At 46.0% G+C, this 57,671-nt stretch carries 19 protein-coding genes and 2 pseudogenes (2 of these 21 running past the window's edge); 13 read left to right on the top strand and 8 right to left on the bottom strand.

The genetic code is table 11. The annotated features are described in order from the left end of the window. The 4 genes from MHB46_RS01885 to MHB46_RS01870 all read left to right on the top strand — a co-directional run. On the top strand, positions 1-2,826 hold the 3' portion of the coding sequence (locus MHB46_RS01885) for an aminotransferase class III-fold pyridoxal phosphate-dependent enzyme (RefSeq protein WP_341161411.1). 3,264 nt of this gene lie to the left of the window's left edge; 2,826 of the gene's 6,090 nt are visible here — the last part of the coding sequence; its start codon lies beyond the left edge, outside the window; it ends in the stop codon at positions 2,824-2,826. Between the two features lie 705 nt (positions 2,827-3,531). Then, on the top strand, positions 3,532-12,405 hold the full coding sequence (locus MHB46_RS01880; RefSeq protein ID WP_445667606.1) for an amino acid adenylation domain-containing protein: 8,874 nt from the start codon (positions 3,532-3,534) through the stop codon (positions 12,403-12,405). Positions 12,406-12,428: 23 nt separating this feature from the next. Then, positions 12,429-17,054 (top strand): amino acid adenylation domain-containing protein, encoded by a 4,626-nt coding sequence (locus tag MHB46_RS01875; RefSeq protein WP_341161409.1) that lies wholly within the window; start codon positions 12,429-12,431, stop codon positions 17,052-17,054. A gap of 14 nt (positions 17,055-17,068) precedes the next feature. After that, the gene (locus tag MHB46_RS01870; RefSeq protein WP_341161408.1) at positions 17,069-38,089 is read left to right on the top strand and encodes a non-ribosomal peptide synthase/polyketide synthase; all 21,021 of its coding nucleotides are present in this window, start codon (positions 17,069-17,071) and stop codon (positions 38,087-38,089) included. 279 nt (positions 38,090-38,368) lie between these two features. On the opposite strand, the gene MHB46_RS01865 is transcribed toward MHB46_RS01870, so the two are convergent. After that, positions 38,369-39,754, bottom strand: a complete 1,386-nt coding sequence (locus MHB46_RS01865; protein ID WP_341161407.1) for an MFS transporter — start codon at positions 39,752-39,754, stop codon at positions 38,369-38,371. Positions 39,755-39,865: 111 nt separating this feature from the next. On the opposite strand from MHB46_RS01865, the gene MHB46_RS01860 reads away from it, so the two are divergent. After that, a complete protein-coding gene (locus tag MHB46_RS01860) occupies positions 39,866-40,753 on the top strand; it encodes a LysR family transcriptional regulator (RefSeq protein WP_341161406.1) in 888 nt (295 codons plus the stop codon). Positions 40,754-40,924: 171 nt separating this feature from the next. Here the strand turns inward: MHB46_RS01860 and MHB46_RS01855 are convergent, their stop codons facing one another. Continuing rightward, positions 40,925-41,767 (bottom strand): AraC family transcriptional regulator, encoded by an 843-nt coding sequence (locus MHB46_RS01855; RefSeq protein ID WP_165179812.1) that lies wholly within the window; start codon positions 41,765-41,767, stop codon positions 40,925-40,927. Between the two features lie 149 nt (positions 41,768-41,916). On the opposite strand from MHB46_RS01855, the gene MHB46_RS01850 reads away from it, so the two are divergent. The 3 genes and pseudogenes from MHB46_RS01850 to MHB46_RS01840 all read left to right on the top strand — a co-directional run bounded on the left by MHB46_RS01850 (position 41,917) and on the right by MHB46_RS01840 (position 47,074). After that, complete coding sequence (locus MHB46_RS01850) at positions 41,917-43,977, top strand: beta-galactosidase (RefSeq protein ID WP_341161405.1); 2,061 nt, start codon at positions 41,917-41,919, stop codon at positions 43,975-43,977. Between the two features lie 263 nt (positions 43,978-44,240). Continuing rightward, entirely contained in the window at positions 44,241-45,170 is a 930-nt protein-coding gene (locus tag MHB46_RS01845; RefSeq protein WP_341161404.1) for an ArsR/SmtB family transcription factor, read from the top strand. 280 nt (positions 45,171-45,450) lie between these two features. Next, positions 45,451-47,074, top strand: a pseudogene (locus MHB46_RS01840) (glycoside hydrolase family 2 protein). A gap of 152 nt (positions 47,075-47,226) precedes the next feature. On the opposite strand, the gene MHB46_RS01835 reads toward MHB46_RS01840, so the two are convergent. Beyond that, on the bottom strand, positions 47,227-47,568 hold the full coding sequence (locus MHB46_RS01835) for a winged helix-turn-helix transcriptional regulator (RefSeq protein WP_013310350.1): 342 nt from the start codon (positions 47,566-47,568) through the stop codon (positions 47,227-47,229). 106 nt (positions 47,569-47,674) lie between these two features. On the opposite strand from MHB46_RS01835, the gene MHB46_RS01830 reads away from it, so the two are divergent. Further along, on the top strand, positions 47,675-48,589 hold the full coding sequence (locus MHB46_RS01830; RefSeq protein ID WP_341161403.1) for an arginase family protein: 915 nt from the start codon (positions 47,675-47,677) through the stop codon (positions 48,587-48,589). A gap of 233 nt (positions 48,590-48,822) precedes the next feature. Next, a complete protein-coding gene (locus tag MHB46_RS01825; RefSeq protein WP_023988604.1) occupies positions 48,823-48,927 on the top strand; it encodes a DUF6254 family protein in 105 nt (34 codons plus the stop codon). 542 nt (positions 48,928-49,469) lie between these two features. Here the strand turns inward: MHB46_RS01825 and dapA are convergent. Next, positions 49,470-50,354: a 4-hydroxy-tetrahydrodipicolinate synthase gene (gene dapA / locus MHB46_RS01820; protein WP_341161402.1), complete on the bottom strand. Its 885-nt coding sequence runs from the start codon at positions 50,352-50,354 to the stop codon at positions 49,470-49,472. 108 nt (positions 50,355-50,462) lie between these two features. Between dapA and MHB46_RS01815 the strand changes: the two genes are divergently transcribed. The 3 genes and pseudogenes from MHB46_RS01815 to MHB46_RS01805 all read left to right on the top strand — a co-directional run bounded on the left by MHB46_RS01815 (position 50,463) and on the right by MHB46_RS01805 (position 54,003). Then, positions 50,463-51,335 carry a LysR family transcriptional regulator gene (locus MHB46_RS01815; RefSeq protein WP_069292117.1) on the top strand — a complete coding sequence of 291 codons (873 nt, stop codon included), beginning with the start codon at positions 50,463-50,465 and terminating at the stop codon, positions 51,333-51,335. A 357-nt stretch (positions 51,336-51,692) separates the two neighbouring features. Continuing rightward, positions 51,693-52,113 (top strand): annotated as a pseudogene (locus tag MHB46_RS01810) (NAD(P)H-binding protein); the annotation flags it as partial. Positions 52,114-53,097: 984 nt separating this feature from the next. Next, entirely contained in the window at positions 53,098-54,003 is a 906-nt protein-coding gene (locus tag MHB46_RS01805) for a hypothetical protein (RefSeq protein WP_341161401.1), read from the top strand. A gap of 497 nt (positions 54,004-54,500) precedes the next feature. Here MHB46_RS01805 and MHB46_RS01800 read toward each other — a convergent pair whose 3' ends face one another. The 4 genes from MHB46_RS01800 to MHB46_RS01785 all read right to left on the bottom strand — a co-directional run. Continuing rightward, complete coding sequence (locus tag MHB46_RS01800; RefSeq protein WP_165179819.1) at positions 54,501-55,112, bottom strand: TetR/AcrR family transcriptional regulator; 612 nt, start codon at positions 55,110-55,112, stop codon at positions 54,501-54,503. 159 nt (positions 55,113-55,271) lie between these two features. Continuing rightward, on the bottom strand, positions 55,272-55,463 hold the full coding sequence (locus MHB46_RS01795) for a hypothetical protein (protein WP_165179820.1): 192 nt from the start codon (positions 55,461-55,463) through the stop codon (positions 55,272-55,274). 29 nt (positions 55,464-55,492) lie between these two features. After that, complete coding sequence (locus MHB46_RS01790) at positions 55,493-56,881, bottom strand: amidase (RefSeq protein ID WP_341161400.1); 1,389 nt, start codon at positions 56,879-56,881, stop codon at positions 55,493-55,495. 45 nt (positions 56,882-56,926) lie between these two features. Continuing rightward, on the bottom strand, positions 56,927-57,671 hold the 3' portion of the coding sequence (locus MHB46_RS01785; RefSeq protein WP_061830911.1) for an MFS transporter. The gene runs 578 nt beyond the window's last position; 745 of the gene's 1,323 nt are visible here — the last part of the coding sequence; its start codon lies off the right edge, out of view; the stop codon is at positions 56,927-56,929.

Here is a 57,671-nt window from a genome sequence, read left to right as displayed (position 1 = left end):
ACAAACTGTCACGTGGTGCTGGAAGAATATATAGCGAAAAAGGGTGCGGACCAAGAAACCACCGACCGAAAAAATGGATCATCGCCATTGCTGCTGACACTATCGGCGCGAACTGAAGGAGCTTTAAGCGAGTTGATTGCACGGTACGTGGATCGCTTTGAACGTGAGAAAGAATTGCCGATGGAGGATGTATGCTATACGGCTAACACAGGCAGAAGTCACTTAACATATCGAGTGGCTGTGATAGCCGAAGGAGCGGAGGCCCTGAAAGCGAAATTACATCAGCTTCATGAGCAGGGCAAGGCCATTGAAGGTGTATACATTGGGAAAGTAGATAGTAATGTTGGTACAGAAACAGCCGTCGGAAGCTCAGACACTTTGCAAGCACTGGAGCAAGTAGCAGTGAAGTACGTACAGGGGGCACAGATAGACTGGGACACGCTATACGCAGGTCACCCGTACAAAAGGATTTCGCTGCCTACGTATCCGTTTGAAAGGAAAAGGTGCTGGATTCATGTTCCAGAACAGGTTCGAGCGGAGCAGACTGCACCCGTTTATAAAAATACAATAGTAAGGGAGTCTGAAATTATGGAGAATGAGTATTCGACGTCAGCGTCGTTTACGGAAAAGCATAAATATTCCATTCAACAAAAGCTAGCGAAAATGATCGGTAATGTGTCACAACTTAGTCTTGAGGAACTGGAACCGCGAACACATTTTCTAGAACTAGGGCTGGACTCCATTAATTTGTCCCAGGTCCGCCACAGCATCAAGGATACATTCGACCTGGATGTCCCAATGAATGAATTTTTTGAATCGCTGACCACGCTCGAATTGTTGACTAGCTACGTTGCAGATCAGGTGAGTTCCGTTTCTGACGAGGCAGCAGTTGGTGCTCTGGAAAGCCAACCGGAAATACCCCTTAATCGGGTAGATGCTACTACAGTATCAACCTGGACAGGGCAGGATTCCAGCGCAATTGGTACATCGACTCATGGAATAGTTACGTCCGGGCAAGAGCCATTTCAAAGCACAACAGTTATAGCGACTTCTGCTGGTATCGAGCAGATTTTGCAGCAGCAGCTGCACGTGATGTCACAGCAGCTTGATGTGCTCCGAACTCAACCGACTCCTCCGACATCCGTTTCTCAATCATTTCAACCGGAAAGGGGTTTGTCGTCAGCAAATAGAGGAAGCGCAGAGATCATTGAAACCAAACAGGAAGTCGCAACTGCATTAGCTACTGTTTCACCGGTACTAGCTGTTCCGAAGAAGGCAGGCCATGAAGCAAAACCGTTTACGCCTTATAAAAAGCTGGAGGTCAAAGCCCATGAATTGCTTTCACAACGACAAGAACAACATCTGCAAGAGCTGATTGAGCGCTATACTGCTCGGACGCGAAGCACCAAGCAGTACACTCAGCAGTATCGGTCTGTCTACGCGAATAACCGTAATGTAGCTGGCTTCCGGCCTATTTTAAAGGAAATGGTCTATCAAATTGTATCTCAACGTGCAGACGGGTCCAAAATTTGGGATTTGGATGGGAATGAATATGTAGATTTGACCATGGGCTTTGGTGTTAATCTGTTTGGACACAATCCAGCCTTTATCCGTGAAAAAATTGAGGCAGAGCTAAAGAACGGCATGTGTGTCGGACCTATGTCCAACATGGCAGGACAAGTCGCCGAGAAGATTTGCAAGCTGACCGGTGTAGAACGGATCGCTTTGTACAATTCCGGCACTGAGGCGGTTATGGTTGCTCTTCGTTTGGCGCGTGCTGCCACCGGGCGAGCCAAAGTAGCCATTTTTGCCGGCTCCTATCACGGTACATTCGATGGGGTGCTTGCGTTGGGTAGCGCTGGCAACAATAAGGAGCATTCTACACCTCTTGCGCCTGGCATTTTGCAGCACATGGTGGACGATATCGTTGTACTTAACTATGGAACGGATGAATCGCTGGATTATATACGCACACATGGGCAGGAGCTGGCTGCTGTGCTAGTGGAACCAGTGCAAAGCCGTCGTCCCGATTTTCAGCCGAAGGCCTTTTTGCAGGAGGTTCGTCAAATCACGGAGCAATCCGGTACAGCTTTTATTTTTGATGAAGTGATTACAGGCTTCCGAATTCAACCGGGAGGCGCTCAAGCGTGGTTTGGTGTACAGGCTGACCTTGTGACCTACGGTAAAATTATTGGCGGCGGGATGCCGATCGGTATCGTAGCAGGGAAAGCCGCCTTTATGGATGGGATTGACGGTGGCACCTGGAGCTTCGGAGATGATTCGTATCCTCAGAATGAGCATCGGCGAACCTTTGTAGCCGGTACGTTCTGTCATCACCCGCTGGCGATGGCGGCATCCCTAGCAGTGTTGGATTATTTGGAAAGCCACGGCGAACAGCTGCAAAATCAGTTGAACAGCCGTACTTCGGCGTTGGCAGCAGAGTTAAATAGTTACTTTACCCATGAGCAGATACCCATGAAGATTGTTCACTTTGGTTCACTATTTCGCTTCGTACTCAAGGGTGATCTGGAGCTTTTCTTCTATCACATGCTGGAAAAGGGTATTTACATCTGGGAAGGGCGGAACTGCTTCTTGTCGACCGCTCATACGGAGGAAGATATTGCGCGGATCATACAAGCTGTCAAGGACAGTGTAGATGAGCTGCGTAAAGGGGGCTTCTTGCCTGATCTGACCCCGATCGGGAAAGGCCCAGGTCCAGGTAAGCGAAGTGTGTCTATAGCTGACCCTTCAGAAGTATCGACAGTGGATGTGGATGAAACGGTCATTCCACTAACCCCGGATCAAAGGCAGTTCTGGTTCGCTTAATGTCAAGAAACGAAATGACTTCTTAACATGCGAACGTATATTAATGTAAGACGTTAAGTGAATTGGCCAATCCCGTATTATTTTGCCGAAAAATTGAGTAAAGTGTACTTCGACGTCTTTACGCTCCAAATTTGGTAAAATGTCAGGTTCTATTCTTAGGACTTGGCATTTTTAGTAGTGTGGGCATCAGTTATGAAAGAGTCGGTCGGAGAGGAAATCGCAATTGGGCCGTGAGGCTGCGCTGAATCGACAGGAGTCAACAAAGGTCATATTTTGTAAGTGGTTGTAATCGCTCGTAAAGGGCAGAGCAACCATATTAAAGCTTTTGAGTCTTTAATTTGAGATTTAAGTGTCATAAATTTTAAAGTTTATGAGGACTCATGTCAGCGGGTAAAAGAAAAGATTTGAGTTTTTAAGAATCAATACTGGAAAAAAACTATATCCTGCATAATAAGTTGAATTAAAGAATTTAGCCATTAATGGTTTAATAAAACAAATTAGATCCTCGCTTTACCAGATGGATAATTATATTTTATTAGTATAAGGATGGTTTCCTTATACAGTGGACCGTTCATAATTACCTTCCTATGAGAACTTTATCTCTACCCCTAGCTAGGTTATATCGTGCTTTTTAGGCTAGCGTCACAGCTGGAAAGGATAAAATTATTCCTTGAATACCCCACAGTAAAGGAGTCTGAAAAGATGGTGAATGAGTATTTCTCGACGGAATCTGCTTCCAATCCGCAAAAATCTACGATTGCTAATAAACTGTCAAAAATAATCGAAAGTGTATCCCAACTCAGTCCAGACGAATTAGAGCCGCAAAAACATTTTTTAGAACTGGGTTTAGACTCTATTCTTCTATCTCAGGTTAGACACAGCATTAAAAGTACGTTTGGCTTGGATATCCCGATGAACGAGTTTTTTGAATCACTGACTACGCTGGAGTTGCTGACAAACTATATTGCTGATAGGGTAACCTCGACCTCTGAAGAATTGTTCCAGAATTCGGAGGAGCATCAGCTGGGTGCGTCGTCTAGTATCACTTCTTCGGTACCTTCCGTTTTGTCGGGCTGGAGTCAAAAATCTACTATCCCTATAGAAGGCCCCGCACCACAAGAAAGCAAGCTATCAAATAAGGATGTATTTGCGGGGAGAGAACGAATTTTAGAAATGCAACTTCAACTCATGTCGCAGCAGATGGAAATACTGTGTCAATCTCGGCTTGCACCAGTGGCAATGCTTGAATCGCTTTCACTACAAACTGCTGTCGAGCCTCAGACATCCGCGATGAAGGAGGTAGCTGCCACAGTTACTTCTGTTTTCCCCGTACAGGCTTCCATGTCAGCTGTTTTGCCAGACAGAAAAAAACCGAAAGCATTTGTTCCTTATCAAAAAATAAATGTACAGGCCCATAATTCACTTTCACTTAGGCAGGAAAAGCATCTGCAAAAGCTGATTGAACATTACACGATGCGCACACGAAAGACCAAAGAGTATACTCAGCAATACAGGTCTGTATACGCCAATAACCGGAATGTGGCCGGATTTAGGCTTGCTCTCAAGGAAATGGTGTATCAGATTATATCCCAACGTGCAGAGGGTTCTAAAATTTGGGATTTGGATGGTAATGAATATATTGATTTGACGATGGGGTTTGGGGTCAATTTGTTTGGTCACAACCCATCCTTTATCCGTGAATCGATAGAGAAGGAAATACATAACGGGATGTGCCTTGGACCGATGTCTAATATGGCCGGGCAGATTGCCGAAAAAATTTGCAAAATGACAGGCATGGAACGAATTGCGCTATATAACTCGGGGACAGAGGCGATCATGGTGGCTCTTCGGTTAGCACGGGCTGCCACCGAGCGCGATAAAGTGGTGATTTTTTCTGGTTCCTATCACGGTACCTTTGATGGAATATTGGCATTGGGGGGAGCAACGGATGACAGGGAACAACATTCCACTCCTCTGGCACCTGGTATACTACAGCATATGGTGGACGATGTCGTTGTGCTCAGCTATGGAACGGACGAGTCACTCCAATATATCCGCTCCCATGCCCATGAACTGGCTGCTGTTCTCATAGAACCAGTGCAGAGTCGGCGCCCTGATTTCCAGCCTGCAGCTTTTCTGAAGGAAGTACGCCAGATTACGGAACAATCCGGGACCGCGTTCATTTTTGATGAGGTAATTACGGGCTTCCGTATTCAGCCGGGGGGTGCGCAGGCGTGGTACGGCATTGAAGCCGACCTTGTAACTTACGGTAAAATCATTGGCGGCGGTCTTCCGATCGGTATCGTGGCAGGGAAAGCATCGTTCATGGATGGAATTGATGGAGGAATGTGGAGCTTCGGAGATGACTCTTATCCACAGCGTGAGCAACAGCGAACGTTTGTAGCGGGAACTTTTTGCCATCACCCCCTGGCTATGGCAGCTTCGCTGGCCGTACTAGAGCGGTTGGAGAAGGACAGGGGGCAACTGCATAACGAGCTGAATAGTCGTACGAAGGCGCTCGCAGCAGAACTGAACCACTATTTTACGGAGGAACAGATACCTATAAAGGTCGTTTACTTCGGTTCCTTGTTCCGCTTCGTCCTTAAAGGTGACTTGGAACTATTCTTCTATCACATGCTGGATAAAGGAATTTATATATGGGAAGGCCGTAACTGTTTTTTGTCAACGGCTCATACTTCGGAAGATATGGAGCGAATTGTACAGGCAATTAAAGAGAGCGTTAATGAGCTGCGCAAAGGAGGATTTCTGCCGGATCTGCACCCTCATGAAAGCGATCTAAACAAGGCTTTTTTTCCTGAAACTGCAACTGCAGACCTTAAGGAATCGACGATTAAGCTGACTCCGGATCAGAAGCAGTTATGGTTCGCCTCAGTCTCGGATTCAAAGGGGTCGGAGTCGCTTCATGAGACTGTTTTACTGCGTTTCCGGGGCCCGCTACATGTTAAGGAATTTAATGAGGCTGTCCATCACATCGTTGAGCGCCACGAAGCCTTACGCACCTTTATGGGGGAGGACGGAGAAACGCAGATCATCGCCCGGGCAATGACTGTCAGCATTCCGCTACATGATATCAGCAGTCTTTCTGGAGAGGAGCAGAAACACGATATCCGTACTTGGATGGAGAAGGACAGGGAGACCGTATTCCCAATAAGTGCGGGGGAACCTTTATTCCGTATCCAGCTTTTAAAAACGTCGAATGAGAAGCACATCGCTGCATTTACATTTCATCATCTGATTGCAGATGGCTGGTCCATCGGTGTATTTTTCCATGAACTGGAACAACTTTATTCCGCTTGTGTACGGGGCGAACGCTGCACGCTTCCCGATCCTGTTCCGTTCCGAGTTTTCGCAGCATGGCAGCAAAACCAGTTAGAGGCAGGTGGAGCAGCTGCCCTTGCTTTTTGGTCGGATGTACTTGCGAAGCCATTGCCAGTTCTTGACTTGCCGTCTCTCCAACGCAACATCAGCTCTCCCTCTTCGCGCGGAGCACGGCACACCATTGTGGTGGATGCGCCTCTGGTGAAGCAACTGAAATCAGTCAGTATTCGGCTTGGCAACAGCTTGTTTGTGACTTTATTGTCTGCTTTTCAGCTTTTCTTGCACAGACTGACAGGCCAAAATCAAATAATAGTAGGTATTCCAACCGCAGGGCAATCTCATATGGGTGTGTCCCCGCTAATTGGCCACTGCGTTAACTTACTTCCAGTGATTTGTGAGGTAGACTCTGGAGCAACGTTCACGGAATTCACGCAGACGGTCAAGCGAGTAATGCATACGCTGGATGCTTATCAGAAATACAGCTTTGCCGGACTTGCCCAGCTAGGATTAAGCCATTTGCCCATTCTTAAGGTGTTGTTCAATATGGATAGGCCCATTCCGGAGTTTCACTATTACGGACTGGAAACAGAATTGTTGGAACATGAAATATTGTCCTGTCAGTATGAGTTGTTCCTGAATGTTACGGAGTCTGGTCAGCAATTGCGGCTTGATTTTGACTATGCTGCAAGTCTTTTTCAACAAGACACTATAGAGGTATGGGCGCAGTACTTTTTACATCTGCTAAGCTCGATTGTGCAGGAAGACGGAATGCGTGTATCTGCGCTGTCTTTGCTTCGAAGTACGCAAAGGGAGCGGCTTCTGGAAGTGTGGGCGACACACTCGGATTCTAAAGGGAATTATCCTTGTGTCTTGGATAAATATAAACATCCGTCTCCTACGGGTACCATCGGACAAGTATATTTGGCCACATCCGCTGGTTTACTGGGAACGACGCTGGAATGGGCTTATGTCGAGGTTGGAGGGAGAATTCGACATATTGGTGCAGTTAACCAAGATGTTCTTATTCGCGGGCATCAAGTGAATCTTGAGCAGATAGAGAAACATCTTTTGCGAGCACTGGATTTGGATGCCTGTGTTTTGACGGCACGGAAAGACGGCGAGAGCAGTAACTCATCGTATCTAGTGGCTTATATAGTGGACAATAATTCTAATTCGTGGGATATAGCGAAGCTGAAAGAGAGTGTAAGCTCAATACTTCCTGATTATGGGCAACCTCGCTTTTGGGTTTTGATGGATAGCATCCCTCTTTTGGCTGATGGGAAGCCGGATTTTCAATCATTACCGAAACCAGAAGATATCAGGATAGAGGACTCGCAGAAGCAGGTTTCTGACGGTAATATGATTGAGGACAAACTTATATCCATATGTAAGGAAGTTTTGAATGTATCTAATATCGGATACAACGATAATTTTTTTCAAATGGGTGGAGACTCCTTAAAAGCGACTGTTATTCTAAGCAGAATTAACAAGGAATTCGAAGTATATATTCCGCTGGTACAAATTTTACATTTGCAAACGATTGCACAACTGGCGGCACATGTACAAGGAGGACAAAAGCGAAAGTTTGAGCCGCTTGTTCCGGCAGATTTACATCCCTTTTATCCGGTATCTCCCGCTCAAAAAAGAATGTATGTGCTGGATCAACTGGGTGGAGGTGCAGCGTATCATGTATCGGGTCAACTGCATATAGAGGGAGAGTTACACGTTTCCAGGTTCATTGATGCAGTGAAGGAGGTTTTTTCACGGCATGAATCCTTTCGGACGTATTTTGAGTTAGTAGACGGGGAAACCGTGCAGAAGGTACAGGATATGCTTTCACTGGACATTCCTGTTACTCCAATTTCCGAAGAGGATGCTAATCACGCCCATGAACTGTTTATTCAGCCTTTTGACCTGAGTAAAGCTCCTTTAATTCGTGCTGAGCTGTTCGCAATCCATCGTGACCAGTTTATGTTGCTGATCGATATGCACCATATCATTTCAGACGGCTTCTCGATGGCAGTATTAATGGATGAGATCAGCACGCGGTATCAGGGTATGCCGCTTGCCCCCATTGACGTGCACTACAAAGACTATGTCGTTTGGCAAAAACAACATTATGCCGGAAACAGCCAAGTAAAGGATGAAGCATTTTGGTTAGACACGTTGCACGGCGAGCTCCCTGTATTGGACCTGCCAACTGACTTTGCTCGTCCGCCAAGTCAGAGCTTCGCAGGGGACAGCCTTACCGTCATTGTGCAATCCAAGCTAACGGATAGACTTAATCAATTGGCAAGAGACACGGGAGCAACGCTCTTTATGGTGCTCTTGGCAGCTTATAATGTGCTGTTAAGCAAATACTCCGGGCAAGAGGACATCCTCGTAGGTACGCCGGCAGCGGGTAGAGGGCATGCGGATACGGAAGCGATGATCGGCATGTTTGTGAATACTTTAGTTCTCCGTAATCGACCGCTAGCGTCCCAGCCATTCAGTGCTTTCCTGGAGGACGTCAAACATAACACTCTGCTTGCGTTGGAGCACCAGGATTATCCATTTGAACAACTGGTCGACAAACTGGATCGAGTACGCGATGTAAGCCGCAATCCCATCTTTGATACGATGTTCAGTCTGCAAAATAAGGGAACAGAGGTCATTGAATTCGAGGGACTTCGTTTGCAACCGAATGAGTTTAATGCAGGTGTATCGAAGTTCGATCTTTCATTACATGTAACGGAAACTCAAGACCATTTAACTTTCACCTGGGAGTATTCGACCAGCCTGTTTAAGTTGGAGACGATTGAGCGATTTGCCCTCCATTATATAAAAGTGTTGGAAATCGCAACTCAAGATGTCGGAATTCGCTTGGCTGACATGGATATGCTGACAGAAGAAGATAAGCACTTATTACTATATGAGTTCAACAACACCTCTGCCTATTTTCCGCGGGATGCAACGATTCATGGAAGGTTTGAGCAGCAGGTTAGCAGGACTCCAGATGACATGGCAATCATATTTGGAGATAAGTGTATGACTTACCAAGAGTTGAATGAGCTGGCGAATCGTTTAGCGCGAACGCTGCGGGCGGAAGGAGTGGGACCGGATCAGCCGGTGGGGATTATCGCTCAGCGTTCACCTGAGATGATGATTGGCATCTATGCAATTCTAAAAGCGGGTGGAGCTTATGTACCCATTGACCCGGGATACCCACAAGAAAGAATTCAATATATGCTTGAAGATTCAAGAACACAACTGGTGCTGACACAACCACAGTTTGCAGAACAGCTGAAGCAATATGCGGACTGCAAGGTAATGGTGCTGGATTATGCTTCCACGATCATGGCTTTGCAAGCGTCCAGGTCGACGGAGCCTATGACCGACTGCATGAGTAGCTGGCATGAAGATGCCTCCAACCTTGCGCCTCTAGCAGAACCAAACCATGCGGCCTATATCATCTATACTTCCGGTTCCACAGGGAAACCGAAAGGGGTTATTGTTGAGCACCGCTCCGTCGTGAATCGGCTCTGCTGGATGCACAATAGATATGGGCTGAACGTAGAAGATACGATTTTGCAAAAAACTGCCTTTACTTTTGACGTATCCGTATGGGAGTTGTTCTGGTGGTCGATGGTGGGCTCTAAAGTAAGCTTGTTGCCAATCGGCGGAGAAAAGTCTCCCGAACAGATCCTGAACACGATTAATGAAGACAAGGTAAGCACCCTTCATTTTGTACCCGCGATGCTACATATTTTTCTGGAATATCTGGAGCAGCAACCAAGGGAAGTCGTGCAAGCCAAATTGAAAACGCTAAAGCATGTATTTGCCAGCGGCGAAGCATTGCCTCCTCAGCAGGTGGCGCGTTTCTATCGAATTATGTCAGGGATTGGAAGCGCAAAACTAATTAACTTGTATGGTCCAACAGAAGCTACTGTAGACGTTTCATTCTTTGAATGCGAGCCTGTGGAAGAGCACTCGGTGATCCCGATCGGTAAACCGATTGATAATATTCATTTGTATGTTGTACAGGAAGGCACGGAGCGATTGCAACCGATTGGAGCGGTGGGAGAACTTTGTATCAGTGGTATAGGAGTAGCCCGGGGCTATCTTAATCGACCGGAATTGACAAAGGAGAAGTTCGCTACCAATCCGTTTAATAGCGGAGCGGAGGGTTATGAGCGGATGTACCGCACAGGAGATTTGGCTCGTTCGATGCCTGACGGCAACATTGAATATCTGGGGCGGATCGATCAACAGGTTAAAGTAAGAGGATATCGCATTGAACTGGGTGAGATTGAAGCGCAGTTGCTGTCCGTAGACGGAATCCAGTCAGCAGTGGTCGTAGCGCGGGAAAACAAAGACGGCTACAAGGATTTGTGTGCATACTTTGTGGCTTCTGAGCCATTAAGTCCGCTGGACGTGCAAAATGCGCTCAAGCAGAAGCTGCCGTTTTATATGATTCCAGCATATGTGGTGCCTCTGCAGCAGCTTCCTCTTACGGCTAATGGAAAAACTGATCGAAAGGCTTTACCTGAGCCGGACCGTCATGACTCTTTAGAAACGGATTATGTTGCTCCAAGAACTGATGTGGAAAGGGCGCTGGTCGTGGTATGGCAAGACGTTTTGGGATGTGATCATATAGGCGTTCGAGATCATTTTTTTCTACTTGGCGGCGATTCTATTAAGGCCGTTCAGGTGGCCTCACGTCTCCGTCAGCATGGCTATTCCCTTGACATTTCTCTTTTAATGGAGCACCCGTTCATTGAGGACCTTAGCAAGCTTGTGACAACTTTGTTCCGCTACACAGACCAGAATTCGATACATGGAGAGATTCCAATAACATCGATTCAGCGGCAGTTGAATGAACTGGGTACATTTTACACCTTGCGTACGACAACATCCATGCTATTTGCGGGTAACCCGGACTTCGATGAGGATCTGTTACGGTCTGTGCTGCAAACATTGACTACTCATCACGAGGGACTACGGCTTGGTCTGGCGGCGATCGATGAGCCGAATATCCTTATGTACCGAGATGAAAATGAAGAATTGTTCACACTTGATGTGTTCTCACTCTCAGATGATGCCTATGAAGCTAGCAAGCAATTACAGACCGAATGCTTCCGAATTCAAAACAGTTATGGAATGTTTGAGGGACCCAGAGTGCGCGCAGGCTTATTCCGGATGTCGGGCTCCGACCAGTTCTTCCTTTCTGTAGATCCGCTAGTGGCTGATCCCACATCTTGGCGTATCCTGCTTGAGGATTTCACAACTGCCTATGAACAAGCTCTTACCGGGGAACCGATAGTGCTTCCTGACAAAACAGATTCTTACCACTCCTGGATGCGGTGGCTAGAAGACTATGCAGACAGCAAAAAGCTGGCCAAAGAGAAACTCTACTGGCTGGATAAGGTTCATTTCAATGGCGAATTTATACCGAAGGACCATAAGATACCTGCACATTCAGAAACACTTCGTCCAGTAGAACATTGCATCATACAGCTTTCGGACGAGAAAACAAGCCAGCTGTTAACACGGGCTAACCAAACCTATAATACGGTGACCGCTGAGTTACTGCTTGCTGCATTGGGACTGACTATAGTGGAATGGTCTGGACAGTCTAAGATCGCTATTGGGTTTGAACATTATGATCGGGAGCAACAAACTGTGACTTTGGACAAACCGGACCTTTCAAGAACCGTAGGTCAATTCGGTTCCATATATCCGATTGTCCTGGATATGGAGCCTGGGAAAGACAGCTCTCTTTTGCTCAGAAACGTAAAGGAGACAGTCCGGCAAGTACCCAACCAGGGTTTAGGATATGGATTACTAAAATATGGCTCTGCAACCTCCGGTAAATCGGAACTTAATGCTAAGTATTACCCGGAAATTGGCTTCCGCTTGATTCATTCTGAATCGGTTAGTTCCTCTCACTTTCATACATCACCTATGGATGTTGAATTATGGTCCGACCAGAATTGTAGCGTTTCAGATTTAGCCTATCACCTCTATCTGGATGGGCGGCTGAAAGACGGTAAGCTTTCCATCTGCATGCTTTATAACCGTCAAGCGTATGAAGCAGATACCATCCGAATGCTTCTGTTGCGTTTTGAACATCATTTGTCGGGCATTATTCAGCATTGTCTGGACCAATCCGGACGGCAACTAACACCATCGGATGTGGGAGCACGTGGTTTGGATCTGGATGAGTTTGAAGACATGAAGCAGTTTTATGAGAATCTATAACGATTCGTACGAGGAGGATATCCATGATCAAAGGACTTGAAATTGAAAAAGTGGTCAACTTGACTCCCTTACAGGAAGGAATGCTCGTCCATGCACTGATGGAACCAGAATCACAGGCTTATTACGAGCAATTACGTATTTCTATTCGGGGAGATCTGGATTGGAATGCCCTGCAAAAAAGCTTTCAACTGTTGGTTCAGCGTCATGAAACGCTGCGCTCGAACATTTATCATAAATCCGCTTCTCGTTCGCGGCTGATTGTCTTTAAAAAGCGAAACACGGCGATTACTTACGAAAATATGACAGAGCTGACCGGAAAGGAGCAAGCCGACGCTATTCGTAGATTTATGGATGGGGACCGTAACACCCATTACGATTTGAGCAGGGATATGCTCATCCGGATGGCTGTACTTCAGACGGATAAAGATGCTTATACGTTGCTTTTAAGTTTTCACCATATTATTATGGACGGCTGGTGTCTTGGCATCATAATGGACGAGTTGTTAACGGCCTATGAGGCCTATCGTACAGGCCGTTCCGTTCAATTGCCTGAACCACGACCTTACACCGGGTATGCCGACTGGCTTGAAGAACAGGATCAGGAGGCGGCCAAGGACTACTGGAGTTCTGTATTACAAGGTTACGAACAAACGGCTGGACTTCCGATGCTAAAAACTCCAGCTACAACTCCTGAAAAAGGCGGCTATCTGCTGCAGGAATATAGAACGACGCTGACGGAAACAGAGACCAGCACTTTGCGTACGATTGCTGAATGCAATGGGGCCACGCTTAGCAGTCTTTTTCTGGCCGCCTGGGGAATTGTACTTGGTCGTTACAACGGAATCAAGGACGTAGTTTTTGGCACGGTGGTATCTGGCCGCCCGTCGGAATTGGATGAAGTAGAGCGAATTGTGGGATTGTTCATTAATACCATTCCATTACGAATTAGATTAAATGAAGAAAAGAGTTTTGTTGAATTATTGCGCGATGTCCAGAGAGCCTCTGTCCAAGGAAGGATGAACGGTTACTGTTCACTTGCTGAAATCCAGTCGCAATCTGCACTCAAGCAACGCTTGCTTGATCATATCGTTGTATTCGAGAACTATCCGTTGGAAAACATGATCGGGAGACGGGACTGGCAAGACAAACTCGGATTCATTATTGAAGACGCCCGGTTATTTGAAGAAATACCGTATGACTTTAACATTGAAGTTGAAGACAAGACGGCAATGAGTTTCATATTGTCCTATAACGGTAAGGTCTATAGCAGTGAAGCGATGAAGCATCTGGCCCATCATTTGAAGCATGTCTTCCTCCAAATTGCCAGCAATCCAGATGTTTGCCTTCGTGACGTTCGGCTGTTAACAACCGAAGAAGAGGCTAATATGACGAAAATATGGAGCGGACCCGTTGTCCAGTTTCCTGCACTTACTTTTCACGGGATATTCGAAGCGCAGACGGAGCGTACACCAGAACGAGCGGCCGTCATATATGAAGATACGATGCTCACTTACAGACAACTTAATGATAGGGCAGATGCTCTTGCCCATCTTTTGCAGAAGCGTGGAATTACACGGGAGAGTCTGGTCGCTGTCATGGTTGACAGGTCTGTTGAGATGATAGTGGCGGTGCTGGGAATTATGAAAGCAGGAGCTGCCTATGTGCCAGTAGATCCCGTGTATCCAGAAGAACGTATTGAATATATGCTGCGTGACTGCGGAACGACGATTGTGCTTACGCAATCTCACCTGACGGGCTGGCTGAAAACAATGGATTTCATGGGCGAGGTAGTTGATCTCGCTACCTTGCCACTCCAGCCCGAGATGGATTCGAACAAGCAGTATATCTCCACATATGAGCCCGGCTCTTTGGCGTATGTCATTTATACATCGGGTACCACAGGTAAGCCCAAGGGCGTTATGGTTGAACATCAACAATATGTCAACACTGCACTCGGCTACAGACAAAGCCAAGGATTCAAAAATTTCCCAGTTAAGTTACTGCAAATTGCCAGCATGTCGTTTGATGTGTTTGCATGCGATTTGGCCAAGGCATTTGTCAATGGAGGTACCTTAGTCATTTGTCCTGAAAACGTGAGAAATGATCCAGCTGCCCTGGCTACACTGTTGGAGCAGCAGAAGATTACTACGTTTGAGACGCCTCCTGTGCTTTTAGCTCTGCTATTGAATTACATCTATGAGCACGGTACAAATATCAGTTCACTAAAGCTGCTTACTACTGGAGCAGATAGCTTGGCTGTTGCAGATTACCGTAAGATGTTGACCCGTTTTGGCAGCAAGATGCGAATTATTAATACGTATGGAGTTACCGAAGCCGCAATCGAGTCTAGCTTTTATGAGAACGAGCTGGAAAAATTGCCGCTGTCCGGTATTGTGCCTATCGGCAGAGCTCTACCGAATCATAAGTTATACATTGTTGATGACAGGATGCGTCCGGTCCCTGTCGGTGTAACGGGCGAGCTGTGTATTGGTGGGGCTTCTGTAGCGCGGGGATATCTGAACAGACCGGAGCTTACAGCGGAGAAATTCGTGTCTGATCCTTTCTCGCCCGGTGGACGCTTGTATCGTACGGGGGATCTGGCACGCTGGCAGCCAGATGGGAATATAGATTTTATCGGGCGAGCTGACTACCAATATAAAATTCGCGGATACCGGATTGAGCCTGGAGAAATTGAATCTATTTTGCTCGAAACGGAAGGAGTACGCCATGCGGTTGTTGTTGATCGACTGGACACGGCGGGACAAAAGTACTTATGTGCCTATGTTGCAGGTGCAGCTGAGAAAGACATGCTGCGAGATAAACTGGCTCAGCAGTTACCAGTCTACATGGTTCCAGCCCAAATCATTGTATTGGAACAGTTGCCATTGACCCATAACGGGAAAATAGACCGATCCAATCTGCCCGAACCGGATGAAATAGCACTGTTGGATAGCGTGTATGAGGCACCACAGGATGAATTGGAAAAAACAATCGCTTTGATCTGGGAAGAAGTGATTGGCGTTAAACCAATTGGATTACACAACAACTTTTTCGAGCTTGGCGGAGACTCGATTAAAGCCTTGCAAATTGCAATACGCTTAAATGCCAAAGGCCTGAAAATGGAAGTAAAGGACTTATTCCGTTACCCTGAAATTCACTTGATAGCACCGTTTATAAAAAAAATCACCCGTATCATTCCCCAGGGGATTGTAGAGGGTGAGGTAGAATTGACACCCATTCAACTCGATTTTTTTCAGCATCATCGGAGAGATCGTCACCATTATAATCAGGCGGTCATGCTGCAAAATGATAGAGGATGGAATGAATTATGGCTGAAAAACGCTATGGACAAGCTGGTAGCCCATCACGATGCATTACGCATCATCTTTGTGGAAGAGGAAAAGGGAGCCTCCGCCTATAACAGGGGAGTGAACGAAGGTGAGTTCTTTACATTAACGAGCTATGATTTGACACAATCAAGCCAGCCTGAAGAAGAAATCCGACACATTGGCGATGAGCTGCAAAGCAGTTTGGATCTGCAACGAGGTCCTCTCATACGCTTGGCTTTATTCCATTTATCCGGTGAAGATCATCTGATGATCGTTATCCACCATCTTATTGTAGACGGTGTGTCTTGGAGAATTTTGCTGGAAGATTTGGGCACCGCCTATGATCAGGTAGCTCGGGGTGAGATGCCGAATCTGCCCGCCAAGACTGATGCTTACAAAGAGTGGGCTTCAGGACTGGCCACTTACGCCGAAAGTGTACAGGTACGCCAAGAAATCAGCTACTGGAACAATGTAGATTCACGCAGGATACGTCGGTTGCCAAGAGATCATGAAATCGCGGTTAGCCTGATGCAAGATCGACGCCAAGCGGAGGTGGTACTCAGCAGGGATGAGACGGAAAAGCTATTGAAGCATGTACATCATGCCTATCATACGGAAATGAATGATCTGTTGCTTACAGCCTTGGGCCTGGCTTTTTATGAATTGAGCGGTTACAACGAAATCCCGATTTTGCTGGAGGGACACGGCAGGGAGGAGATCATTAAAGATTTGGACATCTCTCGTACAGTCGGCTGGTTTACCTCCCTGTATCCCTTTGTAATCGAGGTCAACAGACCCGAGAACTTGGCCTATCAGATCAAAATGGTTAAAGATAAGCTGCGGCGGGTGCCTAATAAGGGCGTCGGTTATGGTATTTTACGTTATTTGACCAAGGACCAGACTAAAGCCGCTTCTCTAGTAGCTGCACCATTCCCGGAAATCAGCTTCAATTATTTGGGACAATTCGACGAAGAAAACAAGACAGACATGCCTTGGCGTATTTCCCGATTAGCAGACTTAGCCAATGGTGAGAGAAGCCCGCGTGCGGAAAAGACGAATACATTTGACATTAACGGCATGATCACGAACGGAATCCTTCGGTTTGAATTTGAATATAACGGGTTTGAATATGGTGTAGCGACGGTAGATCGATTAACGATCGGCTTTAAAAAACATCTATTGAATATTATCCATCATTGTTGCACTAAAGATCAGGCGGAGCGCAGCCCTACGGATTTTACATATAATCAATTGTCTATGGGGCAATTTGAACAAATATCAAGCCGATTATCGGATAAGTTGGGAAATCTGTTGAAATAAAGGATATCAGCAAGTTGAAACTCAAATTCTGCATGGATAAAGGAAAGGTGAATGATTTGGCACAGGTAAATATTAAAGATATCTATCCGCTATCCCCGATGCAGGAGGGAATGTTGTTTCATTCCATCCTCGACGCAAAATCAGAAGCTTACTTTGAGCAGACCGTTATTACCTTTAATGAAGTGCTAGATGTTCATTTGGTTCAGCAAAGCTTGCAGCAGCTCATGAATCGATATGATACATTCCGTACCATTTTTATGTATAAAGAAACAGAACGTCCGCTTCAAATTGTCCTGGAAGAACGTGAAGCGTTGCCTGTTCATTTCGAAAATATCAGTGTTTTCCCTGAAGCTGAGAAAAGGGGGCATTTTACTGACTTTTTAAAGACAGAGCGTCAAGCGGGTTTTGACTTGGAAAAAGATGTTCCGATTCGGCTTGCCCTGTTTCAATGGGATGATGACTCTTGCAGGCTTGTCTGGAATGTTCATCACATTATAATGGATGGTTGGTGCATGGGAACGGTAGCCCAGGAATTTTTTACTATATATACTTCCCTTCGGTCTGGAGTGCCTGCGCAATTGGATACGGTATATCCGTACAGCAGTTTTATTCAGTGGCTGGAGCAACAGGACAAGGAAGAAGCGACAGCCTATTGGCGGGGGTATTTAAATGGACTTGAAAATGAAACAATTTTGCCGGGGTATAACCGTCCATTGAATCCAATCTTCGAAGCAGAACGTTACACATGCAAGCTGGGGAAAGAACTGACTCAAGGAATGGAGAGAATAGCTAAACACTACCACACGACAGTCAGCACTGTATTTCAAACGGTATGGGGATTATTGCTTCAAATGTACAACCACAGCCAGGATGTTGTGTTCGGGTCCGTAGTATCCGGCAGACCAGATGAAGTTCCGGGAATTGAAAATATGGTTGGATTGTTCATTAACACAATACCAACACGCATAACCAGTGATGCGGACCAGAGATTCTCAGATCTGCTGATATCTGTGCAAAACTCCAACATCGAGTCTACTCAGTACTCTTATTCTTCCTTGGCAGATATTCAGAATCACACGGATTTGAAACAAAATTTAGTCCGTCATATTGTTGTTTTTGAGAACTATCCTTATTCAGAGGAGCTTATTCATGCGGAAAAAGGGCCTGATACACTTCAGGTTACCGACGTAGAGGATATTGTACAGACCAACTATGATTTTAATGTGATTGTCGTTCCTGGATCACAGTATGAAGTTACATTTAGTTATAATCGACTGGTTTACGATGAAAATTGGATTAAGCTAATTGCAGCTCATCTTAAACGGGGACTGGAGCAGATTGTTCAACAGCCGGATCTACCGATTTCCGCTTTGGAATTTCTGACAACGGAAGAGAAAAGCCAGGTTTTATCCGAATTTAGCGGAGTACAGATCTCATATCCTTCTAGTGATACCATCCATCTTTGTTTTGAAAAACAAGTAGAAAAGACACCGAAGGCAACAGCAATTGTCTGTGAGAACTCCAGTCTGACTTATGTTGAGCTGAATGAACGTGCTAACCGACTGGCTCGTACCCTGCGTAGTTACGGCACAACAACCGATCGGCTAGTTGGACTCATGACTGATCGTTCTATAGATATGGTGGTTGGCATTCTTGCTATTCTTAAAGCAGGAGGGGCATATGTACCCATCGATCCGTCATATCCAGAGGAACGTATCCGTTATATATTTGAAGATTCCGGTGCAGACCTGCTTTTAACACAAACCCATCTTGTGGAAAAGGTCAAAGAAGCCGCCTTTGGAGGAAAAGTTCTGGTATTGGATGGAGATCCAACTGTATATCACATGGAAGGATCAAATCTGGAAGCCGTATCAGGAGCAAACGATCTAGCCTACGTCATATATACTTCAGGTACTACAGGACAGCCTAAAGGTGTAATGCTGGAGCACCATGGATTGTGTAACCTGAAAACGTATTTTGATGAAACATTGCAGATAAGTCCGTCAGATCATGCCCTACTGTTTGCGAGCTACGCATTTGATGCTGCATGCTGGGAAATATTTCAGGCGCTATTTTGTGGTGCGACACTTTACGTGCCTACTTCGGAAATCATTCTGAACTACAACCAGTTTGAACAGTATATGGCGGAACATAAAATTACGGTAGCGGCATTACCTCCTACCTACGCCGTGTATCTAAACCCAGAACGAATGCCGGATCTGCGTATTCTGTTCACCGCTGGTTCCGCTTCCTCGATGGAGCTTGTAAACAAGTGGAAGGATCAGGTTGCCTATTTTAATGGCTATGGCCCGACAGAAAACTCGGTAGCAACGTCCATTTGGCCGGTGTCGGAACACCCCGGAGCAATCGATACCATTTCTATAGGACGTCCCGTACCCAACCACCGGGTGTACATGATCGATGCTCTTGGTCATCTTTTACCTGCTGGAGTAGCAGGAGAGTTATGTGTATCCGGTCCAGGATTGGCACGCGGTTACTTGCACCGCCCAGAATTAACGGCTGAGCAATTTGTGGCTAATCCGTTTGTAGATGGGGAAGCGGGCTATGAACGCATGTATCGGACAGGCGACCTGGCAAGATGGATGCCGAACGGCAACATTGAGTATCTGGGCCGGATCGATCAGCAGGTCAAAATTCGCGGTTACCGGATTGAACTGGGCGAAGTTGAGGCGGCTATGCTGAAGGCAGATCGCATGCAAGAGGTCATCGTACTGGCACATGCAAACAGCCAAAACCAACACGAACTGGTTGCCTACTACGTGGCGGAACGCGAAGTGACGGGGAGCGAACTTCGCAAGCAGCTGAGTGAAGAACTCCCGAATTATATGGTTCCCTCGCACTTTGTTCAGATGGAGCAAATGCCGCTCACACCCAACGGCAAAATCGACCGTAAGGCATTGCCGGCACCGGAGCAGATTTCCCGTTCCACGCAGGAATATAGGGCTCCGCAGACAGCAGAGGAGCAGGCGCTGGCCCATGTGTGGGAGGCTGTACTGGGCGGCGGTCCTGTCGGATTGACGGATCAATTTTTTGATCGGGGCGGGGATTCGATCAAGGCGATTCAGGTATCCTCACGCCTGCTGCAGGCAGGGTATAAGCTGGATATTAAAGACCTGTTTAAGTACCCTGAGGTTGCTGAGCTAGCCACGCATCTGCGTGTGTCGGATACCCAATTAGCTGATCAGGAAGAGATCGAGGGAGCCGTTCTACTGACGCCGATTCAGCAGTGGTTTGTGGAGCAAGGGCAGCCTGTGCCGGACCACTTTAATCAGGCGGTTATGCTTCATCGGGAACAGGGATTCGAGGAAGAGCTGCTACGTCAGGCATTGACGCAGTTGGCGGTGCATCATGATGCGTTACGGATGGTGTTCCGCAAGGGGGAGCAAGGCTGGGAAGCGTGGAACCGCGGAGTGAAGGAAGGGAAGCTGTATGATCTGGAAGTGGCCGATTTCAAAGACGTGCCGATCGGTCCCGTATTGGGTCAAGCTATAGAAGCCCGTGCGAGCACTATTCAGAGTAGCATCCGACTGAATGAGGGGCCTTTGCTGAAAGCGGGCCTGTTCCACTGCGCTGATGGGGACCATCTGCTACTGGCTATTCATCATATGGTGGTAGACGGCGTATCGTGGCGGATACTGTTGGAGGATTTGTCGAATGCCTATGAGCAGGCTGTACGTGGAGAAGCCATACAGCTCCCGGCCAAAACAGACTCTTTCCAGGTCTGGTCGGAGCGGTTATCAGCCTATGCCGACAGTCCTGAGATGGAAAGTGAGCACGCATACTGGGAGCAAGTGAATGAATTGGCGGCATCCGAGTCTTTAAGACTTACAGAATTGTTGGATTCTAAAAAAACATTGACCATAAATAACACAGCTACTTTGAGCTTGAAATTCACGAAAGAAGAGACTGATCAACTGCTAAAGCAGGCTCATCGCGCGTACAACACAGAAGTGAACGATCTGTTGCTGACGGCGCTCGGCATGACGTTAAGCACTTGGACTGGCAGTGATCAGGTTGCAATTCTTCTGGAAGGCCATGGCCGGGAAGATATCATGAAGGATACGGATATATCACGAACGGTTGGCTGGTTCACGAGCCAGTACCCGATACTGCTGCGGATTAACGGGGAAGATCATATCTCCGGGAACATCAAACGGATGAAGGAGATGTTACGCAGCATTCCACATAAAGGGATTGGATACGGCATCTGGAGATATCTCAGCCAGAACGGACCGTCCGGGGCAACATACGCCGAGCCACAGATCAGCTTTAATTATTTGGGCGAATTTGATCAGACGCTGCGGCACAGCGAAACGCACATGTCCCCGTACTCCAGTGGAGCAGATGTTAACGAACTGACCAGAATGCCGTGTTCCCTGGATGTGGGGGGCATTGTAACGGATGAAATGCTTGAGCTGGATATTCGTTATAACACAAAAGTGTTACAGGAAGATAATGTGATAAAACTAGCCAGGGAGCTCAAGCAGAACGTGTTGGAAGTGATCCACCACTGTGTATCACAGGAGCATTCTGAATTGACGCCGAGTGATGTGCTGCTTCCGGGTTTAAGCCTGGAAGCACTGGACCGGATGGTGGAGCAGATTCAGCCTGACGGAGAACTGGAGAATATATATCCCATGACGCCGATGCAAAAAGGAATGCTGTTTCACAACATGCTGGATTCCCAGTCGAGCGCCTATGTAGAGCAGTCCACCTTTGAACTGAAGGGAACGCTGGATCTCGCTGCATTCTCTGCCAGTCTGGACTTGTTGGTGCAGCGTCATTCAGCACTGCGTACCAACTTCCGGAGCGATTTGCAGGACGAGCCCTTGCAAGTGGTGTACCGGAATAAACGCGGAGAACTGTACGTAGAGGACATACGTGAGAAGGAGAAGGTGGCGCAAGAGCAATATATCGAGGAATTCGCGCGTCGGGATCAGCAGAAGGGGTTTGATCTGGCAAAGGATACACTAATGCGGGTATCCATCTTACGTACATCAGACGATGCATACCATTTTGTATGGAGCTTCCACCATATCATCATGGATGGCTGGTGTTTGTCGCTGGTTACCAACGAAGTCTTTGGAGGATATACCGCCCTTACAGAAGGGAAGCCGCCGCAATTGCCTGTGGTAACACCATATAGCCGATACATCGAATGGCTGGAAGGGCAGAACCGTCAGGAAGCAGCGGAGTATTGGAACGGTTACCTGCAGGGCCATGAGGAGACGACAGTTTTGCCCCAGGCCAAAACAGGGAAAGCGAAGGGATATGAGGCTGAATATCTGGAATTTGATTTAGGTATAGACCTGACGGCGCAACTTCAGCAGCTGGCAAAGCAAGAACAGGTGACGATAAATACGCTGATGCAAACAGCCTGGGGTGTATTGCTGCAAAAGTATAATCGCACAGAGGATGTCGTTTTCGGTAGTGTGGTGTCGGGACGTCCAGCAGACATTGCCGGAGTAGAGCAAATGATCGGACTTTTCATTAATACAATCCCAGTCCGTGTTCAAGGTAAACCAACAACTGCATTTACTGAATTAATGAAGGAAACTCAGCGACAGGCGCTTTCTGCCAATGCCTATGACACGTTCCCGCTGTATGAAATTCAGGCACTGACCGAGCAGAAGCAGGATCTAATCAAGCACATTATGATATTCGAAAATTATCCGGTGGAGCAGCAGGTAGAGCAGCTGGGAAGTGATGGGCAGAATGCATTCACAATTTTAAACGCAGTGGCTACAGAGCAAACCAACTACGATCTGAACGTCGTCGTAATGCCGGGAGAAGGCATCAAGATTCGTTTTATGTATAACGCATTGAGCTTTGATCAAACCGGCATTGAGCGTCTGCATGGTCATTTTGCTCGTCTGCTGGAGCAAATTTCGTTCAACCCGCATGTTCGCGTTGAAGAACTGGAATTGGTGACAACGGCGGAAAGACAACAGATTACAGGCGAGTTTAACGACACGGCTTCTGTATATCCGCGCAATCAGACGATCCAAAAGCTGTTTGAGGAGCAGGCTGAACGTACGCCAGATCACGTGGCCGTCACTTTGGGTCATCAATCGTTGACCTATCGGGAACTCAATGAGAAGGCTAACCGATTAGCGCATACACTACAGACTGCTGGAGTGAAGGCCGATGAGCCTGTCGGCATTCTAACGGAGCGTTCGTTGGATATGATTAGCGGAACGTTGGCTATTTTGAAGGCTGGAGGCGCGTATATGCCGATAGATCCTCAATATCCGGAGGACCGTATCCGCTATATGCTGGAGGACTCGGGAGCCAAACTGCTGCTGACTCAACAAGATTTACTGGAACGTTGCTATTTTGATGGACAGATTGTCAATCTGAATGAGGATACGTCCTACAGTCCGGATACTTCCAATTTAGGAATAGATGGATCAGGCGAACATGCTGCTTATGTCATCTATACCTCGGGATCAACAGGCAAGCCTAAGGGCGTCGTTGTTGAGCATCAAAGTGTCGTGCGCTTGGTGCGTAATACGGATTATGTGCCGTTTGATGAATCGATCCGAATGTTGCAGACTTGCGCGTTTGTATTTGATGTGTCTACGTTTGAAATTTGGGGGGCGCTACTGAACGGCGGTGAGCTTGTACTCGTGCATAAGGATGATCTTTTGGACGTAGCTAAGCTCAAGGAGACCATACGGGACCATCGCATTACTATGATGTGGCTGACTACACCGCTATTTAATCAGCTTTCGCAGCAGGACAGTAAATTGTTCGGCGATGTGAAGTATTTGCTGGTCGGAGGCGACGTGCTGTCTGCACCGCATATTAACCGAGTGTTGCGTGATAATCCGGACATGAATATCATCAACGGCTATGGACCAACGGAAAATACTACTTTTTCGACGACTTATCATATTAAGGAAGAACAGCTTGATTCTGTGCCGATCGGGCGTCCTATCCGCAATTCTACGGCGTATGTGGTCGATTCGGCGTTTAACCTGCAGCCGATTGGAGCATGGGGTGAGCTGGTTGTTGGCGGAGACGGAGTCGCACGCGGTTACCTGAACCGTCCTGATTTGACGGCTGAGAGATTCCTTGCCAATCCGTGGGTGTACGGAGATCGCCTTTACTGCACGGGAGACCTTGTTCGCTGGCGTGAAGACGGTACATTAGAATACGCTGGACGGATGGATCAACAAGTTAAAATTCGCGGCTACCGAATTGAGCTGGGCGAGGTCGAGTCGGCTATGCTGAAAATAGATCGTATCCAAGAGGTCATCGTACTGGCACATGCAAACAGCCAAAACCAACACGAACTGGTTGCCTACTACGTGGCAGAACGGGAAGTGACAGGGAGTGAGCTTCGCAAGCAGCTGAGTGAAGAACTCCCGAATTATATGGTTCCCTCGCACTTTGTTCAGATGGAGCAAATGCCGCTCACACCCAACGGCAAAATCGACCGTAAGGCATTGCCGGCACCAGAACAGATTTCCCGTTATACGCAGGAATATAGTGCTCCACGGACGGCAGAGGAGCAGGTTCTGGCTCGTGTGTGGGAGGCTGTACTGGGCGGCGGTCCGGTCGGATTGACGGATCAATTTTTTGATCGGGGCGGGGATTCGATCAAGGCGATTCAGGTGTCCTCACGCCTGCTGCAGGCAGGATACAAGCTGGATATCAAAGACTTGTTTAAGTACCCTGAGGTTGCTGAGCTAGCTATGCACCTGCGTGTGTCGGATACCCAATTAGCTGATCAGGAAGAGGTCAGCGGAGCCGTGCTGCTGACACCGATTCAGCAGTGGTTTGTGGAACAAGAGCAGCCTGTGCCGGACCACTTTAATCAGGCGGTTATGCTTCACCGGGAGCAAGGATTCGAGGAAGAGCCGCTACGCCAGGCACTGACGCAGTTGGTGGTGCACCATGATGCGTTGCGGATGGTGTTCCGCAAGGCAGAGCAAGGCTGGGAAGCGTGGAACCGCGGAGTGAAGGAAGGGAAGCTGTATGATCTGGAAGTGGCCGATTTCAAAGACGTGCCGATCGGTCCCGTATTGGGTCAAGCTATAGAAGCCCGTGCGAGCACTATTCAGAGTAGCATCCGACTGAATGAGGGGCCTTTGCTGAAAGCGGGCCTGTTCCACTGCGCTGATGGGGACCATCTGCTACTGGCTATTCATCATATGGTGGTAGACGGCGTATCGTGGCGGATACTGTTGGAGGATTTGTCGAATGCCTATGAGCAGGCTGTACGTGGAGAAGCCATACAGCTCCCGGCCAAAACAGACTCCTTCCGGGTCTGGTCGGAGCGGTTATCAGCCTATGCCGACAGTCCTGAGATGGAAAGTGAGCACGCATACTGGGAGCAATTGAATGAATTGGCGGCATCCGAGTCGCCCCAACTTCCAGTGTCCCAAGAGCATAGCGATAAGTTTATGCAGCAAGACATGGGTATCGTAAATGTGAGGCTTACGAAGGAAGAGACTGATCAACTACTGAAGCAAGCCCACCGCGCGTACAACACAGAAGTGAATGATCTGTTGTTGACGGCACTCGGCAAGACGTTAAGCGCTTGGACTGGCAGTGAAAAGGTTGCGATTCTTCTCGAAGGCCATGGCCGGGAAGAAATCATAAAGGATACGGATATATCACGGACGATTGGCTGGTTTACGAGTCAATACCCGGTACTGCTGCGGATTAACCGGGAAGATGATATCTCCGGGCACATCAAACGGATGAAGGAGATGCTGCGCAGCATTCCACATAAAGGAATTGGGTATGGCATCTGGAGATATCTCAGCCAGAATGGACCGTCCGGGGCAACATACGCCGAGCCACAGATCAGCTTTAATTATTTGGGCGAATTTGATCAGTCACTGCAGCATAGCGGCATGCATTTTTCTCCATATTCCAGCGGAGCTAATACTCATGAATTGACCCAAATGCCCTGTGTTATGGACGTGGGAGGACTCGTTACAGATGGCATGCTGGAACTAAGTATTCAATACAACATTAAGGCACTCCAACAAAATGCTGCTGAGCATCTAGCAGAGCAATTCAAGCAGAACGTGCTGGAAGTGATTCAGCATTGTGCATCTCGGGAGCACTCCGAATTGACGCCAAGTGATGTGCTGCTTTCGGGCTTAAGCCTGGAAGAACTGGACCGGATGGTGGAGCAGATTCAGCCTGACGGAGAGCTTGAGAATATGTACCCCATGACGCCGATGCAAAAAGGCATGCTGTTTCACAACATGCTGGATTCCCAGTCGATCGCCTATGTGGAGCAGTCCACCTTTGAATTGAAGGGAACGCTGGATCTCGCTGCATTCGCCGCCAGTCTGGACTTGTTGGTACAGCGTCATTCAGCTCTGCGGACCAACTTCCGGAGCGATTTGCAGGACGAGCCGCTGCAAGTGGTGTACCGGAATAAACGCGGAGAACTGTACGTAGAGGATATACGTGAGAAGGAGAAGTCGGCGCAAGAGCAGTATATCGAGGAGTTCACGCGTCGAGATCAGCAGAGGGGCTTTGATCTGGCAAAGGATGCACTGATGCGTGTATCTATCTTGCGTACATCAGATGATTCATACCATTTTGTATGGAGCTTCCACCACATCATAATGGATGGCTGGTGTTTGTCGCTGGTTACCAACGAAGTCTTTGGAGGATATACCGCCCTAGTAGAAGGGAAGCCACCGCAATTGCCTGTGGTAACACCCTACAGCCGATACATCGAATGGCTGGAGGGACAGAACCGTCAGGAAGCAGCGGAGTATTGGAGCGGTTACTTGCGAGGCTATGAGGAGACGGCGGTTTTGCCGCAGGCCAAAACAGGGAAGACCCAGGGATATGAGGCCGAACATCTGGAATTTGATTTGGGTATAGACCTGACAACGGCCCTACTGCAATTGGCAAAGCAAGAACAGGTAACGATAAATACGCTGATGCAAACGGCCTGGGGTGTTTTGTTGCAAAAGTATAATCGCACAGAGGATGTCGTTTTCGGGAGCGTGGTATCTGGACGTCCAGCGGACATTGCCGGAGTAGAGCAGATGATTGGACTATTCATTAACACGGTCCCCGTCCGTATTCAAGGCGGACAAGCAACTGCATTTACAGAGCTGATGAAGCAAACTCAGCGGCAGGCGCTTGCTTCGGGATCATACGAAACGTTCCCACTCTATGAGATTCAGGCACAGGCAGAGCAGAAAGTGGAACTGATTAATCATATTATGGTATTTGAGAACTATCCGGTGGATGAACAACTTGAGCAATTAGGTGAAAGAGAGGAAGCTGATTTTAAAATAACCGGAGCAGGAGCGGTTGAGCAGACGAATTATGATTTTAATATCGTGGTTTTACCGGGAGAGACGCTGCGAGTTCATTTTGGTTACAACGCCCAGGTATATGACTATGAAAGGATAGAACAGATCCGGGGGCATTTGCTGCAACTGCTGGAGCAAATCAAGATCAATCCAGCTGGTCGGATTTGCGAGCTGGATATATTAACGCCTCAGGAACGCGAGCAACTGCTGGGTGCTTGGTGTGACACGAAAGCAGCATATCCACGTGAGCAGACGATTCACGGGTTGTTTGAGGAGCAGGTTAAGCAGACACCGGAGCAGGTAGCGGTATATTTTGAAGGAGCACAAGTGACCTACCGTGAATTAAATGAGCGAGCGAACCGTCTGGCGCGTACTTTACGCAGTAACGGTGTGATGGCAGACGGCCTAGTCGGCCTGATGACAGAGCGATCGATTGACATGATTGTCGGCATCTTAGGTATTTTGAAGGCAGGGGGCGCCTACATTCCGATCGATCCGACTTATCCGGAGAACCGCATCCGTTATATGCTGGACGATTCAGGTACGGAACTGCTGTTAACGCAGCAGCATTTGGTTGAAAAAGTGGAATTTAGGGGCAAGGTCCTGCTGCTGGATGCAGAAATGGACGAAGCCACTGCGGATGCAAGTATGGCTGAGGCAAAAGGAAAAGCTATATCCGCATATCACAGGGATGGTTCGAATTTGGAAGCCACATCGGGTCCTCATAACCTAGCATATGTAATCTATACGTCCGGAACGACAGGTCAGCCTAAGGGAGTCATGCTCGAGCATCGTGGACTCTGCAATCTGCATACGTATTTCAGGGAGACATTGCGGATCAGCAGTTCCGACCGTGTTGTATCGTTCGCCAGCTTTTCCTTTGATGCGGCATGCTGGGAAATGCTTCAGGCGCTCTTCAACGGGGCCACTTTATGTATCCCGACATCCGAAACCATTCTCAGTTATGACAAGTTTGAGCAGTATATGGCGGATCATCACATTACAATTGCAACGCTGCCCCCAACCTATGCCATATACTTGAGCCCTGAACGAATGCCGGAACTACGCATCATGTTCACGGCCGGATCGGCGACCAGCACTGAGCTAGTCAGCAAATGGAGAGACGGTGTGACCTATGTTAACGCCTACGGTCCAACGGAAAATTCCATAGCAACGTCTGTTTGGCCAGTACCGGGAGGGGCCGAAGCAGGGGTATCCATCTCAATCGGACGTCCTGTACCAAATCACCGCGTGTATATGGTCGATGCACATGGGCAACTTGCACCGACAGGAATCCCAGGTGAACTGTGCGTATCCGGCCCAGGGTTGGCACGCGGATACCTGCATCGTCCGGAATTAACGGCTGAACAATTTGTGACCAATCCGTTTACAGGTGGGGAAGCGGGCTATGAACGCATGTATCGGACAGGCGACCTTGCGAGATGGATGCCTGACGGCAACATTGAGTACCTGGGTCGGATTGACCATCAGGTCAAAATTCGCGGTTACCGGATTGAACTGGGCGAAGTTGAGGCGGCTATGCTGAAGGCAGATCGCATGCAAGCGGTCATTGTACTGGCACATGAAAATAGCCAAAACCAACATGAACTCGTTGCTTATTATGTGGCGGAACGGGAAGTGACGGGGAGCGAGCTTCGCAAGATGTTAAATGAAGAACTCCCGAATTATATGGTCCCTTCTCACTTCATTCAATTGCAGAACGTACCTCTTACACCGAACGGTAAAATTGACCGTAAGGCGCTGCCGATACCAGAAGGTCGTTTGTCCGACCATGTTGCACCGCGAACGTGGATGGAAATAAAATTGGCAGACATCTGGCAGGATGTGCTGGGTCTACCGCAAGTAGGCATCAACGAAAATTTCTTTGAAATTGGTGGTCATTCGCTGCGAGCGACGACACTGACTTCTAGAGTTCGCAAAGATTTAAACAAACCGATGGATTTGCAAAACATATTTGAGGCACCGACGATCGAGCAATTGGCGGTCTTGCTTGAAGAACAGGATCAAATCACATATGCATCCATTCCGGTGGCGGAAAAACGCGACACTTACCCGCTTTCTTTCGCACAGACACGGATGTATGTGCTCCACCAGCTGGATCCGGAAGGGATAAGCTATAACACCACATCAGCACTGAGAGTAATCGGTCCGATAGATGTGAACCAGGTGGAAGAGGTATTCCGTCAATTAATTTCACGTCATGCGGCCCTCCGGACAAGCTTTGAACTGGTAAATGGCGTGCCTATGCAGCGAGTGCACGATACGATTCAATTTGAGTTGGAATATGCCACAATATCAGAACTGCGGACAGAATCCAATGAACTTATGCTTGAAAATTTAGCAGAAGAACATGCCCGTTCCTTTGTACGCCCATTTGACTTGAGGATCGCTCCGTTGCTACGTGTAAAGCTGGTCAAATTGGGATTGGACGAAGAAGGCCAGGAGCCGCAGCACTTATTGATGCTTGATATGCACCACATCGTTTCAGACGGAGTATCCATTGAAATATTAGCTGGTGATTTTGCCCGCTTATATAGCGGTGAAGTATTATCTCCGCTGCGTATTCAATATACGGACTATGCTGTGTGGCAGCATAGCAAAACTCAGCAGGAGCGAATAAAGAGTCAGGGAGAGTACTGGCTGAATAGATTTAGTGGTGACTTGCCTCAACTGGATTTGCCAACTGATTTTGAGCGTCCGGTAACACGATGTACGAAAGGTGACGCTGTTGAGTTTGAAATGGGACAGGAATTGACTCAGTGTTTAAAAGAACTGGCGGTGCATACGGATTCTACGCTGTACATGGTACTTATGGCTGCATACACAGCATTGCTGCATTATTACACAGGGCAGGAAGACATCATTGTTGGTACTCCGATTGCAGGTAGACCGCATGCTGACCTGGAGCCTATGCTCGGTATGTTTGTCGGCACGCTCGCATTACGCAATCATCCTCACGCTGAACAGACGTTTTATAACTGCATTGAGGACGCCAAGACGTGTGCACTGCAAGCATATGCGCATCAGGATTATCCGTTTGAGGAGCTGGTGGAAAAGCTCGACCTGAAACGAGATATGAGCCGTAATCCGTTGTTCGACACGATGTTTGTATTGCAGAATGTGGAGAAAAAGGAAGTGAAGTTGGACAAGTTGTTCTTCCGCTCTTTTGGCATAGAGCAGGTTTCTGCGAAATTCGACCTGACGCTTGAAGTTAATGAGGAGGAAGCATCTATTCAACTCCAATTTCTGTACGCTACATCTTTGTTTAAACGGGAAACGGTAGAAAGCATGGCAAGGCATTTTGTACAGTTGGTTAAAACCGTTGTAGCCAATCCCGATACTAAGCTGGGCGAATTGACGCTGATTTCGGAAGAAGACAAAGGGATTCTAAAAAAACATAGGGACATCCTAAAGGCTTCTCGCTACTGGAGTACTCTGCTCGAAGGCTATGAAGAAGCACCTCAATTGCCATATGCCAATCTGATGGGACGCAGTCCATATCAGACAGAGCATCTGGAGATTAATTTGGATGTTGAACGAACGGTAGCACTGCAGCGAATTGCACTGAATGAGCAGGTGACGACAAATACGCTACTGCAGACAGCCTGGGGAATTTTATTACAAAAGTATAACGGTACAGATGATGTGGTGTTCGCTTGCTCCATATCAAGTCCTTTGACAGATAAATTGGATTCGAAGCATTCAATTGGACTGGGTAACCACACCTTACCAGTTCGCATTCGAACCGAAGCAGGAGCTAACTTTATCGGGTTGATGAGAGGTGTGCAGCAGCAAACCGATGAATCTGCGGTATATGAACATTTGCCAATGTCTGAATTGGTTACAGCGAAAGTGCAACAACTGGCCCTCTTTGGCCATAGAATGGTGTTTGAGACTACTTTGGAAGAGGCCAATACTGAGCAAGAAAGCTACGATTTAAGCATCATAGTACTTCAGGGAGATACGCTACGAATTGATTTTTCCTACAATGCCCAGGTGTATGATCATCAGAGTGTGTCGCAGATTCAAGGACATCTACTGCGGTTGCTGGATCAAATTATAGCGAACCCGGATAGTTTAATTGAGGCAATGGATCTGTTGACTAAGCACGAGCGGGAGCACATCATCCAGGTGTGGGGAAATACCACGGCAGAGTATTCGCGTGAACAAACAATTCACGAACTGTTCGAGGAACAGGTTTTGCAGACTTCGGATCAGACAGCGGTATATTTTGAAGGTCAACAATTGACCTACCATGAATTGAACGAGCGCGCAAACCGTCTGGCCCGTACTTTACGCAGCTATGGCGTGAAAGCCGATAGTCTGGTTAGTCTGATGACAGAGCGTTCCGTAGATATGATTGTGGGCATATTGGGAATTTTGAAGGCGGGGGGAGCATATATCCCGATAGACCCAACCTATCCGGAGGAACGCATCCGCTACATGCTGGACGACTCAGGTACGGAACTGTTGTTAACACAACAGCACCTGACGGAAAAGGTGCTGTTTGGAGGCAAAGTGTTGGTGCTTGACGGTGAACAGGACGGAGTCGCTTCCGATACAAGAAAAGCGGATGTACGCGGGGAAATGCTGCCCGTATATCATCAGAACGGTTCGAATCTGGAGGCTGTATCGGGTCCAAACGATCTAGCATATGTCATCTATACGTCCGGGACGACAGGTCAGCCTAAGGGAGTAATGCTTGAGCATCACGGTCTTAGTAATCTTAAAACCTACTTCGAGCAAAAGTTGAGTATTGGCTTGTCCGATCGGGTTGTCATGTTTGCCAGTTATTCGTTTGATACGTCATGCTCGGAAATAATCCAGTCTTTACTATGCGGAGCGACATTGTATATACCTTCCTCCGAGACTATTTTGAATTATGAACGTTTCGAGCAATACATGGCTGCCTGCAGAATTACAATTGCAACGCTGCCGCCAAACTATGCTGTATACCTGAACCCGGATCGCATGCCTGATTTGCGTGTTCTGCTCACAGCAGGATCGGCCTCTACCGCAGAACTGGTGTCCAAATGGAAGGACCGGGTGGCTTATTACAATGCGTATGGTCCTACCGAAAATTCCGTTGCAACGTCTCTTTGGCCGGTATCGGAAGAAAATTCTGAGTTAGGTGGAATCATATCCATCGGACGGCCAGTATCTAATCACCGCGTGTATATGGTGGATACACACGGAAATCTTTCACCTGCAGGAGTCCCTGGTGAGCTGTGTGTATCCGGTCCGGGGCTGGCACGCGGCTATCTGCACCGTCCAGAGCTGACAAAAGAAAAATTCGTAGCCAATCTGTTTGCAGCAGAGGAAGTTGGCTATGAGCGAATGTACCGTACAGGTGACTTGGCACGATGGTTGCCAGATGGGAACATTGAATATTTGGGTAGGATTGACCATCAGGTCAAAATCCGCGGGTATCGGATTGAGCTCGGTGAGATTGAAGCGCAAATTATCAAGGTGGACGGTGTTAAAGAATCTATTGTCATGGCTCGTGCAGATCAGCAGGGAGACTATCATTTGGCCGCTTACTACGTAGCTGAAAAAGAAATCAGCGGCAGTATGATGTTGAATTTGCTGAATGAGAAATTGCCGAACTATATGGTACCGTCGTATTTTATACAACTGCAGAACATGCCGCTGACACCGAATGGAAAAATTGATCGCAAGGCACTGTCAGCATTCGAGGAACATACTGATTTGACTGCAGAATATGCAGCGCCGCGCACAGCCATGGAGGCGAAGTTAGCACAAATCTGGAGAGAGGTACTCGACATTCCGTCCGTCGGAATTCATCATAATTTCTTTGCCATTGGCGGACATTCACTTCGTGCGACTGCATTGGCCGCAAAAATTCACAAAGAACTAAATATTGAGTTTCCGTTGCGTTATGTATTTGACTTTCCAACAATTGAGCAAATGGCGCAGGCTGTTCATGAATTGTCTCCAAATCCATTTGCAGCGATTCCTGTTGCCGAATTGAGAGACAGTTATCCGGCATCTATAACTCAAAATAGACTATACGTTTTGAGCAGTATGAATAACTACAATATGTCTGCCATGCTTTTGATGGAAGGGGAACTGAACCTTTTACGATTAGAAAGAGCGCTTAAGCAATTAATTCAGCGTCATGATACATTGCGAACTTCTTTTGAATTCGTAGATGATAAACTGGTACAACGGATTCACGACCATGTCGATTTCACTTTGGAGGTTATGCAGGGACATGGGGAGAACGAAGCAAGAGCAATGATGAGACAATTTATCAGACCTTTTGATCTTGGGAAGGCACCGTTAATTCGAGCTGCTCTGTTGCAAGAGTCTCCACAGCGCCATTGGTTTATGTTTGACATGCATCATGTGATTTCAGATGGTGTATCCATGAGTATATTGATGAACGAGCTGCCCGCACTGTATGAAGAAAAAACGTTGCCCGCCTTGCGAATTCAATACAAGGATTATGCGGTATGGCAGCAAGGAGATATTGGTAGCTCATGGATGGAAAAACAAGAAGAATACTGGCTCAAGCAAATGAGCGGCGATATTCCGATTTTGGGTATCCCAGTCGACTTTGAAAGACCTGCAACACGTAGCACTTCGGGCAGCACTGTTTCCTTTGCCATTTCACCTCAGGACGTGGACCGTTTGAAAGAAATCAGTTTGCAGGCGGGAGCTACTTTATTTATGGTATTACTGGCGGCCTACAAGACCCTATTGTTCAAGTACAGCGGTCAGGAGGACATCGTTGTTGGAACACCTATTGCAGGTAGACAGCATCATGATTTGCAGCCGGTCATCGGTATGTTTGTCAACACGCTTGCATTGCGGAGCTTTCCTGAAGGGGATAAGTCTTTTTACGAATATGTTCAGGAAGTGAAGGACCAGGTGCTTGATGCCTTTGAGCATCAGGATTATCCGTTTGAATTGCTGGTGGAGAAGCTGAATGTACAAAGGGACCTGAGCCGAAATCCGTTATTCGATACTCTTTTTGAGCTAGATAACATGGACTCTGGTACGACGGAATTCCAAGACTTGCAGGTTACTCTGTGCCCGGGCGAACAGAATATGGCAAAATTCGATTTGACACTTACGGCCATGGAAAGCTCTGAAGGTTTGGTTTTCAGCTTCACATATGCCGATAGCCTGTACAAGAGAAGCACGATTAAACGAATGGCCGATCACTTTCTCCAGTTGATTAAAGCTGTTGTAGATGAACCACAGACAAAGCTTTCTGAAATTGAGATCATTACGCCACAGGAAATCGAAATGATATTGGATGTCTGGGGAAATACCGTGGTGAAATACCCAAGTGAAAAAACCATTCATCAATTATTCGAAGAACAGGTAGAGAAGACTCCAGATCAAGTAGCTGTAGTTTTTGGAGATAGCCAGATCACATATAACGAATTAAATGTGCGTGCAAACCAACTGGCTCGCGTGCTAAGAGCAGAAGGAGTCCAGGCGGATCAATTGGTCGGAATGATTATGGAGCGCTCTATCGAAATGATTGTAGGGATTTTTGGTATTTTAAAAGCTGGTGGGGGATATGTACCTATCGACCCTGAGTTTCCGCAGGAACGTACGCTCTATATGTTACAAGACAGCCATATTAAGCTTATGGTTGCCATGCCAGAAATGGCCGCGAAGGTACCGTCGGATGTGCTGATCATTTCACCTGATAGTCACAGGCTATCCGCAGAAGACGGTTCCAATTTGGCTGAAGTATGTGAATCCGGCCATTTGGCTTATGTGATGTATACCTCAGGTACAACGGGCAAACCCAAAGGAGTGATGATTCAACACTCTAATGTCGTGAATATGACAACCGCATTTAGACAACAAGTGTATAAGAAGTACAAATCTCCAATGCGGATGGCATGGCTATCGCCGTATGTATTTGATGCATCAGTGAAACAAATTTTCCCATGCCTGCTTCTCGGGCATGCGCTTCACGTGGTGCCGAGAGAGATTAGCACCAATGGTCATCGTTTGGCTGACTATTTCAGATCCCAACGGATTGATTTTACTGATGGTACACCGGCACACATGCATATGCTGACGGAAATGCAAGACTCCGTTGCAGACCTGAATGTACAGCATTTTATTTTTGGAGCAGAGGCGCTGCCCAGTCATCTCGTTAAAACATTTTTGAGCACCCGGCCCGGATATCGTCCGCAAATAACTAATGTTTATGGTCCTACTGAGTGCTGCGTAGACACAACTGCATACGACATTGACGGGGAAACGATGACAGCTTGGACACATACGGTGCCGATTGGCAAGCCAATGGCTAACCAGCACGTATATATTATGGATATGAATCGGAAGTTGGTTCCGATAGGAATTGCAGGCGAGATCTACATCGGTGGTGATGGAGTAGGGCGAGGTTATATGGGAAATCGTGAGCTGACAGATGAGAAATTTATAGCAGACCCCTTCCAACCCGGAAAACGTATGTACCGCACAGGAGATTTGGCGCGATGGATGGCAGATGGAAATATTGAATATTTAGGCAGGATGGATCATCAGGTAAAAATTCGGGGTTACCGAATTGAACTTGGAGAAGTAGAAGCGCAATTAATGAACCTGCCTGCGATCCGTAAAGCGGTGGTTATTGCTCGTGAGAATGAATCAGGACAAAAAGATTTATGTGCTTATTTTGTGGCTGATAGCGATCTGACCATTCAGGAACTTAAAGCAGCGTTGGTTCCGAATCTTCCGATGTACATGCTGCCAAGCTATTTTGTTCAATTGGAGAAGATGCCGTTGACTACTAACGGAAAAATTGATCGTAAATCGCTTCCTGCGCCGGACGGAGACATTCAAACAGGTGTTGAATATGCAGCCCCGCGAAACGGCATGGAACGGCATATGGTAGATATTTGGAAGCAGAATCTGGGTGTCAGTATTGTTGGCATTGATGATAACTATTTTGATTTAGGCGGACACTCCCTAAAAGCCATTCAATTGGTTTCACAGGCTCAGGCTATTGGCATTGAAATAGGGATTAATCAGGTGTTTCAATATCAGACTATTCGCCAAATATCAGAGTATATGCGAGCAGACACTTCAATGTCGGGTATGCTAACACGTGATATTGCCGAGGCAATCGACATCATCGAAAAGGCTTATGACGTACATGCTCATTTCCAATCAACAGCTGTTGAAGGGCGAGATCAATTAACTTTGCACATAGATCCTTTCGATTCTATACAAGCAGAGGACCTGAAGAAAGTCATTTTGTCACGCCTTCATCCTGACCTTCATCCACATCATTTGCTTCCTTTTGAAGCAGCTGCTCAAGTACCTGACTGTGAAAAGCTGTACACAGATACGATGGTAGATGATGAAGCTGTGAAGCGGCATGCTGAGGAATGGCTGGAACATCTGCTGCGGATGAATGACCAATGGAACAGCACGATGCTGGCAGGAGAGCCTTTACAACGCTATGCGCTTGCTCCCGCTCAACATTATCATTTGGAGCATCCGCAATCTTCAGGAGGTGTCATTCCTTTTGATAGTTACCTGCTGGATGTAGAACGGTTATCTGCAATCATGCAACGCCTGATAGAGCGCCATGAACTCTTTAGAAGTGTGTTGGTCCAAACGGATGTCGGATGGGAATGGGAAATGTTGTCCATGAAGGAGCGCATGGATATTCCAATGATAGATTTATCGAACTACGGTGCAGAGATGCAAAATCGTATACTCTCACATATACTGCCTGTATTCTTTATGAACCCTTATGAAACAACCGGAAACTTGTTATATCGCATTGCGCTTGTTCGCCTTAATTTACGGGATCATTTGCTGCTGCTCCCTTGTTCACATCTCATCTATGATGGCATGAGCGGAGAGGTCGTTAAGAGTGAATTGTACCGTGCATATGATGACATGAGCAATGTAAAAGAGCAACTAGCAGGAAGCTACCGTGATTATGTGAGTCAGGTTCGCAAAGGACCTCAGGGCATGGGCGATCAAGAGATTGTCGACAAATTTCTCTTGTCTGCATTTGCTGCTGCTTCGGATGCTGTAGTCTTCGCAATTGATGAGCGCAACCATACAACGGGCACAGATGTGACAGTAGAACTTGCAGATTGGAATGATTCTGACGCAATCGGAGACATGTGGGACTTGGCTATACGACTAGCTAACCGCTTTTTCCGCAGATATTTGCAAGTGGACGAGATTCCTATTCTTCTCACCAATTATGGCCGGGCATACGAGGACAAGCAGTATTTTGATATTATAGGTGAATTTATAGACCAAATCCCTGTACTGCTTACAGATGCGGATGAACATGGGCATGAGATCAGAAACAGTATGCAGTTGGCCGTAGCGCGTAACCTGAATTTTCTAAATCTCATATACAATGATGAAATGGCTTCGTTGTATCCGCAGTCTAACCGGTATCTGAAGCATAGCCTGAATAAGCTACCTATTGTCTTCAATTACCTTGGCGAAGCGTCGGATAAATATCAATTGTTTAAAAATATCGAGCCAGAAGAGAGGGACATCTATCGGGATTCAATCATTTTCTTTACTGTTCAGCATGTGGAGAATGTATTGCAAATCTCGCTGGAACTTCCTTTTGAAGAAAATTCAGAAGCCGTTAAAGCGATGTTGGAAACAGAGCTAGCGAACTTACTAGTAACAGATGGAAATGGAATAATGTCCACCTAATTTTTCACTTTAGGCATTAAAAACAAGCTCTGAGTTCAAAATAGGGAAACTGCCCCAAAGCTTTCAAATGGCTTTGGGGCAATCTAAACAAACCACAAAAGCCGCAAGTCTCCAATAACCCCGGAGATTTACGGCTTTTGTGGTTTGAATGTAGCAAGTTTTTATGTAGCAATGTCGCTGAATTAAAACTTGTTGTAGTAGATCTTTACGCCAAATTAATGACATTGGAAGCATGATGATTGGTGCCGCGCAATGGTTTGAGATATGAACTTTGTGGGCCTACGACTCATACAATTGCGCTGACTTCCAGTGCTGCCGACTCATGAATACCAAAGACAATGCAATTACCGTAAGGATGATCCCAAGCATTTGAAATCCCTTGAAGCTAAACGTACCTCCCATAACAATAGCTATCAATAATGAAGAGATAATGGTTCCCAGATATCTTGATGTGTTAAATAATCCGGATGCTACACCGATTATTTCTTTTGGAGAACTTTGGAACAGGGCTGCTTGCATACCTACATTGTTCAAACCGTTGCTAATACCGAATGCAGCTAAAGCCAAACACACGCTGATAACCGGTGAAGTTGGATTCAATGTCACGAGCCACACTGACCCCAATGTCATCAGAATTGCGGACACCAGCAATGCCGGTCTGGGTCCTGATTTATCGATCCATCGTCCTGCAATTGGAGAAGTAATTAGCGAGCACAAGCCTAAGCTTAGCATGAGAATGCCTGTTTGGAACTCACTGACATGACGTACCATTTGCAAGTAGGACGGAAGCCCGAAAAAGAGCGAGTAATATAGTACATTAACGAGCATGAATTCAACATTAACCCAAGTCATCGCAGGGTAATGGGCAAATGTACGTAAAGGAATAAAGGGTGATGTCGCTTTTAACTCATGTCGTACGAATATCCCCAGCGCAACGAGACCTATCAGCCCAACAATGACATTTCCTAACGAGATATGCCCAGATGATTTTGCTGAGAGTAATCCAACGAGCAGGGTAACCAAAGCCACTGTGAAGAGCAGAATTCCTAATGCATCAATCAATTCAAACCATTTACGAAAGGACATGTTGCGTGCTACGGATGTTGGCAGTTCGTCCTTAGGAATAGTCCTCCAAGCCAATACAAAGCTGGCCACCACAAACGGAATATTGATGAAAAAGATAGCAGGCCAATTCCACCAGTGAATCAAGACACCGCCAATAAAGGGGCCAATCGCTGCTGCTCCAGATAGGAATATGGACAAAACAGACAACGCAGTTGCTTGTTTCTCTGTAATATGGATTCGAACAATAGCCATTCCAACCCCAGCCATCATGCTTGTTCCGATGGACTGCACAATGCGGAACACGATGAGCCACCCGAAATTTGGTGATAATGGAGCTAATAATGATGCAATGAAGCTTACAACAAGCCCAGAAAGAAATATCCTCCTACGACCGAATAAATCGCTGGCCTTTCCCATGACAGGTTGTGCGATGCTACTTGCAATGTAGAAAGAAAAAATAATCCAGGAAACACCTGTAAAGTCAAGTTGGAACACATTTTGCAGACTTGGAATAGCAACAGAAACCATCGAAGAATTTAATGGGTTCAATAGTATCCCTAGACCAACTGAAATCATTAACCACCAGCTGCGAACGCTCATTTCTGGTCCCCCCATAGCGAATTAATGTCATCGTACTTGAAATCGATTATTTATTCCAACGCATTTGATGTTATAATCTCATTGACTTGAGGGAATGAATGGGGGATCATAATGGAACTTCTCCAACTGCAATATTTTCTGACGGTAGCTCGTTTGGAACATGTGACCGAAGCTTCACGAAGTCTGCACGTTACTCAATCGTCGCTGAGCAAAACGATTCATCGCCTGGAGGAAGATCTGGGGGTTCCTCTATTCGATCGAACAGGGAGGAAACTGCGATTGAATGAGTTCGGAAGTAGATTCCTTCACCGTGCAGAGAGGGCTTTATTTGAATTGGAGCAGGGGAAGCAGGAGCTAAGTGATTTATCCAGCCCGGAACATGGCACTCTCGAATTGGCAGTGACCACCGCAAGCACATTACCCAATATTCTGCGAGAGTTTCGGAAAAAGCGACCCTTTATTCAATTTCATGTGCAAATGCTGACCACGCAGGAAATGGTAACGCTGCTTCATAGAGGAGAGGTCGATTTTTGCTTGTCCTCACCTCCAATAGAGGGAGATGACATCGAATGCCAAATCGTGTTTATCGACCCAATCCTTGTAGCTGTTCCAAAGGGGCATCGGCTGGCAGATCGAAGCAGTGTAACGTTGACAGATCTAAGGGATGAATGGTTTGTCGGTGTAAAGAGAGGCTACGGTACTCGCGATTTAGTGGACTCTGTATGCAAATCGGAAGGTTTTATACCTAAGTATGTGTATGAGGGGGATGAACCTGCAAGGCTTAGTACGCTTGTGGAAGCTGAAATTGGCATAGCCTTCATACCAAGCACGGCAAGAAACTCACGGGAACATCTTAAATATCTTCAAGTAGAAAATCACGAATTGGTACGGGAGATCGCTTTATTATGGCACAGGAGTCGGTATATTTCGCGGGCTGCTCTGGAATTCCGTGAGGTAGTTGTAGAATATTTCGGAGCAATATCCAAACAGACAATATAATCCCATATATAAGCGAAATAAAAAACATTAACAGAAGCGGTAGCGTAGGACATGTTAACCAAACGTCCTAAGCGGCCGCTTATTCTTTTATTCAACTGCAAAATTTGTAATTTCGATTTGTACGCTGCCATACACACATGCCCAGCTATTGAAGGAGTTTTTTAGATTGTACTAACCCATCCTTCTCAGCTGGCGAAACTGCTCCGGTGTGATGCCTGTATGCTCCCGAAATCTCTTGATAAAATAGCTGCTTTGATGAAAGCCAGTTTCCAGTGCAATCTGCTTTACAGTGAGTGCCGTGGATACAAGGAGATGTTTGGCCAGCGTTATTCGGCATTGGAGCAAATATTGAGCTGGGGTGCTGCCCATGATCTGATGGAAGAGCCGGCTAAAATGAAAGGAGCTATAACCTGACGTCGCAGCCATTGTCTTCAAATCGAGCATGTTCCGACAATGCATACGAATATATTCCGCCGTATGACGAATCCTCTCATGGACGGTGCCGCCGGGAGAGGTGCCGAAAATTTGGTGGGAATGGTGGATGATCTCCAGAAGAACCTCATAAAGCAGGGAAGAGATCCGTACATCATAGTCGTGACGGTAAGTTTGGGCAAGTTGCAGCATTTCTTCCATCAGTGGCTTTAAACGTTCTGGTCGGTGGAGCGAGAACAGATACGGTTCGTGAATGCTTCGACCTTGTAATAGCGAATCTACGTCCTGCCCGTCGAAATGAATCCATCGAACATCCCAGGGATCCTCGGGTTTTGTTCGATATTGCTGCGTCGTATGCTTGTCGAAAAGAAAGCCCATGCCAGGGGTAAGCTCGATTTCCTTCCCATCATGCACAATAACGCCTTTGCCTGCAAAAATGATATGTAAATTGTATTCTTTCAGTAATCCTGCATTCCTTCGCTCCCCATGATTAGGGAAGTTCTTGTAACGCCCTAATGATTCGGGAAACAGCATACCTTTATTTAGAATGGGCGAAGGAAGATAACAATCTATTTTAATCATGTGTCCATCTCCTTGAGTAAGTTAGCAAAAAAGTAATTCAATTAGCAAAATCGAGTTATTCTAATCCTTTTATTCCTATATTACAATAGATACGGTTACCAGAGAATCACATTTTCGTACTATCACTTCTACTGAAGGAGAATTGGAGCATGCCGAAATCCTTATCTTTAGATCGCTTTCATTTGGGAGCTTGTTATTATCCTGAACACTGGGACGAATCGTTGTGGTCGGACGATCTCATAAGAATGAAGGAACTAGGCTTCAGCATCATTCGGATTGGAGAATTTGCTTGGTCGATCTTCGAGCCGGAGGAAGGAAAGTTCGAATTCACGCTGTTTGACCGTTTCTTGGAGCAGGCAGATGCGAACGGGATTCAAGTGATCATGGGCACACCAACAGCTACGCCACCAGCATGGCTTACTTATAAGTATCCCGAGGTGCTGAACGTATCTATGGAGGGGGTCACGTTCCAACATGGTCAGCGTCGGCATTATAACTACAGTAGTCCCATTTATTTAGAGCTTTGCGCACGTATTACAAGAGAGATGGCACAACATTACAAAGATCATCCGGCCATCATTGGGTGGCAAATTGATAATGAGCTGAACTGCGAGATAAACGTCTTCTATGCCGAGGCAGATCATCAGGCTTTCCGGCGCTGGCTAGAGGAAAAATACGGTACGTTGGAGCAGCTCAACAAGGCCTGGGGTGCTGTATTCTGGAATCAAACTTATAACAGCTGGAAGCAGGTCCATCTAACACGTCCGACCGTATCTGGGTCAACGAATCCTCATCAGGCTTTGGACGAGAAACGATTTATATCCGATAACACCATTTCGTTTGCCAAGCTACAAGTGGACATACTTCGGTCAGTGGCGCCTAATCAGTGGGTGACAACCAACGGTGTATTCGGGCATTTGGATAGCCATAGGATGACGGATCAACTGCTTGATTTTTTCTCGTACGATTCTTATCCTCAATTTAGTACCATTTATCCGGACCAAGGGGAGAAGCCATTGCTGGATCGCAAGTGGGGGCTTTCTTTAAGTAACGTCAGAGGGATTTCACCAAATTTCTGCGTGATGGAGCAGCAATCCGGTCCGGGAGGATGGGTGAACAGGATGGAGATGCCATCTCCACGCCCGGGGCAGATGCGATTGTGGACCTACCAAAGCATTGCTCACGGGGCAGACATGATTTTGTATTTCCGCTGGAGAACGGCAACGTTTGGTACGGAAATGTACTGGCATGGAATCAATGATTATCACAATCAGCCGAATCGTCGGGTCGCAGAAGCAGGCCGCGTCGGAAAGGAGCTGCAAAAGGTCGGGGGGCGGATTCTTGGCAAACGCTACGTGGCAGAGGTTGCTCTACTTCGCGATTATGATAACGAGTGGGATGGCGAGTTGGATAAATGGTATGGTCCCTTGACAAAGCAAAGTGAGCTCGGCTGGTACAAGGCACTGCAGTATGGACATATACCTTCGGATATAGTTACAATCCGTCCGGGTATGGAATCAGAACAGCTGCGGGAACTGGCTAATTACAAGGTGCTGGTATACACGCATCCGGCGATCCTACGAGACAGTACGGCAGCTATGTTACAGAAATATGTAGAGAATGGGGGCATCCTGATCTTTGGCTGCCGCACCGGTTATAAGAACGAGTTTGGTCACTGCCGTATGCAGCTACTCCCAGGCCCTGCAGCCGCAATGAGCGGCGTTCACGTAGAGGACTTTACGATGATAAATGGGACGGCAGCACCTGTATCGGTGCGATTTAAGGATCAAGAACTTGATTTTTGGGCTCCAGGCTTCAACGATATATTGAATGTTCATGCTGATACGGTAGAAGTACTCGCAGAGTACGCATCAAGCTACTATGAAGGGAAACCGGCCTTGACTGTCAACCGTGTCGGTGAGGGACTGGTCTACTATTGGGGTGCAGCTTTTGACTTAGCGTTAGCGGCTGAGCTCCTAAGACAGCTGCCGGTGACATCTCCGCTTGCGGGGTGGTGCCAAGCTCCTTCGACGGTAGAAGTCGCTATTCGTGCGGATGTACAAGAAGAGCTGGTAATTCTACTGAATTACAGCGGAGAAACGGCTATGATTAAACTGAAAGTTGAGACGGAGGAACTCCTTTCCGGTAGCAGGCTTACTGGTACCGCACCATTGGAACCGTATGGAGTATGGGTATTAAAGAAAGTTTAAAATGATTAGAGCATCAGCCGCTGATCTTAGTTCGAAGATCAGTGGCTTTTTATTGCATAAAGCAAGGGAATAACGTGTTGCTTTTGTGTACAGGGTTCGGCTCAATAATCGTTGTCTTTCTTATGGGTTCTTGAACCAGAAAAATCGAACATGATCGGTATTTAATACAAAAATAATGATTTAATACAATATTATTGACTATTTCAAAGCATACAAGTAAACTTACTGTAATATAATCACAGTAAAATGAGATGAGTGATGCAATGCTTGAGCTTAGTTTTGATGATCCGGACAAGCTGGTAACGGTTACGCATGCTTTATCCACCCGTTCCCGAGTTGATATTCTCCGCCTCTTGATTTCCAAAAACCTTAATATTGTAGAAATAGCGGAAGCACTTCAACTTCCGGTATCTACAGTAGCCAACAATATCAAGGTTCTGGAGGCAGCTAGACTGATTAATACAGAGCTTCTGCCTGCCTCTCGCGGCGCGATGAAGATGTGCAGCCGCAATTATGATGACATTCATATTGTGCTAAAGCTTGAAAAAGCAGTACCCAAAGGGGATGTACAGATCTACGAAGTGGACATGCCGATCGGTCATTATAGCGATTGTGAGATTTCACCGACGTGTGGTATGGCCAATGCCGACGGGATGATCATACGTGAGGACGAACCGGCGAGTTTTTTTCACCCGAAGCATATCGGAGCCCAGATGATATGGTTCCGCAAGGGCTATGTCGAGTATTTAATGCCGCTCGAAATACCAGCAGGAGCGCGAATAGAATCGCTTGAGCTATCGATGGAAATGTGCTCAGAAGCACCGAACTATGACAACAATTGGCCTTCCGATATTTCCTTGTGGATTAATGGCGTGGAGATTGGTATGTGGACGTGTCCCGGTGATTTTGGAGACAGGCGCGGCAAGCTGAATCCTGCCTGGTGGTATGAGTGGTCTACCCAGTATGGTTTGCTCAAGACCTGGCGAGTAGATAAAGAGAAGACTGCGCTGGATATGGAGAAGGTTTCCTCGGTTACACTGGATCAGCTCAACCTGCAAAACAGCCACAAGTTGCATCTACGGATCGGAATTAAGCCAGATGCGGTGCATCAAGGTGGGCTCAACCTGTTCGGAAAGCAATTTGGAGATTATGATCAGAATATTAAAATGACTGTGAATTATGTCATGAATTGAGATATGGGTGAGGTAGATAGGCTTTAGTTGCAGGTGTTCTGTAGCTAAAGCCTTATTCAGTTTATTAGTTACATAAAATTAACTTAAAAGCGTTTACATTAAAAACGCATCGCTATATAATCCCTTAAAGATACAAAAATAGTGTAACAAATTGATTTTATTGTTTGTATTTCAAAGCGGAAGTAAAGGATGACGATCGGACCTACAGATGATAACAATACACTGTAAAATCATCAGGCTAAGGTGACTAATTATATATCAAAGGATAGGTGGAAACTGTATGACTACAAACGCTTATATCAAAAATTATCCAAGGCCGCAATTTGTCCGCAAAGAGTGGCTGGATTTGAATGGGGAGTGGGATTTCGCCTTCGACGACGGCAAAATGGGTGAAAGCGAGCAATGCGAAAAGGACAATTCTACATTTTCAGGGTGTAGATTATAAAGCGAAATGCTGGGTGAACGGAATTATGGTTGGTGAGCATGAAGGAGGTTATGCTGCGTTTTCTTTCGACATCACACCCTATATCACTTACGACTCGGAGAATAGCATCGTGCTTAAAGTGGAGGATAGTCAGAGCTGCACGCAGCCCCGGGGAAAGCAGCGCTGGGTGGATCAAAACTTTGAATGCTTTTATGTACAGAGCACCGGAATCTGGAAAAGTGTGTGGATTGAATATGTGAATGAGGTAAGAATCAATGAGGTCAAGATAACACCGGATATCGACCGTCATATGATCCGCTTTGACTTTCAGCTCATGGGTATTGAGGCTAAAGATAATTTACGCCTGGAGACACGGATTGCGCTGAAAGGACAGCATGTGAAAAAGGTCAGCTTATCTGCCGACAGGCCCTGGATAACGGTGGAGGCCCATGTATTTCATGAAGCGGGTGGTTCATGGAAGCAGTGCTTGTGGTCACCGGAATCGCCCAACTTGTTCGATGTAGAGTTTGCTCTGTATGAGGATGAGAAAGAGAGTGACAGGGTGTATTCCTATTTTGGCATGCGGAAAATATCGATTGAAAACGGACGGATTCTATTGAATAATGGCCCTCTTTACCAGCGGCTGATTCTAGATCAGGGCTACTGGCCGGAAACTCATCTGACTCCCCCTTCTGAAGAAGCTCTTATCGAAGATATCGATAAAATAGCTGCGATGGGATATAACGGGGTTCGTAAACATATGAAGTTGGAAGACCCTCGCTTTTTATATTGGTGTGATGTGAAAGGCATGCTCGTCTGGTCAGAAATGGCGTCGACCTTTGAGTTCAATGATCAGGCGGTTAGCCGCTCTACGAAGGAATGGCTGGAAATCGTGCCGCAGCAGTACAATCATCCAAGCATCATAACTTGGGTTCCGTTCAATGAATCGTGGGGCATATCGACCATTGGACATGATGTAAGGCAGCAGCAGTTCACGCAAACGATCTATCATCTGACGAAGACGATTGATCCGTATCGTCCGGTGGTTACCAATGACGGTTGGGAGCATACGGGCTCGGATATTTTGACCCTTCATGATTATGTGGAGACGGGCGAAGAGTTTTTGGAGCGATATCAGGACAAGGAAAGCATCGTAAACAACAGCATCTCCTTTAACAATTGGAAATATGCCTTTGCAGAAGGATATGCCTACCGAGGACAACCGATTATCATAAGCGAATTCGGCGGCATTGCCTTCCACACGGACAAGGGCTGGGGATACGGAAACCAGGTGGATTCAGTCGAAGCTTTTATCGAACGTTTCCGTGCAATCACCGGAGCAATTAAAGCGACCCCCTATCTCTCGGGCTATTGCTATACACAGGTAACCGATGTACAGCAGGAAGTTAACGGAATGTTGACGGAAGACCGAAAACCGAAGGTTCCGCTTGAAGTGATTCGGGAAATAAATCTGGCTTGAAGCGATAATTAAGATAATAGAATTTGCAGAACGGTTGCATGCTTTTGTTCAGCCATTGCTGGATTCACTTAACTAGAGAGTTTAAACTTGGAATAGCAATGTTGGAAAACAGGACAACTTTTCGCATACAGGATTTTAGTAGAAAACTGGATTTAATTATTTTGGTTTTTTGTTCCCCACTCACATAACCCTTCCAAAACAGGTAATAGCGTTTCTGCTTTATCTGTGAGACTGTACTCGACTTTAGGGGGGACTTGAGGATATTCTTTTCGATTCACCAGACCATCCGCTTCCAATTCTTTTAGTTGTGAACTCAATGTTTTATAAGTAATAGCCCCTATCTGTCTTTTCAGATCATTAAAGCGAACTGTTCGGTTTTCGGCTAGGAGATAAATAATAACCATTTTCCATTTACCACCAATCAGTGAAACTGTATAACCAAAAGGTGTATCTTGAATGTTTTTAACTTTACCTTTAAATTCAGCCATACTCATGTTTACAATATCCTTTCGGGTAGTACCTATCAAAATAGTGCGTACTACGTTTTTATTTGTGTTCAGTTTATACTAACCTTACTTTTGAAGTAAAGGAGAGAAGAACATGACTAAAAAAACAATACGCCTCTTAATGCCACAATGGCAAGGGGGAAACAATCCTAATTACTCTTTTGGAGCCGAACTGCTTGCTTGGCTAGCTCCGGATAATGATCAACCCCTTATTCATGTTCCAATTCAAGCTTATAACGGTACTCCGCTTGAAAACGAAAACGGTATGAATGGGAGAAAACAGCTACTTGAACAGTTAGAGGCGGCTCAGCATATCATTGATGCTCATAAGCCAGATCGTATTGTAATGTTTGGTGGTGACTGCTTAGTGGAACAAGCTCCATTTGCCTATTTGAACGAACGATACGGTGGGGAATTAGGTTTAATTTGGATCGATGCTCACAGTGATTTAGTTAGATATGTGAGCTATGATAACGGACATACATTACCGCTCGGAAATCTTTTGGGAGAAGGAGATGAGGAGTTTGCAAAATGTGTGAAAATCCCACTAAAACCTGAAAATGTTTTTATCGCGGGATTAGCGGCTCCTACAGAACAAGAAACAGAAGCCATTTCAGAAGCGTTTCAAAGACTAGGTATAGCTCCTGCAGAATCAGACACAGAAGTGATTCAAAGACTAGGGATTAAAACTGCAGGAACCAAAGAGTTAACGAATAGTACTGAATCTATTAGAGAGTGGATTAAAGAAAGTGGCATTAAGCATCTAGCTATTCACCTTGATTTAGATGTGCTTGACCCAAAAGCATTTCGTTCTTTACTGTTCGCCAACCCTGAAGCACCCTATAATTTTTCTCCTGCGGGAACAATGCAAATGCCTCAGCTACTTAATCTGATTAAAGAACTATCTGAAGAAACAGATGTAGTTGGATTAGGTATAACGGAGCATATGCCGTGGGATGCTATTAACTTAAAGAATCTGCTTGGAGAGATACCTATTTTAAATAAGTAAGTTCATACATGGATTATAATAGAACAATGAGCTGCTTAATCATAAAAATACACCCCCGCAAACATAAAGTGCGTGAGTGTATTTTTATGATTAAGCGATTTTGACATCCTATATTTGGGATTGTGATATTTAGGAGAAAATTCAACGAATTTAGTTTTATGAATGAACAGAGCTGAGAAATGACAACTTAAGAAAGTAGTATACATCACAATTTCCAAAGGAGGATATCTGTTATGGCTCACCAGAAGAAAAGGAAAGAAGCAGCCTGGAAGTCACGAAAGCAAGAGCAGCATCCCCATGGTAAAGTCAAATCGCTCAAGGAGCTGTCCAGCGAATAGGAGTGAGGAGTATACTGCTTGAAAGAGAAGGACTGTCGGTGAAATTCATCGGCAGCCCTCTTTTTGCAATAATTTCGCTTACAGGAAATAATCCCTTTAATGTTGCAGCTGGATTTACTAATAACCATCCAGCTATTGCTTGTAAGCTTTTCAGATTGCAGACCTCATTAGGATGAAAACGCTGAGTATGTAGTTATTCATAATATTCTCTTTGTATAACAACCCAATGCAGATAGCGGGACTTGTAAAAAATGTTTTCCTGATGGCAGAAAGTTGGGGTTGGTTGGGGAGGAAGATGCGCAGTGATCTTTCGGACATTTTTTAAGCTCGATAAAAGACGCGTCTACGAACACCAAATTGCTATGCGTCACATACATCTTCACTTATTTTGGACCAGTAATTTACAGCGTTCTACTATAGAGGGTATCTTCTTAAATTCGTTTTTCTAAAGGTTGCCTGTTCCGGCTAAGAAATGAAGCATCTCCTGTCCAGGAGATGCTTCTTCTACGTTATGATTGGGGAGTCTGAGATAAGCTGATTTATCAGGATACGATTGAATTCAGGAGACCCTGCTTCACCTGATCCGACAGGGGCATAAGTGGCAGACGCAATTGCTCGCCGGCAATAATCTCTTGCTGGGTAAGCCACCACTTGATCGCGGCCGGGGCTGGCTCTGCAAATACATGCTGGATCATCGGTTCCAGTAGCATAAAACTGTCTCGCGACCCGTTCATGTCGCCAGCCACAAAACGTTGGTATATATCCACATACTTCTGGATATGGAGATGAGCGGATGCAAGCATACCACCGGTAGCCCCCTGGCATAGCATGGCATGGAAATAGGTATCCTCTCCGCAGAGGACAGGCTTGGTCTCGTACTGGGTCAATTTTAAGAGCAGATCAAGACCGCCCGTGCTGTCCTTGAGCCCAATTATGCCATCCAGGTCCAGCACTTTGCGTATTGTATCTATTGTCATGCGACTACCCGTGCGAACCGGAATCTCATATACTAGCACAGGCAGGCCTACACGAGATACGACACGGAAATGCTCCAATATTCCTTCCTGCGTCGGCCGGTTGTAATACGGAGTGACCACCATGGCTGCATCCGCTCCTAATTCAGCCGCCATTTCCGTCCGATGCACCGTTGAATAGGTATCGTTCGTACCCGTGCCAATGACGATCGGAATGGTTTTGTTCATGCTCTTCAGAACATCCTGCGTCACATGTACCATCTGCTTCACTTCATCCCAGGATACGGTTGGCGACTCTCCTGTCGTACCGTTAACGACCAGACCCTGGATGTCATGGCCTGCAAGATAGGTAACATACTTCCGGTACGAATCGATGTCCAACTTATAGTCACGCGTAAAAGGTGTAATCAGCGGTATGAAAATCCCATGAATATGTTGTTCGTTCATCATCATCAGTTATCCCTTCCCGTTGAATTAAATCTAATGTAACATAGGAAACAGCATCAGAGTTATCTATAATAAACGATGATTCTAATCAAAATTTTCGATGGGGTGGCCAGATTGGATTTCATTTATCTTCAAACATTTCGGGAAGTTGCCATTCGTGAAAGCTTTACAAGAGCAGCAGAAGTGCTCGGTTACGCACAATCCAGCGTCACGACCCAGATTCAGAAGCTGGAGAAAACCTATCAAGTTAAATTGTTCGAGCGCTACAATAACAATAAGATTCGTCTTACCTCCGCCGGAGAAGAGCTGTTCAAGCTTGCTGGACAAATGCTGGAGCTTTTCGAGCAATCGAAAGAAAAATTGGCCAAGCAGGGCGGAGGCTCCATGACGATCGGTACTATGGATTCCATCGCTTCGTATTTTCTGCCGCCGTATATGCAGGCGACTCGCAAAGAATACCCAGATCTGAACATACGATTGCATACGGATCGCGAAGAGATGATTTTGCACCAGGTGAGGGAAGGGGAGGCCGATGTTGGGTTGATCCTCGCGGACGATTCAAGCAATCCGGCCTTGCAGTGGATTACCATTCGAGAAGAACCGCTTGTGCTGATTGTCCATCCGAACCATCCGCTTATCGCTAAAGAGCGAATCGACCTGAATGATCTGGTTGATGCGGAGTGGATCATGCCCGAGCATACGTGCAACTACAGACAACTGCTGGAGAGAGTGCTTCGAGCAAATGGAATCACCTATCGCGTGAGTCTGGAGCTGGGTAATCCGGAAGCGATCAAACGGAGCATCAAGACTGGAGAGGGTATATCCATTCTACCTCTAATGGCTGCACTGGAGGAGATCGAACGGGAAGAGCTGAAGGTGTTACCCTTTGAGCATGCCGAGCTCAAACTGGAAATTCAGCTTGTTCTTCATCCCAAAAAGTGGGTGTCCAACGCATTGAGCTTTTTTATGGAGAGCATGAGAATATAGATTTTCCTCCATATCAAAATTAATATACAATACGAGCGCTTCCTAGTAGATACCAGAAGCGCTCAAAGTTTAACGTACCGAAGGATGAGAACTTAGAAAGCAAAGATGAACCAAAGCTTATTCAAACTATCGACGTATTTTTTCTAGAAAATAAGCAATCAATATTTGTATTCAAAACTTGACAGCAAGTCATTTTTTCACTAAATTAAATGCATGCGCATGTTTTTTTATTTGGTAATGTGCTAAACCATTCGGTTACTTAATGTTTAATTAGAACAAGATGATCGACCTTACTGCCCAAGAATGGTGATTTAAGTTAATGGGAAAGGAAAAAATATAATAATGAGGAGTGATTAGGTGAAGGTTTTGGTGGTAGGTTCAAATGGACAAATCGGACAATATCCTATCCATTTTTTGGAATAAAACAAAGAACACACAGTCCGTGCGATGGTTAGGAAACAAGAACAAGCTGATGCTTATCAAAAACAGGGCGTTGAAACGATCCTTGCAGATTTGGAAGGGACTGTAGACTCCATTGCAGAAGCCGCTAAGGGGTGCGATGCTATAGTGTTTACTGCTGGCTCTGGTGGAAAAACGGGATATGAAAAAAACGTTGTTAATCGATCTTGATGGTGCTGGGAAAACAATTGAAGCGGCTGAAAAGGCAGGTATTGATCGTTTTATTATGGTCAGTGCAATTCAGGCGAATAACCGGAAGAGCTGGCATGACAATATCCTCCCCTACTATGCAGCAAAACATTATGCGGATAGAGTGCTGGTGTGAGTAACGGTAATAATTGAGACTGATTATTCAAATTTAGAATCATAATTGATACTTTTCGTAAAGGGGGTTTGGTTATGGCTTGGAGAAGTTGGACGTGGAGTTTGGAAGATGAGTTATATCTACCAAAACGAAAAGTAAGTAACCGTGGAAGTCACTACCATCATCATATTATCGGTAGTTTTTTTAGTCAGAAAACAAACGAACCGTTGAGTATGAGTCATTATCCGAACGTCTCTTTTACTACTATCTCGAATTGGATACAGAAGTGATTCGTTATTATGTACAACCAGTTGAAGTGTCTATCTTTGAGGAAGGGCATGAATGGTTCCATGTTCCTGATGTTTTGGTTTTTAGGCAAGGGTATATTCCATTACTTTATCAAATAAAACTGGAGCCCAAAGAAGAACGAAACAATGATCGAACAGAATTGGGTAATAAATATTGTAGAACATACGCATCAAAAAAGGATTGGGAATATCAAGTAGTTTTCCCAAAAACACCTCCGATATCTCTGTCCTGTAACCTTAAGTTTTTGAAAGGTTTTTTAAAAGAGAGAAAGTACTATTCACAATGGTATAACCCTGTTATCTATCGACTTCAGTGTATTTGGGTCTTGTCCAGTTGACCATCTTGCCTCCACATTCGTAAACAATACAGATCCCCTCTTAATTAAACCATTGATTTATCACCTCATCGCAAAAGGAACATTAATCACCAATCTCAACGAGCTTATTTCATCCCGTAGCATAATATCACTAAACACACAGGTGAACCCCCAAGTAGAAAAAATAGATGGAGGAATGTTGTATGGCATTTAACCAAATCAGGATATATGCTTAGTGTTGTCTTAATGGGAAAAAGTTCAAGGTAGTTACCATAAATCCCCCTCATGTGTGGCTAAGGAGGCCTGATGGTGAGGATCTAGAGATATTTTTTACTGATTTAGTGAATCACCCGACTTTTGTACCGGAAGCCTCGATGAAACTTGAGAAGCAACAAGAGAAGAAGTCATACGATAATGTACTTGCAAAATTAGATCCGAAAAAAAGAGACGAGGTCAGTAAACGTTTTGATCTGATACAGCCGCTGATTTTACTCGAAAAGATAAAGAATGGTAATATTCAAGGCGTGTCAAAATTTAATGATAAATATAAGGAACTTCTTCATGAGGATGAAGAAGTGTTTAAACTTAAGCAAGAAGAGTTAATCTCTAAAATTGTGAAAAAGTATGGCGGATCCAGGGCAACCATTACGCGCATTTTGGCAAATTATAGAAAATACGAAGACGCATCGATATCCAGAGGACTTGAGAGATTAATATTAAATAAAGGAAAAGGATACACAGGAAGAAAAGATAACAATGTGATGACAATTTGCCATCCAGAACGGCAAGAAATTGTACTGGATACTATTCTTGTCCGTCTTACTGATAAGCAAATTGAAATATTAAAAGAAAGTCTTGAAAGGGACTACCTAAATAAATATCGTGTATCGAAAGCAACAATACATAGATTAGTAGAACGAAGATGCGCGAAGGTGAACAAAGCAGAAGTTAAATATAGCACAATCTCCGATATTATTGACCGAATTGATAAACAGGCAGTAGAAAGACTTCGAAATATAAATAAGGCTAAGACTATTTATGATGAAGTCGCCCGTGGTTATGCAAACAGAGAGGCCATATATAGGTTGGATATTATTCAGATGGATCATACACGCTTGGATATGCAGGTGATTGATGATGTAACAGGTCTTGTAATTGATCGACCCTGGATTACACTTGGAATCGATGTATTCTCTCGTGGGGTATGGTGTCTATATTTATCTCATGAAAATCCATCAATCAATGTAGTAAGGAAAGCTATTTTACCATACTTTATATAAATCTATGCCCGAAGTATTACTGTATATCCGTAAGGAGAAAGATAGACTAAATTTTAATAAAATCCCCAAGTGCTGTACAAATCTCTTCAACTGCAATTTTGGAATACATAAGATGAAAACCTGCTTGTTCTCCATGGATTCTCAGGCTACTAAGCCTGCTGCTACGAAGCCTACAGGAAGTAGACGAAAGAGCGCTGCTGATGATAAGAAGACCGAATAAGGAGAGCGTCCCATGGAAGTCCGATCCGGACAATTCGCATAGCAGCCATTGGCAGAAAAAAAGGGTTGTCCCATAAGTCATAAAAATGACTAGGGACGTCCTGTTCTCCAATTGTAAAACAATAAGAAACCGTTCCTGGGTAAAATGGAGGTACCACCCGACCATTTGAAAGGATATGGTTTCTTTGTACATTCAATATACCATTATGAGATAAAAAGAGGAGTTACGCAGGACTATCCCTCATCCATGTTATGTGGCTTTGTGGCCAGCCCCTCAATTAATGTCTATTAGCTCTTAAACCTTCAATAAATATGCGGTGTAATCCATCAAGAACTCGTTGGCTTGTAAAGCCTTCATCTTGGAGATGGTAATCGATATTGTGAAGCACGGCCAGCAGGGCTTCAATAGTATATGAAATGTCCACCCCGGATACGTCTCCCTGTTCAACGGCCTCATTTAGCAGATTTCTGCTTATATTGCGCATCCATTGACATAACGGAGATTGTAACGGACGATGCCCGGTTGAGGCCCGGCTGACCTCACAGAGCCAAGGAACTTTCGCCTCTAAAAAAGAGACATATCTTACGATTACATGGTAAAGCCGGTCCAAGGCAGCGGTTTCTGGGGATTGATCAAGAAATGCTTGAACTTCATCAAACAAAGGTTGGTATTCTTCATACGCGATCTCCTGACATATGTCGCCCTTATCCGAGTAGCGGCGGTATAGGCTTGCTTGTCCTACTCCAGCAGTCTTCGCAATCTGATGCATATTGACATTGTCAACACCGTTTTTGATGAAAAGTTCTCTAGCCGCCGCCAAAATTCGTCTTCGGTTTAACTCCTCTCTGGGAATTTTCAGAGAGACAGATTGCGATTCTGAATTCACCATAAACATCTCCCTTCATCATTAATTTAACTGTTATTTAACACGAAAAACGGACAATATGTCCGTTTTTCGTGTATAGGACATGTTGTCCGTCTTCATAATTATAATACATTTCGTGAAAAATTAAAAATACATTCATTTGGGTGACCGATGAGCTTTTTTTTAATTCTTGGTATAGTGCTTTTTGTAAATTGGAGGCAAATGCGGTTCAATGCCCGATAGGTCCAGTTCCTTTAAACTTGCGATCGTATGAATAAACTGCTCGTATGCTTTTTTCTTGTCGCTCGTCGTATCTGTTCCGGTTTCGGTTGATGCTTTCCTGCTAACTTCAGAGTTAAGTTGCTTTTGATCCATAGATTACCCTCCATCAAATATAGTCAGGCTTACAAATCCGGATGTCTCTTGTGCCAGTCTGTATTCATTTCATAAGTATTGCCGATACCTAGTACTGTCGCTTCTTCGAAGGGGCGGCCAATCAATTGCATATTAATCGGCAGACCGGAAGGTGAGAAGCCGCAAGGCATGCTCAGGCTAGGCAAGCCAGTCAAATTGGTCGGAACCGTAAATGAGTTCAATCTGAATACACTAGCATCATCATCTGCACGCGGCGCAGTGATCGGTGTTGCCGGCGTCAACAAGATGTCGATTCCGGACAATGCATTCAAAAAATCATTGACAATTAGTTGCCGGGCCCGCTGAGACTGAAGGTAAATGGAAGCCGGAATATCTCTACTGCTTTCAAGAAACATTCGGACGTCCGGTCCATACTGTTCCAATTCTGTCTCAAGCCACTTCTCGTGGTACGAGTACATTTCCGTCATCATAATGGCCATCGTCGCACTTCTAACATGTTTGATCAGGGGCAGGCTAACTTCGATGATTTCTGCTCCCAGTTCTCGGAATTTATTGATAGCGGCCTTCATCGCAGCTTCCACTTCCGGCATCAAATCCTCGTAATAGTAGCTTGTCGGCAATCCGATACGCACACCCCTGAGATCATTCGGATACATCTTGATACCTGGCGCAGGCAGATCGACAGTCGATTCATCCTTTGGATCGAAGCCAGACATCACATCCAAGCACAGGGACGCATCCATGACACAGCGGGTCAACGGACCCGAGTGGTCCAATGACCAGGCCATTGGAATGATACCATACCGACTGACCCGACCGTACGTCGGCTTCATCCCTACGACACCGCACAAAGCAGCGGGTATGCGGATCGAACCTCCGGTATCCGAGCCTGTGCCCAGATAAGTAAGTCCAGCCGCTAAAGCAGAAGCCGAGCCGCCGCTTGAACCTCCCGTTACAAGTTCAGTGTTCCACGGATTGAGGCAAGGACCGAAGTGCGGGCTAGTTGTTGTCAATCCCGCAGCGAACTCGTGAGTCTGTACTTTGCCTAGCAGAACTGTTCCAGCCTCATGTAGCTTAGCTGCAACCGTCGAATCGTAATCGGGGACGAAGCTGTTCAATATTTTTGAACCGGCAGTTGTTCGGATCCCTTTAGTGTAATATAGATCCTTATGAACGATGGGAATCCCGTGAAGGGGCCCTTTGTACCGACCATGCATAATATCGCGTTCCGATTGCTTCGCTTGTTCAATCGCCAGTTCGGACGTTTGGGTAACGAAAACGTTCAGTTTCGGATTCAAACGTTCGATGCGGTGAAGCGCATGTTCTGTAATCTCTACCGGGGATATTTCCCTTGTTCGGATCCCCTCGGCCAGCTCATGAATAGCAGCAAAGGACAGTTGGAAATTTAATTTACTCATCTATTCATCCTCCGTATCTTTCGGACATGTCGTAAGTCTACCAAACTAATTACCATAGCTTCCGCTACGATTTGCTTTTCTTGCGAATAAGTATGTCAGGATTGCCAACAGGGAAATGGTAAAATAAACAACAGAAAAAGGCATCTTTAGATCAATAAGTCGGCCGACCAGCGCAGGGCCGAATGCTCCGCCTAGGAGATAGGCCAGTGTGAAAATACCCATCCCTACACCCAGCTCAGCCGAACGGAGTGTCGTCGAAACTAAATTGCTGCTAGAGGTGAGGACACCGTTGAATCCAATCATAAGGATAATGATCAATAAAGCGTCGATCCATGGCGGCAAATGTACGGATACTCCCAGTAGTATAAATCCGCTGATGACGAGACTTTGCGATATGACAAGCACGCGGGAGCTTCCGAAACGATCTGTCCAACCTCCGATCCGGGATCCGAGCAAGGCTGCACAGGCGGCACCGGGAAGCATCAGCAGACCGATTTTACTAGTTGGTAAATGAAAGGAATTCTTCATCATGACAGGAAGAGTAAAGGTTAACCCCGTGTTGCATACGAAGGTAAGGAATCCAATCCCTAGAATTCGTCGGTAAGGAGCATTTTTCATGAAAGATGCATCGATAAATGGATGTTCTTTTTTCTGAATATGAGTACCGAACCATAGAAGAACTGCTGCTCCTGCAATGAGCATAAACCAATAGTTCGTAACCCCTAGCAATACCAACGCCAGTCCCGCGGAGAACAAAACAGCTCCGAGAAAATCGAATGAACCGCGGTCG

The organism is Paenibacillus sp. FSL H7-0703, assembly GCF_038003485.1.
Classification (GTDB): Bacteria; Bacillota; Bacilli; order Paenibacillales; family Paenibacillaceae; genus Paenibacillus; species Paenibacillus polymyxa_B.
Note: the sequence above shows the minus strand (reverse complement) of the source record. Positions and strands in the feature narration are given on the sequence as shown.

Bases quoted from the DNA above. Each gene is read 5' to 3' on its own strand.
- MHB46_RS01875 (WP_341161409.1), top strand. From the start codon at position 12,429: ATGATCAAAGGACTTGAAATTGAAAAAGTGGTCAACTTGACTCCCTTA.
- MHB46_RS01865 (WP_341161407.1), bottom strand. From the start codon at position 39,754: ATGAGCGTTCGCAGCTGGTGGTTAATGATTTCAGTTGGTCTAGGGATA.
- MHB46_RS01860 (WP_341161406.1), top strand. From the start codon at position 39,866: ATGGAACTTCTCCAACTGCAATATTTTCTGACGGTAGCTCGTTTGGAA.
- MHB46_RS01855 (WP_165179812.1), bottom strand. From the start codon at position 41,767: ATGATTAAAATAGATTGTTATCTTCCTTCGCCCATTCTAAATAAAGGT.
- MHB46_RS01850 (WP_341161405.1), top strand. From the start codon at position 41,917: ATGCCGAAATCCTTATCTTTAGATCGCTTTCATTTGGGAGCTTGTTAT.
- MHB46_RS01845 (WP_341161404.1), top strand. From the start codon at position 44,241: ATGCTTGAGCTTAGTTTTGATGATCCGGACAAGCTGGTAACGGTTACG.
- MHB46_RS01835 (WP_013310350.1), bottom strand. From the start codon at position 47,568: ATGAGTATGGCTGAATTTAAAGGTAAAGTTAAAAACATTCAAGATACA.
- MHB46_RS01830 (WP_341161403.1), top strand. From the start codon at position 47,675: ATGACTAAAAAAACAATACGCCTCTTAATGCCACAATGGCAAGGGGGA.
- MHB46_RS01825 (WP_023988604.1), top strand. From the start codon at position 48,823: ATGGCTCACCAGAAGAAAAGGAAAGAAGCAGCCTGGAAGTCACGAAAG.
- dapA (WP_341161402.1), bottom strand. From the start codon at position 50,354: ATGATGATGAACGAACAACATATTCATGGGATTTTCATACCGCTGATT.
- MHB46_RS01805 (WP_341161401.1), top strand. From the start codon at position 53,098: ATGAAACTTGAGAAGCAACAAGAGAAGAAGTCATACGATAATGTACTT.
- MHB46_RS01800 (WP_165179819.1), bottom strand. From the start codon at position 55,112: ATGGTGAATTCAGAATCGCAATCTGTCTCTCTGAAAATTCCCAGAGAG.
- MHB46_RS01795 (WP_165179820.1), bottom strand. From the start codon at position 55,463: ATGGATCAAAAGCAACTTAACTCTGAAGTTAGCAGGAAAGCATCAACC.
- MHB46_RS01790 (WP_341161400.1), bottom strand. From the start codon at position 56,881: ATGAGTAAATTAAATTTCCAACTGTCCTTTGCTGCTATTCATGAGCTG.